This is a genomic window from endosymbiont of Lamellibrachia barhami, from assembly GCF_011947365.2.
Classification (GTDB): Bacteria; Pseudomonadota; Gammaproteobacteria; order Chromatiales; family Chromatiaceae; genus QGON01.
On the sequence record NZ_JAAVSH020000001.1, the window covers coordinates 1,996,841 to 2,048,428 of the forward strand.

Annotated in this window: 46 protein-coding genes; 20 read left to right on the plus strand and 26 right to left on the minus strand. The window is 54.3% G+C overall.

Annotation, left to right across the window (positions count from 1 at the left end; translation table 11 throughout):
* Nucleotides 1-1,368, plus strand: a 1,368-nt coding sequence (locus tag G9Q73_RS08970; RefSeq protein WP_177419480.1) for a methyl-accepting chemotaxis protein, incomplete at its 5' end; no start/stop codon positions are given.
* A gap of 99 nt (nucleotides 1,369-1,467) precedes the next feature.
* Here G9Q73_RS08970 and G9Q73_RS08975 read toward each other — a convergent pair.
* Together G9Q73_RS08975 and G9Q73_RS08980 are read right to left on the minus strand one after the other, a co-directional pair.
* Nucleotides 1,468-3,672, minus strand: a complete 2,205-nt coding sequence (locus G9Q73_RS08975; protein ID WP_177419481.1) for an EAL domain-containing protein — start codon at nucleotides 3,670-3,672, stop codon at nucleotides 1,468-1,470.
* A gap of 176 nt (nucleotides 3,673-3,848) precedes the next feature.
* Nucleotides 3,849-4,469: a pirin family protein gene (locus tag G9Q73_RS08980; protein ID WP_246345150.1), complete on the minus strand. Its 621-nt coding sequence runs from the start codon at nucleotides 4,467-4,469 to the stop codon at nucleotides 3,849-3,851.
* A gap of 200 nt (nucleotides 4,470-4,669) precedes the next feature.
* On the opposite strand from G9Q73_RS08980, the gene G9Q73_RS08985 reads away from it, so the two are divergent.
* Nucleotides 4,670-5,005, plus strand: a complete 336-nt coding sequence (locus G9Q73_RS08985) for a winged helix-turn-helix transcriptional regulator (protein ID WP_177419483.1) — start codon at nucleotides 4,670-4,672, stop codon at nucleotides 5,003-5,005.
* A gap of 56 nt (nucleotides 5,006-5,061) precedes the next feature.
* Nucleotides 5,062-5,454, plus strand: a complete 393-nt coding sequence (locus tag G9Q73_RS08990; RefSeq protein WP_177419484.1) for a VOC family protein — start codon at nucleotides 5,062-5,064, stop codon at nucleotides 5,452-5,454.
* A 149-nt stretch (nucleotides 5,455-5,603) separates the two neighbouring features.
* Here the strand turns inward: G9Q73_RS08990 and chrA are convergent, their stop codons facing one another.
* The 3 genes from chrA to G9Q73_RS09005 form a co-directional block, all read right to left on the minus strand.
* The gene (gene chrA / locus G9Q73_RS08995) at nucleotides 5,604-6,953 is read right to left on the minus strand and encodes a chromate efflux transporter (RefSeq protein WP_177419485.1); all 1,350 of its coding nucleotides are present in this window, start codon (nucleotides 6,951-6,953) and stop codon (nucleotides 5,604-5,606) included.
* 293 nt (nucleotides 6,954-7,246) lie between these two features.
* Nucleotides 7,247-8,230 carry an N-acetylmuramidase domain-containing protein gene (locus tag G9Q73_RS09000; RefSeq protein WP_177419486.1) on the minus strand — a complete coding sequence of 328 codons (984 nt, stop codon included), beginning with the start codon at nucleotides 8,228-8,230 and terminating at the stop codon, nucleotides 7,247-7,249.
* Between the two features lie 136 nt (nucleotides 8,231-8,366).
* Nucleotides 8,367-8,708 carry a hypothetical protein gene (locus G9Q73_RS09005; RefSeq protein WP_246345153.1) on the minus strand — a complete coding sequence of 114 codons (342 nt, stop codon included), beginning with the start codon at nucleotides 8,706-8,708 and terminating at the stop codon, nucleotides 8,367-8,369.
* Nucleotides 8,709-8,873: 165 nt separating this feature from the next.
* On the opposite strand from G9Q73_RS09005, the gene G9Q73_RS09010 reads away from it, so the two are divergent.
* Both G9Q73_RS09010 and G9Q73_RS09015 read left to right on the plus strand, forming a co-directional pair.
* Complete coding sequence (locus G9Q73_RS09010) at nucleotides 8,874-10,619, plus strand: mechanosensitive ion channel family protein (RefSeq protein WP_177419487.1); 1,746 nt, start codon at nucleotides 8,874-8,876, stop codon at nucleotides 10,617-10,619.
* A 55-nt stretch (nucleotides 10,620-10,674) separates the two neighbouring features.
* The gene (locus G9Q73_RS09015; RefSeq protein ID WP_177419488.1) at nucleotides 10,675-11,379 is read left to right on the plus strand and encodes an SIMPL domain-containing protein; all 705 of its coding nucleotides are present in this window, start codon (nucleotides 10,675-10,677) and stop codon (nucleotides 11,377-11,379) included.
* Between the two features lie 230 nt (nucleotides 11,380-11,609).
* Here G9Q73_RS09015 and pyk read toward each other — a convergent pair whose 3' ends face one another.
* The 3 genes from pyk to G9Q73_RS09030 form a co-directional block, all read right to left on the minus strand.
* Nucleotides 11,610-13,052, minus strand: coding sequence for a pyruvate kinase (gene pyk / locus G9Q73_RS09020; RefSeq protein ID WP_177419489.1), 1,443 nt, complete (start codon nucleotides 13,050-13,052; stop codon nucleotides 11,610-11,612).
* Between the two features lie 242 nt (nucleotides 13,053-13,294).
* On the minus strand, nucleotides 13,295-13,957 hold the full coding sequence (locus G9Q73_RS09025; RefSeq protein ID WP_177419490.1) for a cytochrome b/b6 domain-containing protein: 663 nt from the start codon (nucleotides 13,955-13,957) through the stop codon (nucleotides 13,295-13,297).
* A gap of 48 nt (nucleotides 13,958-14,005) precedes the next feature.
* Nucleotides 14,006-14,248, minus strand: coding sequence for an FmdB family zinc ribbon protein (locus tag G9Q73_RS09030; RefSeq protein ID WP_177419491.1), 243 nt, complete (start codon nucleotides 14,246-14,248; stop codon nucleotides 14,006-14,008).
* 103 nt (nucleotides 14,249-14,351) lie between these two features.
* On the opposite strand from G9Q73_RS09030, the gene G9Q73_RS09035 reads away from it, so the two are divergent.
* Nucleotides 14,352-14,909, plus strand: coding sequence for a TrmH family RNA methyltransferase (locus tag G9Q73_RS09035; protein ID WP_177419492.1), 558 nt, complete (start codon nucleotides 14,352-14,354; stop codon nucleotides 14,907-14,909).
* 175 nt (nucleotides 14,910-15,084) lie between these two features.
* Nucleotides 15,085-15,711, plus strand: a complete 627-nt coding sequence (locus tag G9Q73_RS09040; protein WP_177419493.1) for a Rieske 2Fe-2S domain-containing protein — start codon at nucleotides 15,085-15,087, stop codon at nucleotides 15,709-15,711.
* Between the two features lie 265 nt (nucleotides 15,712-15,976).
* Here G9Q73_RS09040 and G9Q73_RS09045 read toward each other — a convergent pair whose 3' ends face one another.
* From G9Q73_RS09045 to G9Q73_RS20425, 7 genes are all read right to left on the minus strand, one after another.
* Nucleotides 15,977-16,576 carry a histidine phosphatase family protein gene (locus G9Q73_RS09045; protein ID WP_177419494.1) on the minus strand — a complete coding sequence of 200 codons (600 nt, stop codon included), beginning with the start codon at nucleotides 16,574-16,576 and terminating at the stop codon, nucleotides 15,977-15,979.
* Nucleotides 16,573-17,460 (minus strand): regulatory signaling modulator protein AmpE, encoded by an 888-nt coding sequence (gene ampE / locus G9Q73_RS09050; RefSeq protein WP_177419495.1) that lies wholly within the window; start codon nucleotides 17,458-17,460, stop codon nucleotides 16,573-16,575. The genes G9Q73_RS09045 and ampE overlap by 4 nt, the downstream gene beginning before the upstream one ends.
* Nucleotides 17,461-17,579: 119 nt before the next feature.
* Nucleotides 17,580-18,155: a 1,6-anhydro-N-acetylmuramyl-L-alanine amidase AmpD gene (gene ampD / locus G9Q73_RS09055; protein ID WP_177421374.1), complete on the minus strand. Its 576-nt coding sequence runs from the start codon at nucleotides 18,153-18,155 to the stop codon at nucleotides 17,580-17,582.
* Nucleotides 18,152-18,562 (minus strand): CBS domain-containing protein, encoded by a 411-nt coding sequence (locus G9Q73_RS09060; RefSeq protein WP_177419496.1) that lies wholly within the window; start codon nucleotides 18,560-18,562, stop codon nucleotides 18,152-18,154. The genes ampD and G9Q73_RS09060 overlap by 4 nt, the downstream gene beginning before the upstream one ends.
* Nucleotides 18,559-18,909 (minus strand): P-II family nitrogen regulator, encoded by a 351-nt coding sequence (locus tag G9Q73_RS09065; protein ID WP_177419497.1) that lies wholly within the window; start codon nucleotides 18,907-18,909, stop codon nucleotides 18,559-18,561. The genes G9Q73_RS09060 and G9Q73_RS09065 overlap by 4 nt, the downstream gene beginning before the upstream one ends.
* A gap of 21 nt (nucleotides 18,910-18,930) precedes the next feature.
* Complete coding sequence (locus tag G9Q73_RS20420) at nucleotides 18,931-19,698, minus strand: DUF1538 domain-containing protein (protein WP_369408864.1); 768 nt, start codon at nucleotides 19,696-19,698, stop codon at nucleotides 18,931-18,933.
* Nucleotides 19,695-20,426 (minus strand): DUF1538 family protein, encoded by a 732-nt coding sequence (locus G9Q73_RS20425; RefSeq protein ID WP_177419498.1) that lies wholly within the window; start codon nucleotides 20,424-20,426, stop codon nucleotides 19,695-19,697. The genes G9Q73_RS20420 and G9Q73_RS20425 overlap by 4 nt, the downstream gene beginning before the upstream one ends.
* A gap of 387 nt (nucleotides 20,427-20,813) precedes the next feature.
* Between G9Q73_RS20425 and G9Q73_RS09080 the strand changes: the two genes are divergently transcribed.
* The 3 genes from G9Q73_RS09080 to nadC all read left to right on the plus strand — a co-directional run bounded on the left by G9Q73_RS09080 (nucleotide 20,814) and on the right by nadC (nucleotide 24,608).
* A complete protein-coding gene (locus G9Q73_RS09080) occupies nucleotides 20,814-23,105 on the plus strand; it encodes a DUF1631 domain-containing protein (protein WP_177419499.1) in 2,292 nt (763 codons plus the stop codon).
* Nucleotides 23,106-23,262: 157 nt separating this feature from the next.
* Nucleotides 23,263-23,607, plus strand: a complete 345-nt coding sequence (locus G9Q73_RS09085; protein ID WP_177419500.1) for an FKBP-type peptidyl-prolyl cis-trans isomerase — start codon at nucleotides 23,263-23,265, stop codon at nucleotides 23,605-23,607.
* 167 nt (nucleotides 23,608-23,774) lie between these two features.
* Nucleotides 23,775-24,608, plus strand: coding sequence for a carboxylating nicotinate-nucleotide diphosphorylase (gene nadC / locus G9Q73_RS09090; RefSeq protein WP_177419501.1), 834 nt, complete (start codon nucleotides 23,775-23,777; stop codon nucleotides 24,606-24,608).
* A gap of 171 nt (nucleotides 24,609-24,779) precedes the next feature.
* Here the strand turns inward: nadC and G9Q73_RS09095 are convergent, their stop codons facing one another.
* Nucleotides 24,780-25,526, minus strand: a complete 747-nt coding sequence (locus tag G9Q73_RS09095; protein WP_177419502.1) for a metallophosphoesterase — start codon at nucleotides 25,524-25,526, stop codon at nucleotides 24,780-24,782.
* 168 nt (nucleotides 25,527-25,694) lie between these two features.
* Nucleotides 25,695-27,227 (minus strand): hypothetical protein, encoded by a 1,533-nt coding sequence (locus G9Q73_RS09105; protein ID WP_177419504.1) that lies wholly within the window; start codon nucleotides 27,225-27,227, stop codon nucleotides 25,695-25,697.
* Between the two features lie 50 nt (nucleotides 27,228-27,277).
* On the opposite strand from G9Q73_RS09105, the gene G9Q73_RS09110 reads away from it, so the two are divergent.
* Entirely contained in the window at nucleotides 27,278-27,874 is a 597-nt protein-coding gene (locus G9Q73_RS09110; protein WP_177419505.1) for a DUF2310 family Zn-ribbon-containing protein, read from the plus strand.
* A 220-nt stretch (nucleotides 27,875-28,094) separates the two neighbouring features.
* Here the strand turns inward: G9Q73_RS09110 and G9Q73_RS09115 are convergent, their stop codons facing one another.
* A complete protein-coding gene (locus tag G9Q73_RS09115; protein ID WP_177419506.1) occupies nucleotides 28,095-28,793 on the minus strand; it encodes a LysR family transcriptional regulator in 699 nt (232 codons plus the stop codon).
* Nucleotides 28,794-28,994: 201 nt separating this feature from the next.
* Here G9Q73_RS09115 and G9Q73_RS09120 point away from each other — a divergent pair, with 201 nt between their 5' ends.
* A complete protein-coding gene (locus G9Q73_RS09120; RefSeq protein WP_177419507.1) occupies nucleotides 28,995-29,549 on the plus strand; it encodes a carboxymuconolactone decarboxylase family protein in 555 nt (184 codons plus the stop codon).
* 182 nt (nucleotides 29,550-29,731) lie between these two features.
* Here G9Q73_RS09120 and G9Q73_RS09125 read toward each other — a convergent pair whose 3' ends face one another.
* The 5 genes from G9Q73_RS09125 to G9Q73_RS09145 all read right to left on the minus strand — a co-directional run bounded on the left by G9Q73_RS09125 (nucleotide 29,732) and on the right by G9Q73_RS09145 (nucleotide 33,733).
* Nucleotides 29,732-29,968: a hydrolase gene (locus G9Q73_RS09125; protein WP_177419508.1), complete on the minus strand. Its 237-nt coding sequence runs from the start codon at nucleotides 29,966-29,968 to the stop codon at nucleotides 29,732-29,734.
* 144 nt (nucleotides 29,969-30,112) lie between these two features.
* Nucleotides 30,113-30,997, minus strand: coding sequence for an SUMF1/EgtB/PvdO family nonheme iron enzyme (locus G9Q73_RS09130; protein ID WP_177419509.1), 885 nt, complete (start codon nucleotides 30,995-30,997; stop codon nucleotides 30,113-30,115).
* 482 nt (nucleotides 30,998-31,479) lie between these two features.
* The gene (locus G9Q73_RS09135; protein WP_177419510.1) at nucleotides 31,480-32,661 is read right to left on the minus strand and encodes a formylglycine-generating enzyme family protein; all 1,182 of its coding nucleotides are present in this window, start codon (nucleotides 32,659-32,661) and stop codon (nucleotides 31,480-31,482) included.
* A 155-nt stretch (nucleotides 32,662-32,816) separates the two neighbouring features.
* The gene (locus tag G9Q73_RS09140; RefSeq protein ID WP_177419511.1) at nucleotides 32,817-33,287 is read right to left on the minus strand and encodes a HugZ family pyridoxamine 5'-phosphate oxidase; all 471 of its coding nucleotides are present in this window, start codon (nucleotides 33,285-33,287) and stop codon (nucleotides 32,817-32,819) included.
* Between the two features lie 131 nt (nucleotides 33,288-33,418).
* Nucleotides 33,419-33,733 (minus strand): MTH1187 family thiamine-binding protein, encoded by a 315-nt coding sequence (locus G9Q73_RS09145; RefSeq protein ID WP_177419512.1) that lies wholly within the window; start codon nucleotides 33,731-33,733, stop codon nucleotides 33,419-33,421.
* A 369-nt stretch (nucleotides 33,734-34,102) separates the two neighbouring features.
* Between G9Q73_RS09145 and G9Q73_RS09150 the strand changes: the two genes are divergently transcribed.
* The 7 genes from G9Q73_RS09150 to G9Q73_RS09180 all read left to right on the plus strand — a co-directional run bounded on the left by G9Q73_RS09150 (nucleotide 34,103) and on the right by G9Q73_RS09180 (nucleotide 43,875).
* Nucleotides 34,103-34,924: a mechanosensitive ion channel family protein gene (locus tag G9Q73_RS09150; protein ID WP_177419513.1), complete on the plus strand. Its 822-nt coding sequence runs from the start codon at nucleotides 34,103-34,105 to the stop codon at nucleotides 34,922-34,924.
* Between the two features lie 39 nt (nucleotides 34,925-34,963).
* The gene (locus G9Q73_RS09155) at nucleotides 34,964-35,869 is read left to right on the plus strand and encodes an OmpA family protein (RefSeq protein WP_177419514.1); all 906 of its coding nucleotides are present in this window, start codon (nucleotides 34,964-34,966) and stop codon (nucleotides 35,867-35,869) included.
* A 353-nt stretch (nucleotides 35,870-36,222) separates the two neighbouring features.
* Entirely contained in the window at nucleotides 36,223-36,939 is a 717-nt protein-coding gene (locus tag G9Q73_RS20430; protein WP_369408865.1) for a response regulator transcription factor, read from the plus strand.
* A gap of 253 nt (nucleotides 36,940-37,192) precedes the next feature.
* Complete coding sequence (locus G9Q73_RS09165; RefSeq protein ID WP_177419515.1) at nucleotides 37,193-38,527, plus strand: FecR domain-containing protein; 1,335 nt, start codon at nucleotides 37,193-37,195, stop codon at nucleotides 38,525-38,527.
* Nucleotides 38,524-41,160 carry a CHASE2 domain-containing protein gene (locus G9Q73_RS09170; protein WP_177419516.1) on the plus strand — a complete coding sequence of 879 codons (2,637 nt, stop codon included), beginning with the start codon at nucleotides 38,524-38,526 and terminating at the stop codon, nucleotides 41,158-41,160. Before G9Q73_RS09165 ends, G9Q73_RS09170 begins: the two co-directional genes overlap by 4 nt.
* A 61-nt stretch (nucleotides 41,161-41,221) precedes the next feature.
* A complete protein-coding gene (ilvD, locus tag G9Q73_RS09175) occupies nucleotides 41,222-43,075 on the plus strand; it encodes a dihydroxy-acid dehydratase (protein WP_177419517.1) in 1,854 nt (617 codons plus the stop codon).
* Between the two features lie 98 nt (nucleotides 43,076-43,173).
* A complete protein-coding gene (locus tag G9Q73_RS09180; protein ID WP_177419518.1) occupies nucleotides 43,174-43,875 on the plus strand; it encodes a Crp/Fnr family transcriptional regulator in 702 nt (233 codons plus the stop codon).
* Between the two features lie 22 nt (nucleotides 43,876-43,897).
* On the opposite strand, the gene G9Q73_RS09185 is transcribed toward G9Q73_RS09180, so the two are convergent.
* A complete protein-coding gene (locus G9Q73_RS09185; protein WP_177419519.1) occupies nucleotides 43,898-46,543 on the minus strand; it encodes an EAL domain-containing protein in 2,646 nt (881 codons plus the stop codon).
* Between the two features lie 186 nt (nucleotides 46,544-46,729).
* On the opposite strand from G9Q73_RS09185, the gene clpB reads away from it, so the two are divergent.
* Entirely contained in the window at nucleotides 46,730-49,324 is a 2,595-nt protein-coding gene (clpB, locus tag G9Q73_RS09190) for an ATP-dependent chaperone ClpB (protein WP_177419520.1), read from the plus strand.
* A 614-nt stretch (nucleotides 49,325-49,938) separates the two neighbouring features.
* Here the strand turns inward: clpB and G9Q73_RS09195 are convergent.
* Both G9Q73_RS09195 and G9Q73_RS09200 read right to left on the minus strand, forming a co-directional pair.
* Nucleotides 49,939-51,048, minus strand: a complete 1,110-nt coding sequence (locus G9Q73_RS09195) for a cache domain-containing protein (protein ID WP_177419521.1) — start codon at nucleotides 51,046-51,048, stop codon at nucleotides 49,939-49,941.
* 96 nt (nucleotides 51,049-51,144) lie between these two features.
* The coding region (locus tag G9Q73_RS09200; RefSeq protein WP_177419522.1) for a substrate-binding domain-containing protein at nucleotides 51,145-51,588 on the minus strand (444 nt) is incomplete at its 5' end.

Here is a 51,588-nt window from a genome sequence, read left to right on the forward strand (position 1 = left end):
CGATTCATGGTGGAGTCTCCACACAGTTATCCTGCGCTGCTGGAAAATGTTGGGGTTGCGAAAGGGATTGCCGATGCAATCAGCGCCAAGGGCACCAACGCAGGGATACAGCAGATTGATACTCCCGCAACCTCGGCTTCGAGCCGGGGTGAGCGTGGCGTGGGTATCTTTGACGGCTATCATGGAAAGCCGGTGCTCTCAGCCTATGCGCCATTGAACGTTGCCGGACTCGACTGGTCAATCATCAGCGAAATAGAGACTGATGAAGCATTTTCATCGGCCGCGACCCTGAGCCGGGATATTATTAACTACGCTATTGCCATTCTGGCAATTGCTTTAGCTGGCTCCATTTTGGTCGGATGGGTATTCGCCTGCAGAGGGACAATCTCAATTCGAAGGCTGAACGCTACCATCAATGATATTGAGAAAAATGCCACTCTGGTTGAACGCTGTGACGATACAGGCAACGATGAGATCAGTCAGATGGCCGAGTCGGTCAATCGTATGCTCTCCCGCTTTCAGGACAGCGTCAGACAGGTATCGGACGCCACCAACCAGATGAGTGGATCATCCAGGGAACTGCAGGCGGTGACCAGTGAATCCCAGTCAATCAATCTTGAGCAACAGTGTCAGATTGAGCAGATAGCGACCGCCATTACCGAAATGGCGGCCACTGTCCGGGAAGTGGCATCGAACGCAGCAGCCACTGCAACGGCTGCCGCTGAGGCAGACACAGCCTCGAACGAAGGCAGAAAGATTATTGAGCAGGCGCTGAGCACCATCGATGGTGTGGCGAGCCAAGTGGACGGTGCTGCATTCGTCATCCAAAAACTGGAAGTCGACAGTCAGAGCATCGGCAATATTCTGAAGGTGATTCAGGGGATTGCGGAACAGACCAATCTGTTGGCGCTAAATGCCGCCATTGAAGCGGCAAGGGCGGGAGAGCAAGGGCGTGGGTTTGCCGTTGTGGCAGATGAGGTGCGCGCATTGGCGGGCCGCACCCAAAGCTCCATTCACGAAATAGAGGAGACAATCGAAGACCTTCAAAAGCACTCAAGCCAGGCTGTCGAGGCGATGAAAACCAGCCAGCAAGGTGTTAAAGCGACGGTGGAGCAGGCAAAGGAGGCTGGGGTATCTCTCGGATCCATTACACAATCGGTGGATACCATCACCGATATGGCAACTCAGATTGCCACCGCGACGCATCAACAGAGTGCGGTTGCTGAAGAGATCAGTCGCAATGCTGAAGGTATTACCGGAACGGCACAGAAGAGCCTGAAGAGTTCAGGGCAGGTGGCCGCCGCCAGTGATGGTCTGAATCATCTCTCTGTTCAACTGAAAGAGCTGGTTGCCCAGTTTAAGATCTAACGAAACAAGCGTGAAACATAGACGTAGGTTTGGTTAGGCTCTCTTTTTGGCCGTAACCCAACAATATGCGCCATTATTGTTATAGCTCTTGGTCGATACTCAGTCGGATTTTGTTATCTCTTCAGGCCTTCCGAATATATAGCCCTGCCCATAGTCGATACCGAGTTTAATCAGCAGATCCAGCACGCCATCCGTCTCCACATATTCGGCAATGGTTTTTGCTCCGGTTGTACGTGCGACATCCTGAATGGCGGTAACGATGACATAATCCAGTTTGTTGCCCTCAATTTCCCGGATAAATGAGCCGTCTATCTTCAGGTAGTCGACATGCAGTCTCTTTAAATATTCGAATGATGCGGTGCCGGTGCCGAAGTCATCAAGGGCGACGGAGCATCCCATCTCTCTGAGTTGACTGAAGAAGTGGGCTGCCTGCTTGAGATCACTCAAGGCTACGGTCTCGGTGATCTCAAAGCAGATCTTCTTTGCGTCGACATGGGTGTTTTTTAGTTGTTCAAGGATATATTCAGGAAAAGCCATGTCGTTGATCGACTGTCCCGAAAGATTGATGGCGCATAATGTTTCTGGCTGCCTGAGCATTGGGTCATTTTCAATAAGATGCAGTGCTTTGGATACGACCCAACGGTCAATATCAGGCATCAGATTGAAAGCTTCGGCATATGGCATAAAGATGCCTGGTTCGACCAGAGATCCATCGTCACCTATCAGGCGTAACAGTATTTCAACGTGCTGCATGGTGCTGTTATTCTTGACTGCAGCCTGTTTATCATTGAGCGAAACGATGGGCTGATATAGAAGCCTGAATTGATCATCGGCAAGTGCCTGCTGGAGTTTGCCCATCCATTTGGCCCGAATCTCACGATCCTTGAGTACGCCGTCATCCATTGGGTCTATGCTGATCAGGCCACGCTTACCCTTTGACAGCCTGTTGACATGGGCGCTTGCCAGTTCGAGCAGATGGTGTGGTGAGTCAAAATGGCTGGTGACAGGCAACAGGCAGGCCTTGGGTATTATGCTGAACTGCTTATTCTCCCATTCAAACCGGTAGGGTTCGGGATTGTTTAACCATGTATGCGCACTTCTCGGCAGAGCGCCTTTTTCCTTTGATATAAAGGCAAATTCTCCTGCACCTATACGAAATATTTCGCAACTCTGTGACAATATTTTGTTCAAATGTAAGCCGAAACGTTTGATCAGCATATTGCGACCGGAGACGCCATAGTGGCGACGCATCTCCTCGTATTGATCGATCTCCAGATACCCCAACTCGGGTTTGATGCCGGCGCCACCCTTCATCAAAGATTCCAACCGATCTTTCAGTGCTCTGGTATTTAGCAGACCACTCAACGGATCATGAGTGGCGGCGTATCTAAGGCGGCTTGTCTCCAATCGTCGTTCCAAGGTGATGACAGCAACACTGTAAGTCAATAGAGAGATGGTAATAATAAAGGTCAAGAGTGCGATGTACTCCTGTTCAGTGACAGGTATGGGCGTGCCGCCAAAGCCAAATGCATAGAAACTGAATATACCGAAACAGGTAAGAAAAACCGCAATGCTGGAGAAGATGACTCCCAGTCGATAGGCGCTCCAGGCCAGTAGAGGAAAGAGGATGAACAGTTGATCAGAAATTCCGGCATAGAGATGAGTCTCTCCCCAGAGAAACGTCGAAAGAATATTCAGGCCGAAAAGAGAGAGCCATAAGATTTTTTCGCGGCCGTTCTTTGGATAGACGGCATAGTCACCCTGGTAGAGCATGCTGAAATTTCGGCCGGCAAGAAAAATAACCGGGGTCAGCAGCAACGCGCCAAAGGCTTCTCCCTGCCAGTAGAGGAAGAGAAAAATTCTGATGTCCTGATCCGGATCAACAAGTCCGGCAGGAATCACCATCGGCAGATCCAGTAGTGTATGAATCAGAGGAGCCAGTACAACACCGAAGCCGAAGAAGGTAAGTAGTGACTTGAGTGGCGCCTTCATGAGTACTTCAGGGATGAAGAGTTTCAGTCCCCAGAGGGCGAAATAGACGGAAAAGACCCAGGTTGTCGTCGTCCAGAGTGCAACCCAGAGCTCCAGGTTGTGGAGTGTTGTGTAATAGGTGAACAGGCCGACAAAGGCGCCTATCAATGCCTTGTTGCCATACCGCCACGCAATTCCAAGACCAACACCGGCCGGCAGAAAGAACATGGACTCTTCCCGACCGGAAAAATGGAAGGGTTGGGAGAGTGCTGTAGCCAGAAACAGTGTAACCGAGACTGATGCCTGGAAGAAAAGTGATTTGATGAGTGGCATGGCCAGCCGATTATAGAGCGAATCGGTATGGGGTGCCTGCTCTCTTGTAAAATTCTATCCACAGAGAGGAGTAATGACATTATTGTGGAGGGCGTTTACGATTGCACATGGTCAGTAGAGTGTCCCAGTGTTCTCTGGGAAAAAGGTATTGGGTGTCAGTTCTGAACTGTTACATATTAATCGAGCGGTGCTGCCAGACGAATAATAATCAGGTAGGCGGTCTCCTCTGCGGTGAACTGAAGATCACTGCCTTTTAACAGACATCCCTCTTCTACGGGCTGCCCGTTGGCAGTGCCTTTTCCGGTTGCCATATAGACCATGTAGTCATGTTTTATCTGATGATCCTGCCCGGGATTTAACCTCGCCGTCTCTACAATTGTTCCGCTCGTGAAATGTGCGTCTGGTTCATGCCCGCCGTAAATGCGTGATATGTTTCCAGCTTCAGTGGAATAGACTCTGTAATCTGCCGCCTCGCCTGCTTTTTCCGGCAGTACAAAAAGCTGGATCATTCTGTTTTTCTGCCCGTCCGGATTAATCTCGTTGTGGGTAAATCCTTCTCCACCAGCGCGTTGCACCTGGACTTCAAAGGCTGATAGCGATTGACCCTGTCCCAGAGAACCTTCATGACGGATTCTTCCCTCAATCATGAAAGACAATACATCAATCTCGCGATGAGGATGCAGTCCGGTTTCACCATGAGGCTGGAATTGGGCATCGGCAAGATAGACAAAATTTCCCAATCCAGAAAAAGCCTTGCTGCCAGTCTGTTCGCCGAAGGCCTTGGGATCAACAACCAACTGATGTTCCCGCAGTCCGGCAAAACCGCCGAGTGGCAGATGATTTCGATGAAGTATTTCCATTTTGTTACTCATTCGCTGTGCGCGGTATTTGAAAGTTATCTCTATGTACTGAGAGTAGTGCTATAGTCCGAATATTGTAAGAACGCACATTTTTAATACATAGTATCGTTTTGTATACTATATGGGTCTGAAAAAGTATGACAAAAAAGGCGGAACAGCTGGAGAATCACTACAACTGCCCGGTTGAGGCGACGATTGACGTAATTGGTGGAAAATGGAAGATTATTATCATTCACCATCTTCTCAGCGGAACCAAACGCTTTGGTGAACTGCGGCGTTTGATACCCCAGGTCACTCAGAGAATGCTGACTTCTCAGTTGCGGGAACTCGAAAAGGATTGCGTCGTGCACAGGGAGGTCTATCCCCAGGTTCCTCCCAAAGTGGAGTATTCCCTTACTGAGTTGGGAGGAACCCTGGAACCCGTACTGTGGGTCATGCACGACTGGGGAAAAAGCTTCATGGATCAAAGCTGAGCCCGAAAAAATGGGGGGTTTTAGCTAAACCAGACACAATGTTCGGGAAAGACAATATGACAGATGCTAAACAGATTTCACCCACAATATGTGTAGATGATCCGACTGCCTGTCGCGATTTCTATGTGCAGTACTTCAATGCAAAAGTGGTCTTTGACGCAGGATGGTATATCAACGTCAGAATCGGAAAGGGTGAACTGTGCTTCATGAAGCCACAGAGACCGGACCAGCCGCTGTTTTCCGGCGAGGGTCTCATGTACAACCTTGAAGTTGAGGATGTAGATAGCGAACATCAACGATTAACGGGACTTGGCCTTGCTGCTGTTATGCCACTTGAAGATCATCCCTGGGGAGACAGAGGATTCAGCATTGTTGATCCCAATGGCATTGCGCTATACGTCTACACTCCCAGGGAGCCAGCGCCTGAGTTCAAGCAGTATTACAAGTAGGCTGAACCTACCTGGTGTCGATCCGGGAGTCCATATCTAACTACAAATACCATGAAGAGCACTAAGGTAAGAGATTTTTTAGCAATAATGCTTCTTAGTGTGCTTCGTGCTCTTCGTGGTGAAAAATAGTGTATTCGGACGGGCATTAACTACAGCAACAAAGAGTAACCCAATCCCAATACAGCGCATGCGCCAATAACCTGAACAATACCCATCTTATACTTAAACAGGGCCACGAACGCAGCTGCGCCTATCAAGGCTGAAAACCATTCAAATGTCGCCTCAAAACCTTGAGGCCAAAGTACATGGTAGGCAAAAAAAGCAGCCAGATTGAGCACGACACCCACCACGGCAGCGGTAATGCCAGTCAGTGGTGCGGTGAACTTGACATCATCTCTGGTTGCCTCGACCGCTGGTCCGCCAAGCAGGATGAAAAGAAAGGAGGGTAGAAAAGTGAAGAGTGTGGCAATGCCGGCGCCGGCAGCACCTGCCAAAGGAAGCATTTCAGGTCCAAAAAGTTCTTTGGTCCAGCCGCCGACAAAACCAACAAATGCGACAACCATGATGAGTGGCCCAGGGGTGGTTTCACCCAGCGCGAGACCATCGATCATCTGGGTTCCACTTAACCATGCATATTGCTCGACACCTCCCTGATAGACATAGGGCAATACTGCATAGGCGCCGCCAAAGGTGACCAGCGCGGCTTTGGTAAAGAACCAGCCCATTTGCGTGAGAGTGCCATCCCAGCCATATGTCATGGCAAGTATGGCCATTACTGCACCCCCAATGAAAATCCCGACCAAGGTGAATGTGATGAACCGGCTCCACTTAAATCGTGCATGCTCTGGAGCAGGGGTGTCATCATCGATAAGCGCGGGGCCGTAGGAATCCCTGGATTCTCCGTGATGTCCGCCCGCTTTGAATTTGTCCGGTGCAAGATGTGAACCGACATAACCGATGATACCCGCCATCAGCACGATATAGGGAAAAGGCACATCAAAGGCAAAGATTGCGATGAACGCCAGTACTGCCATGGCGCGAAGCACATTGTTCTTCAAGGCTCTGGAACCGATGCGGCAGGCCGCAAAAACAACGATTGCCGTCACCGCAGGTTTAATGCCATACAAAACCCCTTCCACTGCCGGCACATCACCGAAAGCCAGATAGATCCATGTCAGACCAATGAGGATGAACAATGACGGCAGGACAAACAGCACACCGGCAGCAATGCCTCCCCATACACCGTGCATCAACCAGCCGATATAGGTCGCCAATTGTTGCGCCTCCGGGCCAGGCAGCACCATGGTGTAATTCAGCGCATGCAAAAATCGATGTTCGGAAAGCCATCTGCGCTTCTCTACCAGCTCCTGATGCATCATGCTGATTTGGCCTGCCGGACCGCCAAAGCTGATAAAGCCCAGCTTGAGCCAATAGATCAAGGCTTCAATAAATGATACGGGTTGCGGTTTTTCTGTGACTTCGGGTGAAGTTGTTGGCACTTGTTGAATACTCTTGTGTTGGGTCTGGAGATGACCTGTAGGATGCTGGCAAGCTTACCAGCATCCTACAATTCCGATAGACCTACATAGATTGTGCTAAATAGTGTCCATCCGGAAACCCACATCTAACCACAAAGAACACGAAGAGCATGAAGGTAAAAGATTGATTAACCATGAATTTTCTTCGTGTTCTTCGTGTTCTTCGTGGTGAAAACAGTGTTTCTGGACGGGCACTAAATAGTGTCCGTCTTTTTTTGAGCGCACAAGCGTAGCAGAAACCTGTTCCGTTTGATTTACATCAGCATCCTGAACTCACGAAACCAGCGTGCAAGTGATTCGTGGTAGTGGTGTGCCGCATACTTCGGACCATTGTAGTAACGCGCTACTTTGCGGAAATCGTTTTCTGTTGGGTTGGTCTTCCTTACCACCTCTCCTTTTGATCGAAGAAATCGTGCCACGAATTCCACTTGGCGAATCGCCGGAGCGGTAAAGAGTTCGGTTGCATTTTGCGCCCCCACACGCTTGTAGTTGGCGCCCATGACCTGACCCAATCCCATGCTCATGGACTGCATACGAAGCTCTTCCAGTCCTGTATCTGGGTGTTGCCGGTTAAGACGTGACAGATAGTGCTGCTCAAATCTTGGGCGGATGATGCCGGCCGTCTCCTGACGGATGATTGAGAGAATCCATTCCGGTCTGACCAATGTCCCGGTCTCATCTGCAAGTGCCTCGGAGACCGATGCTGCCATTGCGCCGTAACGCTCAAGTATCTTGCGGCAATTGAGATATGCGCGTTTATGCAGGGCGTTGAGATGGAAGATAGCGTCATCGAAGTTACCGGTCATCACCTGTGCGGCATCGGCCCGCGCAATCGCTGTTTTGAGCATTTTTTCCAGGGTGCTGGATGTTAACCTTGCGTCGGGGATTGCACTGATCAATGTCCTGGCGGTATTCCATTTGCAGGGATAGCAGAGGGTGTCACGGCTGATGGTGCGGGTGAGACGGTTTTCCACCTGAAACTGCGCTACCGCCCGGTTGGTGCCGCGCCCGAAATCCCCATCGATAGCGAAGGCGCCGTTGGATGATGTGGAGTAGCCAAGGAAAATCAACAATCTCTGCACGGCTTTGATGCCCGCCTCCCCTGCTGACTTGCGTGTCAGCGTGGCGTCTCCGGAGAGGAAACGCGCCAGATCGGCGCGCCAGATGGCGTCGTCGTTGTCCGGGTGGGTGATAATCCGTTTTACGCGCTTGTCGTTGATGAGGTCGTTGAGTGACATGTTTCCTCCTTGGCGTGTCAACAGTGTGGGTGTTCAGATGGTGATTGCAGGGTTTCCTGAAAGAGTATAGCTGCTACAGCCACCAGCAACATGCTGGGTTGTAGGCATGGTCAAGCGTAGCGGATCAGGCAAAAGCCTATTGTTGCAGCTGCACCTCATCAGTGGATGCGACTGGCGCACACTGCCAGCCCCAGCCTTCAAGTTTTTGCCTGAACCTGGCAGCCTTCTGCTCGCAGTAGCCGGTTTCGTTGTCGGCACTCCAGAGTATCTGCATCGAGTCGGGTTGCTCAGCCTCTTTGAAATAGCGCACCTCGCAGGGTGGAAGGCCGGTCTCCTGTTGATAGTGAATTTCAACACGCCGCTCAAGTCCGTTGAGCTCGCACAGATAGATCTGATCTGCGGCCGTTGACTGGGTTGAAAATGTGGTGATAAAAATTGCGGCTGCCATTGGCAGATACTGGCTGAAACACTTCTGCATTGTATGTTCTCCGAAAGTCCGGAAGGAGTTCCTATGTGGTCTGTCGAATAAGCCTCTATAATCGGGCGATTGCAAAGTTAATCGGCGGAACTGTGAGTCGGTCTGCGCCTATGGCGTGATCCGGTTCCGTTCGCCTCTTTCTTGTCGAAACATAATTTGTCTGCCATGAAACCACATACTTTCTCTCTGATTAGATATCTCTGCATTCTGCCGTTGCTCGGCTTGTTGCTGCCGCTACAGGGGTTAGCCGAGGAGGTGGAAGCGCCTCTCTCCGAGGTCGTGGAACTTGCACCGGACAGCCTGCGTTCACCGCGGGCGGTGATGGCGACCTTTCTGAGTGCCATGAATGACATTAAGCGGGGGGAGTCTGAGCGGATCAACGATGCGCTGGAGACGCTGGATCTCACCTCGGTCAATGCCCTGGTGCGCACAGAGCGCGGTGCGGATCTGGCCTGGCTGCTGCTGGAGACCATGGATCGTACCCGGCTGGTCGATCTGCAACGGATACCCGACAGGCATGAAGGGGAGCCATGGATCTTCCAGCGTTATGCCAAAGGGGCGCTACGCATCTCGCGCTATCCTGATGGCCGTTGGCTGTTCGACAGTGCGACGATAGCCCGTCTGCCGGCAATCTGGGAGGAGGTGTCGACTCGCAGCAAGGTGGAAGGGTTGTCGGAGGATGACTCGGTGTTGCCCTGGCACCTGCGAATCCAAAATGCCATACCAGCGTGGCTGAAAAAAACCATTTTTCTGTTGGAGAACTGGCGTTGGATGGGTATCTTTTTTATCGTTCTGTTTGGCGTGGTGGCGGACAAGCTGATCACCCTGTTATTGCGCCGTTTGGTGGTCCTCAGGCTGCAAGAAACCCGCCGACTGGCTTTCCGTGATATTCCCGAGAATATGCTACGACCTCTGGGATTGTTGGCCATGGCGGCGATCTGGTGGGTCGGTATTACACTGCTGGGTCTGCCTGAGTCGACGATGCTGGTGCTGCTGGTGGCGGTCAAGTTTCTTGCGGCCCTCTCGGGTGTCTGGGTTGCCTATCGACTGGTGGATCTGGTGGGTGGATGGCTCGCCGAGCGGGCGATGCTGACCGAGACCCGCCTGGATGATGCGCTGGTGCCGCTGATTCCGCGAACCCTGAAGATATTCGTCACCGTAATCGGTGTGATCTTTATCGCTGACAATCTGAATATCAATGTTTCGGGGTTGCTGGCAGGCCTTGGTCTTGGTGGTTTGGCCTTTGCATTGGCGGCCAAGGATATGGTGCAGAATCTCTTTGGTTCGATCACCATACTGCTTGATCGTACCTTCTCGGTGGGGGACTGGATCGTCGTTGACGGTAAGGAGGGCGCGGTCGAGCGCATCGGATTTCGCAGTACCCGCATCCGTACCTTCTACAACTCGGTGCTTACGGTGCCCAACTCCCTGTTCATCACCGCGAAGGTGGACAATATGGGGGAACGACGCTACCGCCGTCTCTCCACCAAGCTGGGACTGGCCTATGAAACACCACCGGAGAAGATCGAATCCTTTTGCGAAGGGGTGCGTGAACTGGTGCGCCAACACCCCTATATGCGCAAGGATTACTACCATGTCTACTTCAACGGTTATGCCGACAGTGCGCTGGAGATATTGGTTTATGTCTTCTGGGAGACCCCGGACTGGAGTACCGAGTTGCGTGAGCGGCATCGCTTTTTGCTGGACATTTTGCGACTGGCCCAAGGGCTGGGAGTGGAGTTTGCCTATCCGACGCAGACCCTCTACATGAAGCAGGATGGAGAATCCGATGGGGGAACCGGACCCACGACTTCCCAGAAGCAGGCTTTAGATGAAGGCAGGGAAATAGCACGCAATATCGTTTCAGAGACCACTGGCCTGGGAGAACGGCCACCACCGGTGAAGTTCTGACTAAACTGTTCAATAACAGGTTATTGCCGAAGCAGATTAAATTAAGGAGCAAGTCATGAGGAAACAGAATATCCAACAGTTTTTGGCCAGTCTTTTGCTGGTGATATCGATCTCTCCGGCCTGGGCAGACGATAAGGATCCCACCTACGACCGGGTAACGCTCTCCGTGAGCGCAGAGACGAAAGTGGGCAATGATACGCTGGTGGCGGTGCTCTACTCCCAGAAGGAGGGGAGTAGTACCACGAAGCTCGCGCGCGAGGTGAATCAGAATATCAGCTGGGCCTTGGATAAGGCAAAGCAGATCGCCGATATCAAGGTCCAGACCCTGGACTACCGAACTGATCCGGTCTATCGCAAACAGGTTCTTCAGGGATGGCGGGTGAAGCAGTCGCTGCGGCTGGAGAGCAGGAATAGCACTGTGCTCAGCGATCTGATTGGTGCGTTGCAGAAACGGCTGGCGGTTGAGTCGATCAGCTACCAGGTCTCGCCAGAGAAGCGCAAGTTATCTCAGGATGAACTGATTCAGCAGGCGCTGGCTGATTTCCGCGCTAGGGCCGATATGGTTGCCAAAGCTTGGGAACGCCCCGGCTACCGGCTGGTGCAGATCAGTATCAATACCTCGGATCACACACCAAGACCCAAGATGATGCGCATGGCTGCGATGGAGATGTCTGCGGACGCCATGCCGGCGCCTGCGATCGAGGCGGGTAGTCAGACAGTGCGCGTGAGCGTCAACGGCGTGATTGAACTGACGCCCTGAACGGCCACCATGCCGGAACGCCCGATCCGCTACGCTTGATCGGGCCTACTTAGTGTCCATCTGGAAACCCACATCTAACCACAAAGGACACGAAGAGCACGAAGGTAATAGATTGATTAACCATCAATTTTCTTCGTGTTCTTCGTGCGCTTCGTGGTGAAAACAGTGTTTCCGGACGGGCACTACTTAGGCCGGTTCAAGTGCAGCGGAACCGGTAACTCCAACGGAAATTACTCCAACGTGAGAACCCGGATCGAGTCGGTGCCGCCTTTCATCTGACCTGAACCGGCGGTGGCGATGATGAGGTCGCCAGCCCCCACATAGCCCAGCTCACGGGCGCGTTCCAGACCGTAGTCGAGTTTTGCCTGGTCGTTGATCTCTCCCTCGAAACAGATGGGGAAGACGCCCCAGTTGAGAGAGAGGCGGCGGGCAACGATACGGGAACTGGTGATCGCCAGAATCGGGCAGTCGGGACGGCGCCGGGAGACCATGCGCGAGGTAAAACCGGTTTCGGTGAGGCTGAAAATGGCGCGGGCATTCAGCTCTTTCGCCATGGTGGCGGAGGCAAGGCTGACTGCCTCCGTGACGATGTTTGAACGGTTGCCCGCCACCCGCTGCAGATATCCGTACTCTTTCAGGTAGGACTCGGCACGCAGGGCGATCTCTGCCATTGTGCGCACTGCCAGCACTGGATATTTTCCGGCAGCAGTCTCGCCGGAGAGCATGATTGCAGAGGTGCCGTCCAGAATGGCGTTGGCGACGTCAGAGGCCTCGGCGCGGGTCGGTTTGGGGTTGCGCTGCATCGATGCGAGCATCTCGGTGGCGGTGATCACCGGTTTGCCCTGACCGACGGTCATGTGGATGATCTTCTTCTGGGTGCCGGGGACATCCGCCAGCGGCAGTTCCACACCCAGGTCGCCACGGGCCACCATCACGCCGTCAGCGGCAGCGACTATGCCCTCCAGGTTCTTGACCCCGGCACGATTCTCGATCTTGGCGATGATGGGGATCTTGACTCCATGGTCTGCCAAAACCTCCCGCAGCAGGGTGACGTCTTCCTCATGTTGCACAAAAGAGGCGGCGATATAGTCGACCTCATTCTCGGCGGCGAAGGTCATCTCCCGGATCACGTCGTCCCGATTCTCAGGGCTGACGGCCCGCAGGGAGAGTTCGGTCTCCGGCAGATTGACGCTCTTCGAATCGCCCAGCCGTCCTCCGAGAACCACCCGGCAGTGGATCTCATCTTCGCCGATCTGCTCCGCAGTGAGTTCGATGTTGCCATCGTCGAGCAGGATCGGCGTACCCGCTCCGATCTCCTTGGGCAGCTTTTTGTAGGTGATCGAAACCCCCTCCTGGTTGCCGAGCCGACCATCGGTGAAGAGTGTGAAACAATCCCCTACCGTCAGATCGACCCAGTCCTCTTTAATACGGCCAGTGCGGATCTCGATACCCCGGGTATCGATCATGGTCGCCACATTGATGCACAGCTTCTCAGCGGTCTGACGGATGCGTTTAAGTCGCTCCCTGTGCTCGTTGTAAGTGCCGTGGGAGAGGTTGAGACGGGCGACGCTCATGCCAGCCCGCATCATTGCTTCGAGGGTTTCGAGAGAATCACAGGCAGGGCCTATGGTTGCAATGATCTTGGTTTTACGCAGGGGATGATGGATTTCCATGATGGTGGGGAACCGGTTGAGTGCTGTCTTGTCACCGGTTGATGTGATCCATCTTGGGGCGCACCCTAAGACCGGCCGGGGCGAATAGATTCAGCAGGGTAAGTGGAGAATTGAATCGGCCTATTATCCTCCGCCTCAATGCCGAGCGCCAGCATTAGATTCAATCCTCAACCAACCGTGAACACGATGATTGCTGTGACTCTGTAGGTAGGAGCGGCGCCCCGCCGCGATAGAGCGCGCAGTTATTTGTTGAGCGTTTTCAGCAACTCATCCACCGTGATCGTCTGAGTGTCAACGGCACCGGCCTGATTGGGCTGCTCTATCGGAAAGGTGCGATGGCCACTGATCATGCCGGAGATATCCGATCCGCTGCTGTTCGCATCGTGACTGAAGACCGCCAGTATGTGCAGTGGCACAAAGGTGGTGACAAAGAGATAGCTGATATGGTGCAGATCGTGAAGGCTGATGTTGGCAAAGAAGGCTATCTCCTTCTGCAGCATCAGTCCGCTGGCGACAGAGAGGGTTAGAAACAGAAACAACAACAGATAGAGTGGACCCCAGAGTGGATTGTGGGCAAACCACTTGGGTAAAGGAGCGCGTCCGAGGGTGAGATAGAAGCGGAGGACTTCTGCGGCCTGCCTCAACCGATGTGCATTGGGTTCACAGTCTGTGATGTGATCGGTGCCGCGACCGAAGAAGAGCAGGTAGAACCTGAGCAGCAGGGCGGGGATCAGCAGGGCGCTGCAGAGAAAATGCAGATCCCGGGCATCCGTCTCCAGCGACGGGGAGGCACTGCTGAGCCAGCCACTGAAAAGCAGGCCAGTGACGGCAAGGGTAATCGTCCAGTGGGAGAGTCTCAGCCAGCGGCTCCAGACCCGCACCCGGGTAACCTGGGATGTTTCCACTAGTGCTCTACCAACGTGAACCCGTAGTTATCATAATTGATAGAGCACTTAAAATCCGCAGCTGCCGCCAGGGCAACAACTGCCAGACGCGCAAGGGGGTTCACTGCCGCTGTTGCTGATGATGGCGCCGCCGGTGATCAGCCTTTTGATCGTTGCATTGACGGGTGTATCGCCGGTTTCGATGCCTGCCTTGTTGCAGAGTTCTTCCCATGTTGCGATATCCTCACTCATTTTGTGGGTAACTTCGATGGTGCGGTTGTTCGCTGAACAGAAATAATCATAAGTGGGCATAGGTTTGCTCCTGAGTGGCGTTTCTATTGTTACAAAATTTCTATCTGTTTTCAGTTGATTGTTCCCCGTATCATGGGCCTTTATCGAGATTTTAACCATTGCCATGTTACGCCAGAGAAGATCCCAACGGGAACGAAGAGAGTCGCGGGATCTTGCGCTGCTCCGTTACAAGAAACAGCGCAACCGAAACCTGTTGGCCAAGCCCGGTGTACACGATTTCATCATTGTGCTGGATGGCATGAAAGCGGGTTTCAATGTGGCGAAGATCTTTCGCAGTGCGGAGGCCTTTGGTGCACATGAGGTCCACCTGGTCGATATCGGTCCTTTTGATCCATCGCCCGCCAAAGGTTCGTTCAAAAAGGTACCTGCCCGCTTTTTTGAGAAATTTGAAGCGTCCTACAATGACCTGACAACACGCGGATACCGGATTTTGACCCTGGATGCCGCTTGTGGGGAGTCATTGGTCGATACTGTCCTGCCGGGAAAATGCGCCTTCGTATTGGGGCATGAGGAGTGGGGACACAGTTTCGAGGTCTCCGATTACCCGGAGATCGGTTGCCTGTCGATTCCGCAATTCGGGCAGGTGGAGAGTCTCAATGTGGCGGTGGCCGCCTCTGTCGTGATGTTCGAGTATGTGCGTCAGCACGGGGCCGCAAAATGATTTTAATTTAGTGTCTGTCCGGAAACTTAAAATCAACCACGAAGCGCACGAAGGGCACGAAGGTAATAAATTGATAAACAAGTCACTTTCTTAGTGTACTTCGTGCGCTTCGTGGTTAAAACAGTGTTTCCGGATGGATACAGGTTTAAACGGATTCTTTAGGAGTAGTGAGCTTATGAGTAATGCACTTAACTATCTGTTGGCTGCCCGCCCCGAGGCGATGACGGCCTATTTCACCTTCCTGAAAAAGTCAGGTGATCATCTGGATACCAAGACCCGGGATCTCATTTCTGTGATCACCAAGGTTGCGGTACAGACAGAGGGTGGTTTTCGGCAATATCTGACCCGTGCCTTACGCAATGGCGCAACACCCAATGAGGTGATCGATGCGCTGCTGATGGCGTTTCCTGTGCTTGGGCTGGCGAAGATCGTATGGGCCACCGATATTCTATTGGAGATGGATATTCCTGATTTTCGCCCGGAGGCTTTGTTGGCAGAGGCCCAGTGGCACGATATTGCGGATCTCGATGAGGTAAAGCTGGAGGATACGACCTGGTTGGAAGTGGAGGGGCGCCACCTGTTTATCTACCGGGATGAGGCGGACATACGGGTCTATGACAGCCGCTGTCCGCATCAGGTTACCGATATTCCACACCTCTCGCTAGAGGGTACCAAGCTGACTTGTCCAAAACACCAGTGGGCCTTCGATGTGGTGAGTGGAGAGTGTGTCGAAAAGGGCAAGCATCCCCTGCGTCGTTTTGAGCACAAAGTGGAAGCGGGCCGTCTTTTGGCTTTCTGGTAAGCTGAGGCTGATGACTTCAGATGTCGTCCTGCGACTCGGATAACTCTTCCAGGCCGAGAGATAGAATGATGCCGCAAATAATGGCTAACAGTATCCAGGTCATGGCTGACTCCCTCCGAGGAGTTTTGATTATAGATTTTTATTCCTACAGGATAAGAAATATATTAAATACTGATTCTTTGGCTATGAGATAGATCAATTTGTCTGCAATTCAGGGTGAATGGGTGCTGATAACAAGCCTACTGGGGCGGTGTTGAGTTGCGGGTCAGATTGTGTCCCGGCTCAGAAACATTATGCTTGCCGGACGCTCCTCACTGAGCTGAATGCGGGATATTGAAGCGCTGGCGATGGAGAGTCGGTATATGCTTTCAATCGGTGCGGAGATCGTGTTTGCCAGTGCGGCACGAATTACGCCGGCGTGGGTGACGATCAACAGGTGTTTGCCGGCATGAGTTTTGATGGCTTCGTTGAGCGAGTCGGCAACCCTTTGGCTGAATGCCTCCAGCGGTTCGGCCCCGGCAGGCCGGTTTCTCAGTGGATCCCGATAGAAGCGGGCGAGAATCTGCGGGTCTAACGCCCGTAGCTCAGCACCGCTCTTTCCTTCCCAGTTGCCGAATCCCACCTCTTTCAGCCGGTCGTCCTGTTGCAGGGGAACCTCCAGTTTTTGACTCAGTGCCTCGGCAAACACCTGACAGCGGCTGAGTGGGGAGCTGATGATCTGCTGCCAGGGGGTCTCGCCAGAGACGGCGCGCCACATCTCCTGCCAGCCCTTGTCACTCAGAGGATCGTCGATCTGTCCCCGATAGCGGCGCCCACCCACGGGTTCACCATGCCTGAGCAGGTCGATGGTCGTCTGTCCGTTCATAACCAGTCGGCAAAGGTGAAGAGTCCCAGCGTGACACCCCAGACTACCAATGATCGCCAGACAAGGCTCATGGCGGCTTCCACCAGATAGAGGTGGTGTGTTGTATCGTCTCTATTCCGGTCTAAAACGCTGGCCAGACGCAGGGCGCCGCTGCCGGTACAGATCAGGATGCCGCTGGCGCTGTCGCTGAATTCGTCAAAGCGTTTCTCATTGTAGCTGCGCCAGCCGTTCATGGCGTCTTCAAAGCTGCCGGCGATCGCATAGGAGAAAGCGGTAATACGGGCGGGTATCCAGTCGAGTATCGACACTAGCTGCCGGCTGATGAGATGGAAGTCGAGATCCTCACCGGCAGTGCGGGTGAGAGGGAGCCGGGAGGCGAGGCGATAGAGCAGCGCACCAATGGGACCAAGCACCAAAAACCAGAAGATGACTGCGAAGATGCGGTTGTTGGCCTGGATGAGGATGCTCTCGGCGACCGCCTGAGAGTAGGCGGGATCATGCGGGGGTGGCTCATCGTTGAGCAGGTCGCGGGCAACGTCCCTGGCATGCTGCTCGTCGCCTTTGTCTCTGGCATCGATGAAGCGGCTGATCTGCTGGTCCAGGTCATCCGGTCCCAGGCTGTAGAGCAGTACGGCGCAGGCAAAGAGTGCGCCAGGCAGACCCGCCAGCGTGTTATCAAAAAGCTGTTGCAGCAGGGCGACTGCAAGTAGCGGTGGCAGCAGCAGGCTGATGACACCCCCAAAGCCGTTGCGCATCCAGACAGGTAGCTCCTGACGATAGTACCAGTCGCTGTAGTCGTTGAACCAAACCGGCTGGCGCAAGGCCTGTTTGTGCAGCAGAAAACGTTCCGCTATCAGGCAGATTAGGATGATGATCAGACTCATGGCGCAAGTGTCGGGGATGGCAGGGAAAGTTGCAAGTGGAGGGCAAGTGTTTTAGTGATTGAAGAATGAGGGCGATAATCCGCAGGCCTGATCAAGCGTAGCGGATCAGGTAACAATTGCTAAGTATGATCCTGCCTGCACTCCCGCAACATGCGGCGATATCTCTCCCAGTCGAATGCCGGGCCGGGGTCGGTTTTACGCCCAGTCGATATATCGGCATGGCCGGTAATTCTATCCGGCGTGATCGTTGGATAACGGGCCATGATCTCGCGGGTGACCTCTACCAGGGCGGTGTATTGAGCGTCGGTATAGGGTTGCTCATCCGTGCCTTCGAGTTCGATGCCGATGGAGTAGTCGTTGCACCTTTCCCGCCCTGAAAAGCAGGACTCGCCTGCATGCCAGGCGCGATGATGCAGGGGGACATATTGAATCGACTCGCCATCCCGCCGGATCAGCAGATGGCTGGAGACGCTAAGTGCGGCAATCTCGGCAAAATAGGGGTGCTGTTCGCGCCTGAGTCGATTGAGAAACAGGTCGTCGATCCAGGGGCCGCCAAACTCGCCGGGCGGCAGGCTGATGTTGTGGATCACCAGCAGATCGATCTCACACCCGGGGGGACGTTCGTCCTGATTGGGTGAGGGTCGCTGCTTCGCGCTGGAGAGCAAGCCGTCCGGCTGCTCCCTTAACACGTCTATTTCTCCAGTTGCGTATTGACCAGCCCCCTGAGCACCATGTCGGTATGGCTGACGATGCCGACGACCTTGCCGTTCGATACCACCGGTGCGCGGGAGAGGTCGAAGCGGGCAAACATGCGGGCACAGTAGCGGATATCCATGTCAGGAGAGACTGTGAGTACCGGTTTGGTCATGATCTCGTAGATATTGACCCGTTCCGGCGCCCGATCCTTCGCCAGCACCTGGCGGGCGATGTCGGAGAGCAGCACCATGCCGTACTCGTCATCCTCATTGCGTTTTTTTACGATTAGACACTTGGTCTCTACATGGGACATGGTATCCAGCGCCTTGGCGACGGTATCCATGCCGTCGACCAGGTCAAAGTTGGTCTTCATTACGTCCATTACACGAGTGATCTGGGTTGTCATAGCTCTTCCTCCACTACATGGCTCAAACTCTGAATCTGATGACTGACCCCAACTGCGTCTTCGATGTCAATCTGAAAGGCGATACCGGTGCCGGGACGCTCGTCGAAATCCCCCGCCTTGGCGATGGTTTCTAGAATGCTGCGGCTTAAATGCTCTTCCACCAACAGCAGCACCACGTCCCGTTGGGTCTCAAGGGTCAACCCGAAGAAGGTCTTTGCCTGCTCCACACCCTCACCCCGGGCTTGGTTGATGACGGTGGAACCGGTAGCGCCGGCTTTGCGGGCAGCGTCCAGAACCACATTTGTATGGCTGTCCTCCACCAGTGCAATGATGAGTTTAAAACGCATGATCTCTGTCTCGGTTGAAAGTTATCGTTTATTTCTACTGCGCCATTCGCCCAACTGGGCATACGCCATCACTGCTATGATGGGGAACAGACTGGCAAAGGCGATCAGGCCAAAACCGTCCAGCAGCGGGTTGCGCCCAGGTATGTTGTTCGACAGTCCAAGCCCCAGGGCTGCCACCAGCGGCACCGTGACTGTGGAAGTGGTGACGCCGCCAGAGTCGTAGGCCAGGGCGATGATGGTTTTCGGGGCGAAAAAGGTCTGTATGATGACCAACAGATAACCTGTGATGATATACCAGTGCAGTGGTGTGCCGCTGACGATCCGGTAGCTGCCCAAGGCGATGCCGAAGGCAACGCCGATGGCGACGGCTATGCGTAAACCCCATTCGCTGATGGCGCCGCCTGAAACCTGATTCGCCTTGATGGCGACGGCGATCAGTGAGGGCTCCGCAATGGTGGTGGAGAAGCCGATGGCGGCGGCAAACAGATAGACCCAGTAATAGTGGTGCCATTGTACAAAATCGTGTTCCCCTGTAATGCCGAGAAAAGCGGGATCGGTCAGCTGGCTGGCCATCAGTTCCCCGAGGGGGAATAGCGCCAGATCAAGGCCTTCCAGGAAAAATGCCAGTCCGACCAGCACGAAGATGAAGCCCGTGATGACCTGTCGAGGATTATGCAGCGGCCGGCGCAGCACCAGAAACTGAAACCCGAACAGGATGCAGGCGATGGGCAGAACATCCAAAACAGTTTGGGCGAGCACCCCCAGCAGATTGCTCAGAATCGTTATCACAATAGTATTCCGTAACCCATCACGAAGATCATCGGAGTGAGAGAGGCAAATGCGATCAGGCCAAAACCGTCCGTCATCGGATTGCGCCCCTTGATACTGGATGCGAGACCAATGCCAAGCGCGGTCACCAGAGGGACAGTGATGGTGGAGGTGGTGACGCCCCCGGAGTCATAGGCGATGCCGATGATCTCCCGGGGTGCGAAGGCGGTCATAATCACCACGCCGAGATAGCCGCCAATGATCAGATACTGCACCGGCCAGCCCTTGATGATGCGCAGGACGCCGATGACGATTGCGAGACCGACAGCGAAGGCCACAGTAAGCCGCAAGCCGCTGGCGTAATCCTCCATGGATTCGACGTTATTCGCTATCATGCCGCCAACTGCTGCGACTTCTGATGCTTCCTCAGCGATCTTGATTAAAGCAGGTTCGGCAATCGTGGTGCCAAAGCCGAGGGAGAAAGCGAAAGCCAGAAGCCAGGTGACACTGCCTTTTTTGGCGAAATCCCAAGCCATCGCCTCTCCCAGAGGGAACAGGCCGATTTTCAGTCCGTGGATGAACATGCTCAGGCCGACAACCACCAGCAGGGTGCCGAAGAGCAGACTGCCCAGATTGGGGATGGGCTGTTGCAGTACCAGTGTCTGAAAAAAAGCGATGACTGCGATAATGGGGAGCAGATCACGGAAGCTGTCCAGCAGAGAGGTGGCGAGATGCCGGATCAATCGCATAAATCGGGAACCCAGAAATGAATTAGCCAAACCATAACCCAGGAAGAGTGCTTTGTTAAGAAATTACCGCGCTTCAAACCAGATTCCCCAGCCGAATCGGGATTTTTGATCATGAGATGAGCGCGGCTCGTTAAGCTATCGGCAGGAATGCCGCTATAATTACTGAACCAAATTGAATGCTAAGGGATAAAGTGCTAATTTCCCAGCATCTTGACGGTGGAGCGGAGACACTTAATTCCCAGGATGACCGAAATTGGTGGTTTTGTGAAGACATTCGCAGTCATAACAAGGTTGTTGACATAGTCTCCAAATTGACATGAAAGTAAATGGAATCGGCGGATTGAGATAATCCGCCAAACGGCTGAGGCCATTATCACAGTTATCAAAATGCAGCGGCAAGACAACATTATCTCTTTCAGTGATTCTGCAACGCGCAAGCGGCAGATCTCTCTCGATGCGAAAGGTCGCAAGATCGTCGACGCCTGTCGCAAACACGTCGTCAGAACACTTCCCCAATTGATGAACGGATTGTTCGAAAAGCTCGATGACGCAATGTACGAGCTGGCGGACAAATCCGGCAATGATTCCGTGCAGACAGCCTATTTCGACGCGATGCGTGAGTTGCGTAAGGAGCGGGCTCGGATCGATCGGGTGTTCAGCCGGGAAGTGTTGCAGAAGTTCGACCGTTTCTGGGAGACGGGTGAGGCGCCAGTCAATCAACGGACCTTTGCCGAATTGAGTCGCGACTCCGAGATGTCCCTGCTGGGCGAGGATGAGTTGGAAGACTCTCTGGCCATCACCAACATGATCTCCAAAAGCGAGAACCGCTACTCCCGTGAGCTGTATGCCCTGGGACAGCGTTTTGTTCAGCTGACCGGTGATACGGGTGAGGTGAGCGAGCAGCACAACCCGCTTGCGCCCGGCGTGATCTGTAATGCCTTCCAGGAGGCGATGCGGAGTGTCGAAGTTGATCTGCCGGTCAAGCTGGTTATCTACAAGCTGTTTGACAAGCAGGTCATGCACTACATCGGCGGACTCTACGACGAGCTTAATCTGGTGCTGGGCAAGGCCGGCATTATACCCAAACTGACCCCGCAGGTACGGCGCAACCCGGTATCTCCGGCTGTCAGCCGCGCCCGTCGTGAAGCGCAGACCGACGGAAGGGGCGGCGAGGTTGCCGATGAACGGAGTGACCTGCAAACCGAGGTTTTCGAGACCTTGCAGCAGCTTTTGAACCTGCGACGGGGTGTAGCGCCTGCCGGAGGGTCTGCAGTACCGGGACGGATGCCGATAGGCACCGGTGGGGCGCCGATCTCGGTGCCTCTGGTGGAGACGGTCGAGCTGCTCAGTGCGCTCTCTTCTCTGCAGCAATCCAATACAGTGATGGTATCCCTCAATAACGGGGAAGAAAGCAACCTGCGTACGCGTCTGGCCAGCGATCTGCGCATGTTGGAAGAGGGTAGAACCCATCGGGCGCTGGGAGAGGTAGACAACGATACGATCGACGTCATCTCCATGCTCTTTGAGTTCATTCTGGACGACCACAGTCTGCCGGATGCCATGAAGGCCCTGCTGAGCCGCCTGCAGATTCCCATGCTAAAGGTCGCCATCATCGACAAGACCTTCTTCAGCAAAAAGTTGCACCCTGCCAGACGGCTGCTGAACAATCTGGCACAGGCGGCGATTGGCTGGAATGATGACGGTGACCGCTCGCCCGGTGGCCTGTTTGGCACGATCGAAAGCATGGTAAAGCGTGTATTGACGGATTTCGACGACGATCCCTCAATCTTCACGGTATTGAATGACGAGTTCAATGAATGGTGGGAACGGGAGCAGCGTGGCGCGGATGTGGCAGAGCAGCGCACCAATCAGGTAACCCGTGGCAAGGAGCAGTTGCGTGCAGCCAAGGCCGCTGTTACCGATGAATTGAACAAGCGGCTGCAGTTTCAGAAACAGTTGCCCGAAGCGGTAATAACACTATTGCGCGACGGTTGGAAAGACGTACTGCTACTCAACTATCTGCGGCAGGGGCCAGAGAGTGAAGAGTGGAAGGAGTCCCTGGAGATAGTCGATAAGCTGCTTTGGAGTGTCGCGCCGAAAAAAGAGTATGCGGAGCGGCAGGAGTTGCTGCGCAATATTCCGGAGCTCCTGCGGAACCTGCGGGAGAGACTGAACGCGATCTCTTTTGATCAGCACAAAATGGCGCGGCTTTTTAAAGAGCTGCAGAATTGCCATATTGCCTGTTTGCGGGGAAAAAGCCTCTCTGCCGGAGTCGATACGGTTACGGATCTGCATATCAGTTTCCCCGACAGTCAGTTGATCAACCAATCTTCCTTTTTGGTGGATGATCTCGAATCTGAGACTGTTATTGTGGCGATCCACGATAAGTTCACCGAACAGGCTGAGTCGTTGGGGATTGGAACCTGGCTCGCACTGTTTGACGGTGAAGAGAAGAAGCGGGTCAAGTTGTCCTGGAAGAGCGATGTCACCGATGTCTTTGTCTTCGTCAACCGCAAAGGGGTCAAGGCCCTTGAGCTGACAGTGGATGGCCTTGCCATGCACCTGCGTGACGGCAGCGCCGAGGTGCTGGAGGTTACGAATGCCCCGATTATGGATCGGGCGCTCGGCGCCATGTTGGATGCACTGAAACATACCGGGACGACTGCCGGGTCGACCTGACGAAACCTGGAACAACTCCCCGATTGATCGTCGGGGTTTTCAAATCAAGTGCATTTAGCCGACAGCTCGACTTCTGTTGACACTTTCCCTCGCTGCAATTAAGTTCGTTCACTGCACGACTATTTCCCCAACACACACACTCTGAGAGATTCAATTCATGAGCGAAAAAATTACCGATTCCGGCTTGAAATATGACGATCTGGTCGAAGGCGACGGAGATGTAGCTGCCGCGGGCCAGACTGTCTCTGTGCACTACACCGGCTGGCTTACCGATGGCAGCAAATTTGATTCCTCAGTGGATCGCAATGAACCCTTCAGCTTTTCTCTCGGCAGAGGGATGGTCATCCGGGGTTGGGATGAGGGTGTCGCCGGGATGAAGGTGGGCGGTAAGCGCAAACTGACCATTCCGTCGCAGCTTGGCTACGGCGCTGCCGGTGCGGGAGGTGTTATTCCGCCGAATGCCACCCTGGTCTTCGATGTGGAACTGCTCTCAGTGAGCTAAGGAGCCTCTGAGCAAGTCATGAACTCGTATCTTGCGTCCAGAATGCCCGGCTTTTTCGTTGCAAACCTTCGCAATAGCCAGCTATTACGTACGATTTGCGCCTCAAATCTGAACATTCTGAATCGCAATCTACTTCGTCCAGACTTATTCAAAGGCTCCATAAAGTGATGCTGCCCGCACCGAAGTTGATAACCCGCCAGGTGCGGGATGCCCTCGACGAAGATATCGGTTCAGGAGACCTTACCGCCGGTCTGCTCGATGAGAATGCTGTCAGCCGGGTCGAGGTGGTCTGCCGGCAGTCCGCTGTAATCTGTGGAACAGCCTGGTTCGATGAGGTTTTCCGCCAACTCGATCCGGAGATTGTCATCCAATGGCGCGTTGCAGACGGTGATCGAGTGGCGCTGGATCAGCAGCTCTGTACCCTGACGGGGAACAGTCGTGCCCTACTCAGTGGGGAGCGCACCGCGCTGAACTATCTGCAAACCCTTTCCGGAACAGCGACTCGGGCACGTTTCTATGCTGATCGGGTGGCGGGAACCGGAGTGCGTATTCTTGATACCCGCAAGACCCTGCCTGGTCTGCGGCAGCAGCAGAAGTATGCGGTAACCTGCGGTGGATGTGACAATCACCGCATCGGCCTCTACGACGCGATACTGATCAAGGAGAATCATATTCACGCTGCCGGTTCCATCGCTGCGGCGTTAGACTCGGCTCAGGATTTGGCCCCTGGCGGCGTGGGCATTGAGATTGAAGTGGAGTCGCTGGATGAACTGCGCGAGGCGCTGGAGGGCGGTGCGGAGCGGGTGCTGCTGGATAATTTTTCCCTGGATGGGCTGCGCGCAGCAGTCATCCTTGCATCAGGTAAAGTACGGCTGGAGGCCTCGGGCGGCGTCAATCTGGAGACGATCAGGGGGATTGCCGAGACCGGGGTGGATGAAATCTCCGTGGGTGATCTGACCAAGGATGTTACGGCAGTGGATCTGTCGATGCTTTTTTTCTGATCTGCAACATTGAGTGGGCCGTTGTTCTTCTGGCCCTCTCATCAAACAGGGTGCCGATAGTATCGACGCCAGCATCGCAGGTCGCCCGCCACACCGCCTTCACGAAAACCCGTGAGAACTGGTAATTGTTGATAGCGCGCTAGGTTAATCACGGCTAAAATAGTGCATAGTCTAAACATCGATACTCAGTTGTCTATTGAACTCCGGATTTCTTTCATCAGGATAACCACGCGGGTTGCATATTATCCGGCAGTTGCCTATCGAGTAATCCGAGCTGTTGTGAAGGTGTCCGTGAATCCAGTAACTTGGTTGACGCTGTTCGATCAGGCCTTCCAGGTTCGAGACATAGGCCGCATTTGAAACATCATTCATGGCTGTTCCAGGCAATGATCTGGGGCTTGGTCCATGATGCGTCACGACTATGTTCAATTCACCCGTTCTTTTCGCCAACTCGTTATCCAGCCAGCGGAGCGATTGCCGGTGAATTGAGGCGACATCAATCGAACGCAGCTTTGAGAATTTGGGAGAGAGGCGAATCTTTTTATAGTCGGTCATAATTTGCTGGCATTCGTATCCGGTCAGGCGCGCATCCCCAAACAGTTCAAAATCCGTCCAGAGCGTACAGCCGAGAAAGTTCACACCGTTCATCGTGATTACATTGTTTTCCAGAATGTGCATGTTAGTGTCGGCGGATCTTTCCTTCATACCGTAAATTAGCCTGGGGTAGGCCTTGCCATAATACTCATGGTTGCCGAGCACATAGATAACCGGTACATCTCTGATGTTCTCCTGTACCCACGAAAGCCCCTTGTCTTTGACATGAATGTCACCGGCAAGAATTACTGCATCGACATCACACAGGGCGATGTCAAACGCCTCGAATTCAATATGAAGATCACTCAGTACCAGGATTTTCATCTAGATACTTACCCAATTTGATGCGTTCCGGCAGCTCTCTCGGCAGTTCACTTAATGCAGCCTGTAGTAAACGAATCGCTTTCAGTGCAGAGAGGTCATCCATTTTCCCTTTGTTATGCAGGGCCAACATAAGCCGGGCGCAGTGCTGTTCATCAGCGCCGTTTCCGTCTAATTTTTGTTCTCTAAGCTTTTCGGCAAGCCGATCCAGATAGTGATCGATGTTCTCCTCAAGAAAAATTTACTCACATAAGTTTGTGCAATGTGCAGTTGATCGGGTTCGTTAAACCGGCGTAGCCATGTCTCGATAAAGCGAGCCCAGCCATGGGGGATTCGGTCCGTTTCGAGCATACGGGCAATCGCCTTGTGATTGCCTATCCCATCACACTGCTGGATAGCACTCTGGATTAAATGGCTGTGCCAGGCTGAGTCCTGCTCAGGAATGGCCAGTGTGGCCAGGGCCAAAGCCTGTTGTGCCTCTATCGGCAAGGCTTTCCACAATTCCCGATAGAGGTCTTCGACCTCTATCGGCAAGGCATCGATCTCCTGGGCTGACAGTTTCAGTTTGCCGTTGGCAGCAAAATTATCCTGGTAAACCGGCATGGTACAGACCAGTTCCAGCGGTAGCGGGTTGTTGTAACGGCTGGCCAGATGTTCCAGAGTCTCTTCATCGGTATGGGGATAGTACGAGAGGATGATTTCGCGCAGGGCCTGTTTGGGTAGTTCATCCATGGATGCGCCCGAGTGAAATAGGTCGGGCAGCTCAGTACCCGTCTGTATCCGCAGAATGCGGGACTTCAGGAAATCATCGGCAAACAGTTTCTGCGGCGTTCCGCCAAAGTCGAGTTCTCCGGGCCAGGATGTGGTGATGATCAGCAATGCGGCATTGGTGCGTACAAGACGCTCGACAAGCTCCTCCATCAGGGGCGTCGCCTTGTGGAAATCCTCCACGAAGACCACTGTCGGTAGTCCGGGTCGGGCCATTTTGGCAACAGTGGCGACGATATCTTCCAGTAGATCGTCACGGTTACTGCCATCATCCAGCTTACCGCCGGCAAGCAGTTTTTCCTTTGTTTCGCATGACGTTTTTGTCTTTCCGATACCCCATCGGCCTAGCTTGACGATAAGACCGAGCCCAGGGACGGTGGCACCGGAAACTTGTTCGATTACCTCCCCAAGCCCCGCACTGGCTGCTTCCTCTACGACATCCGATAGGGCTTGTTTAGCCGCGGCCAGGGTCGGGAAGCGTTTTTCCTTGAATGATGCATGGGCGGCCCATGTGGCCTCCAGATAGATTTTGTGGGCATCCAGTTGTTGGAGGTCTTCCAGCAAGGTTTGTGATGCCACGCCATTACGCATGTCGCAGGCAATACCCCACCACATAAAGTTCGGCAATGAACCGGGGGGGCGTTTGAAGTATTGGGGGTTGGGAAAAACCCGTTTACGGCGTGCACTGACATCGAGGCTATCGACATCTGAAGCCTCCAGTATGGTGGCCGGCCAATAGTGTTGTTCTTGGCGAGCGGCCAGACGTGCATAAAACTCCTGGGCTACCCGTGTCTTGCCCCATCCAGAGGGGGCCTCGATCGAAACCCAGCAGGATTCGTTCCTCTCGTTTACCTGATCGAAAAGGGTAACCAGTCCGTCGACCAGGAGGAGCCGGGATTCGCCCACAAAGGGGGGTTGCAAGAAGGTTTTTTCCATGTCGTTCCTCCTTGGAGGTGGCCCCAATTGTTTGAACAGTGATCCGAAAAATGAGTGATTCGCTACCGGAGTTTAAGCCGCCTGATCAAAAGCAGGCAGTATCTCAGGCTGTTATGATTGAAATCAGGACCCATTTAATTTTCGATAATCATAGTTCAATTATGAGAATGGAGGCCAATAGCATGGGACTGGACCAAGATAAAATTTGCCGCTGCTCAAAAAATGAGCCTGCTCTTTTACATGGTGCACTACCAGAATCACCACTTAATTGTATGCGGTGTAAAAAAACCATTCTGTTAAATGATGCAATCATTTCCAATGAGCTTAAGCATGCAATCTTCAAATGGGCAAAGACTTACAACTCACTTTTTACTCTATGGTCTGACACCATGGAATACCGGGAATGGGCAAAACAAAAATTGCAGGATGAAATCGGCTCCATAAACCTTGAAGGACTCCAACTTGCACAACAATGCAATGTAATGAGAAAAACCTATTACTGGATGTTTCAGGACAATAGCGACAAAGACTATGTGCAGCCGCAACACTGCCCGTTTTGTGGTGCATCAATGGTGTCGATACTGAAAAACGACTTCAAGGTTTGCCACGACTGCAGAGTTGCCTATCCCGACAAGCAAACAAGCTAATGACGGAAACAGATTAAACCTTCGTCTTCTTTAGAGTGCGTTTGAAGGTTTCACGCAAATGGTCAATTATAAGAATAACCTTTTGCTGCACGTACAGGCGTTTGCGATACACCGCATTAATATCCAATGTTATCGGCACATAGTCTTTCAGAATGACTTTCAGTTTACCCTGTTGAATACCCTCGTGAATCAGCCAGACGGGTGCTGCGGCCAAGCCCACTCATGCCAGGACAGCCTCACGTAGTGCGGCGGGGTTATTCACCGTCAGGTTGCCGCTGACCTGGACTTTTTCCTTCCCCTTCGGACCGGTGTACTGCCATTCATCGGGCGCCATCATCGAGGAAAGGACGACACAATTGTGTTGTTTGAGTTCAGTGGGGGTTTCAGGTTCCCCGTGCTTGGCCAGATACTCCGGGCTGGCAACAAACAACCTTTCTGTACTGCCTATTTTCCGGGCTATCATGGATGAATCTGCCAGTGGACCAATTTGAATAGCAAGGTCAACACCCTCTCTGACCAGATCGACTTCGCGATCGTCCATAGTCAGATCGATATTCATATCAGGGTATTTTTCATGAAACATCCATAGTGCAGGGATAATATGCAACTCGCCAAAGGTAACCGGAATACTGAGATGCAAGGTGCCTGAAGTCTCAAATTGATAGCGGTTGACGCTGGCTTCAACCTCGGATAATTCTTCCAGCATCTGATTGCAGTAGTTGTAGTATTCACAACCTGCGTCGGTCGGGTTCAATTGCCTCGTCGTACGGCCAAGCAATTGTGTACCCAAGCGCTTCTCAAGTGCGGTGATGTGTTTACTGACACTTGACGGAGACATATCCCTTTCACTGGCAACAGCAGAAAAGCTGCCCTTTTCAACAACCCTGCAGAATATAACCATCGATGTAAGAACATCCATAAATTGCCCACAAGGAATTATTCGTAGGGAAATTTTAGCATAGCACCGGAAAAGCGGGGAAAGCTCTGGATTGGTCCACTGATTCTACCCCTGCCATTCTTTCCAAATCGGAAATTATGATTTTCGTGCGGAGGTAATTATCAATTCTCCTCTAGGCGTTACGATTCTTTTCAGCTTAATCACTACAGAGAAGAGATACTCATGAACACTCCCCGGACCCCCCTGATGCAACCAACCCCTCCTGTCGGCCAGGAAAAAGCAGTCGAAAAGATGCTGGTCGCCGCCAACGAAATCATGGGCTTCATTCCCGATCCCCTACTGCTCATGGGCGTGAGCCCCAACATCCTTGCCGAGTTCACGGAATTTCTTGGCCACTACGAAACGCACCCCCGCCTGAGCTCCAACCTACTCGCCATGATGCGGTATCTCGTGGCAGCCAGAAATGACTGCAAGTACTGCGTCACCACAAGCGAGGGAATAATGATCGAGAATGGAATGGACCTGGATGACCTTCGTAGCGCACAAGAAGATCCTTCCACGGCTCCCTTGCCCGAGAAAGAAAAAGCCCTGTTGATGTTGGTGTTAAAGATGGTCCTCAATTCCGATGAGGTGGAGGCCGCCGACCTGGAAATCGCCTACGCCAACGGCTGGGAGGATAGAGATATTTACGAGGCAGCCAACTATACCGTCCGTAACTATGCTGTAGACCTGTTGCTCAAAGCCCTCAAGGTGGATGGTCAGGGAGCATTCAACTGATAACCAGCCTGATACAACGACAAGGAGTGAAACAGATGGATCAGATAACTCATCAAGGGGAAACCGGATTCTCTGATGGGAGTGCAAACAATAGGGGATTGTGAGTGCCCGGAGAACTGTTTTGTTGGGATAGATCCAATGTCCGTTTTTGGCTGACTCCAACCCCCTCTGGACTGAACCGTTCAGACGTGCTCGTCAAACAGGGTGCCGATAGTATCGTCAGCGGCCTTCAGTACCTGGGCCGAAGCCTTGGCCTGGTGCGCCTGCTGGTTCATCTCCACCATCGCCCGGGAGAGGTCAGTGGGATTCTGTTTTTCGGTCTGGCTGGCGCTGGCAATCTCCGAGGCGACACGGCGCATGCCCTGGAATCCCCGCTGGATGCCCTGTAGTGCCGGTCCCACGATCGAGTTGATTGCCATCTGCTGAACTCTGATTATATTTCCTCTAACCGGGTTGTTGGCAGATGGGGTGGAATCTTTAGGCAGACCACCCGGGGTTGTGACGTTATCCTCAAAAGCTGAGAAATGCATTCCTGATCAGTCGTTTTTCCGGGAACAGGCGCATCAGGTCCACTCGTGCAGTGGTGGAAAGACCAGTCGCAAACCGACCAGTTGAAAACGCCGTTCAGGCCGGGCGCGATCTCGCAGGCTGGGCCGGCGCAGCACCCGCTGGGTGTGAAGGCTGCCGCCGCGCTGGGTGAAATGGTGCTCGTCAAAATCCGCTTCGGAGGTCTCCCGGGCAGGAAATGGCTGGAAGTCGGGATAGGGGTGGAAGGGGTTGCTGCACCACTCCCAGGCACGCCCCAGGTTTTTTATCACCCCGGTTCGCACAGCAATCTCCCACTGGTATTCGTGTTGTAGCACGGCCCCTTCGAATTTCCCGCCCAAAGCGCTGATCCAATTGGCGAAGGCCTGAGCCTCGTGACGATTGATGCCGGATATCGGTTCATTCGGAGGCAGGTCGCTGGGGCCGTTGACGCCCATGGCGTACCAGTTCCCCGTTTTTTCCTGGCGCCAGTATTCTGGATGGTTGATGGAGTGTTTTTCCAGCCAGTTTTGGCCTGTTTCATCCCAGAGTTCCGGGTTTTGATAGCCATCGGCTTCCATGAAAGCGAGGAATTCGGCATTGGAGACCGGATCCAGGGCGATGCGGAAACTGGTGAGTTCCACCGCCTGGGCCGGTAGTTCGTTATCGTAGGCGGCGGGGAGATCTCTGGCTCCGACACGGTAGTGTCCCCGGGACAACTCCTTGGTTTCCCAGTGGGGGACGGTGGTCTTGAGTATCTGGGTGACCTGATAGCTGCTGGTGTCGATCTGCAGGCTGCGCTGGTTCAGTAGCAGCAACATCGTTTCGTAGCGTTTGGCCTGCTCCTGCAGTAAAAACCACTGTAGCCGTTCATTGGTGAGCAGCGGATGGTCCGGCAGAGTGGCGGGATTGGCCAGCCGCATGAGGTGTTCGTCGCGGATCTCAGCAGCCCAGTTGAGCAGGTGATCGGTGGGCGGCAGTTGACTGCACTGCTCGATATGAGCTTGCCTGGCGTGAACAGGTGGCGACCCGCTTGCTCAGATCATCATCATCACCGGCAACGATCAGACGCAGCCAATGGAGTTCTGATAGACCGCTTGGCCAAACTGCCAGCTGGAGGAACCGAGTTCAGGATGGCAATTGGTGAGCGGCTTCAGGAGCGAGAGACTCCACCAGTTGTGCCTGCATTTCAGCGCAGGTTGCCCAGGGGCCGAGAATGGCAAAGATGAGGTCATGATGGCGCGGTTTCGATTGCTGTGGCGGGGCGGGCTATGTTAGCCGATGCTGATGATCTGTTCGAGTGTTGAACTGGCAGATACCGTCTGAAATGCCGGGTCTTTTGCCTGATCCGGTGCTTGATCATGCCCCCATAATGTTCCGACACGTTAGTGGTTTTACTTCAGGACTAAACGGCTCTTATCGAACTCAGCGTGCGGCCGAAAACCACCGATAAAATAGAAATGGCTGTAGCCGGTAGAAGCGAAAATTCATGTTTTGAAGTAGGGGCGTGTGTCGGGAAAGTCGTGGAAATAACGTTCCACCAGGAGTGGGTGCCGGTGTTTCGATTTGTGCGGCCTGCGCCAGGCAGGAGAGACGGGCGAGCTTGCAATATTCCACCCTGCCCATGACGGTAAGACAGCAGGCGCTGACTTCGTCCAGGTTTTGACTGGTATTCGTGTTGTAGCACGGCCCCTTCGAATTTCCCGCCCAAAGCGCTGATCCAATTGGCGAAGGCCTGAGCCTCGTGACGATTGATGCCGGATATCGGTTCATCCGGCGGCAGGTCGCTGGGGCCGTTGACGCCCATGGCGTACCAGTTACCCGTTTTTTCCTGGCGCCAGTATTCTGGATGGTTGATGGAGTGTTTTTTCAGCCAGTTTCGGCCTGTTTCATCCCAGAGTTCCGGGTTTTGATAGCCATCGGCTTCCATGAAAGCGAGGAATTCGGTATTGGAGACCGGATCCAGGGCGATGCGGAAACTGGTGAGTTCCACCGCCTGGGCCGGTAGTTCGTTATCGTAGGCGGAGGGGAGATCTCTGGCGCCGACACGGTAGTGTCCCCGGGACAACTCCTTGGTCTCCCAGTAGGGGACGGCGGCCTTGAGTATCTGGGTGACCTGATAGCCGCTGGTGTCGATCTGCAGGCTGCGCTGGTTCAGTAGCAGCAACATCGTTTCGTAGCGTTTGGCCTGCTCCTGCAGTAAAAACCACTGCAGCCGTTCATTGGCGAGCAGCGGATGGTCCGGCAGAGTGGCGGGATTGGCCAGCCGCATGAGGTGGTCGTCGCGGATCTCAGCAGCCCAGTTGAGCAGGTGATCGGTGGGCGGCAGTTGACTGCACTGCTCCTCGATAGTGAGCTTGCCTGGCGTGAACAGGTGGGCGACCCGCTTGCTCAGATCATCATCACCGGCAACGATCAGACGCAGCCAATGGAGTTCCTGATAGACCGCTTGGCCAAACTGCCAGTTGAGTGAACCGAGTTCAGGATGGTACTGGTGAGCGGCTTCCTCAGGAGTGAGAGACTCCACCAGTTGTGCCTGCATTTCATGCAGGTTGCTCAGGGGGCCGAGAATGGCAGATGAGGTCATGATGGCGCGGCTCTTCGATTGTTGCAGGGCGGGCTATGTTAGCCGATGCTGATGATCTGTTCGAGTGTTGAACTGGCAGACACTGTCTGAAATGCCGGGTCTTTTGCCTGATCCGCTGCGCTTGATCATGCCTACGTTCCGACACGTTAGTGGTTTTACTTGCGGACTAAACGGCTCTTATCGAACCAGCGTGCGGCGCCGAAACCACCGATAAAATAGAAACGTACCGGCTGTAGCCGGTAGAAGCGAAAATTCAGCGTTTCGAAGTAGGGGCGTGTGTCGGGAAAGTCGTGGAAATAACGTTCCACCAGGGAGGGTGCCGGTGTTTCGATTTGTGCGGCCTGCGCCAGGCAGGAGAGACGGGCGAGCTTCTGCACATCTCCACTCCCCTGCTCCATGACGGTAAGACAGCAGGCGCTGACTTCGTCCAGGTTTTTTGTATGCTCCGCCAAGTGTGAGAGCAGTAGAAGTGGATTGCCTTCTCCATCCAGGCAGAATGGCACCACCGAACCGAAGGGAAACCCAGGTTCACCTTTTGATTGGGTGGAGAGTACGCCGGAAAGGCTCTCTCTCCAGAGATCGATCGCGGACTGAAGTTGTGTCGTGGCTGCTGGTTCGGATGGCATGATAGGTCGTTGGCGGTGGAGTGTTTTTCGCGTGGCTGGAAAAATAGGGAATAGAATATCCCAAACAGGGATAAGGTCTCCAGAAATCAGGGTGCGCTGGGTGGCGGCATCTATGTCCGGTTGCCGGCGAACTACTGTTGAACCTCGCCGATCTTCTCCCGCACGGAACGTATCTTCTGCTCCAGACGGTTTTCCTTACCAATTCTGATATCAAATTTTAGTGATGAGTAGATGCGTTTGCAGCCTTGCGCCTCCAGTACCTGGTAGGCCTGCTCGACAAGATCGAGTGCCTCACGAATATCGCCGGTTTCAATGATGGTCCCCATAGCCGTCAGGCGGTAGCTGATGCCGCTCTTGCGAATCATCTTGATGATCCGGCTGACCTCTGTGCTGACGCTTTCACCCCGGTCGGTGGGGAACATGCTGAATTCAAGGAGTACTGACATTGGGTCTACCTCATTGGGTTTGCTGGGTGGCTGATATAGAGTGACTGTTATTGAATGATTTTGCACGGTCCAGGCCACTCCCGGCAGGACGATGTTTCAGGTGAACGCCAATATCCAACGCGCGCTTGTTCTCTCTAATTGTGAATTTTCGCTACGTCCCAGTTTACAATTATTCACAAGTCGTGACTTTGTCAGCTTAGGATAATCCCCTATGCTGGCGTTCTTAAGCACCTATATAGGTGGATTACGTCGATTATCAGGGTGCTGGATCCCTGCGATGGCTATACTGCCAATTCTGTCTGCTGATGGGAGAAGAGGTTATCAAGCCGGGAAAATAATAATTTATCTGACCAATTTCAGGAATGAAACATGGAAATATCTGTAGAACAAATTCTTAACGCCTATGTGATTCCCTGGGGAACCAAGATCATCCTGGCGCTGCTGGTCTTCGTCATCGGTCGCTGGGTCGCCCGCCTGTTGGTGCGGGGACTGGAGAAGGTGATGGTCAAGGGCAAGGTTGATCAGATGCTGATCAACTTTCTCAGCAATATCGCCTATGTATCGCTGCTGGCAGTTATCGTCATGGCCGCCCTTGAGCAGTTGGGTGTCAATACGACTTCCGCGTTGGCCATTCTCGGTGCCGCCGGCCTGGCGGTCGGTCTGGCGCTCAAGGACTCTCTCTCCAGTTTTGCCGCGGGTGTCATGCTGATCATCTTTCGCCCCTTCAAACTTGGTGATTTTATTGAGGCCGGAGGCGAGATGGGTGTGGTGGAGGAGATTCGCATCTTCCATACTATGTTGAAGACCGGTGATAACCGCGAGATCACTATGCCTAACGCGCAGATCTATGGCGGAACGATTGTAAACTACTCTGCCAGGGACACCCGACGTATCGATCTGGTGATTGGTATCGGTTATGACGACGACATCAAGAAGGCACGTGACCTGATCAACGACATACTTGCAGCAAACGACACCGTGCTGGAGAATCCGGCACCGACGGTTATGCTGCTGACGTTGAATGACAGCAGTGTCGATTTTGCCGTGCGCCCCTGGGTCAAGTCCGCTGATTATTGGACTACCCGGGCGGATCTGCTGGAGATGATCAAAACCACCTTCGACAAGGAGGGTGTCAGTATCCCCTATCCGCAACAGGATATTCATCTGTTTAAAGCAGACGCAGCCGCCTGAGCGGACGTTTATTGAATTTGGAAATAATTGGAGAGAAAAATGGATTCGACCAAGAAGATAACAATGCGCCTTGCGGCAGTGCCGTTCATGCTTTCCGCAGTGGTGGCAATACCGGCCTACGCGGTTGAGGATGGCTTTATCCACGAGCCGGGCAAGAGTGTCATTCACACCAACTATGGTGAGTGTTGGGAATCCAACTATTTTGACGCCGGATTTCCTGTCGATCCCGCCTGCTATGGCGATGCAGATGGTGATGGTGTCGTAGACCCCCTGGATGCCTGTCCCGGTACCCCCAAAGGAACCAAGGTTGATGAGAAGGGTTGTGCCCTGATGCAGGACGCCGATGGTGATGGTGTCACGGACGACAAGGATCAATGCCCTGGCACGCCGAAGGGTGTGAAGGTTGATGCGGTTGGATGCGCTTTGGACTCCGACGGTGACGGCGTAGCCGATTACAAGGACAAGTGCCCGGGTACCCCTGCCGGCGCCAGCGTGGATGCCAACGGTTGCGCCTTGGACTCCGATGGTGACGGCGTAGCGGACTATAAAGACAGATGCCCTGACACCCCCGCTGGTGAAACAGTTGATTCGACGGGATGCAGCCTTGATTTCACCCTCGTCGGTCATGCGAACTTCAAGCTCAACAGTGCTGATTTGAGTGATAAGGCCAAGATGGCGTTGGATGCAGTAGCGGCAAAGATACTTTCACATTCACGTGGTAGTGCAGTGGAAGTCATCGGACATACCGATAGCACGGGTTCTGCCGAATATAATCAAGGGCTTTCGGAGAGTCGTGCCAGATCTGCTGAGCTCTATCTGGAGAGCAAAGGTGTTCCAGCTGACCAGATTACCTCCAAAGGTATGGGTGAGACTCAGCCTGTGGCCGACAATGGCACGAAGGACGGTCGTTATCAGAACCGGCGTGTCGAGATTGATGTGAAATAAAACGCCACTTCAGGAGCGAAGTGGATGGGCGGCGGCGCCGGGTTAGGGCGCCGCCGCTCTGCGACAGGAGTCCAGACAAAATAATATCTGATTACCCCTATCACTCAGCTGCTATAGGGAAAGGGATTTGTCCGCGAACAACGCTAAAAGCGCAAATGCATTGATTTTGTATGAAAACCTGATTGTTATTCATCTGCATCGGCCGGTTCAATGATGACAGAATAGGGCTTGTTGGATGGATGCAATGACTTAATGCATAAAGAAAAATCGCGTTATTTGCGGATTGAAAAACACTCTCCGGTCATGGCTGAATTTTAGGGGTAATCAGGAAATAATAAGCAAGGAGAAATGTAGTGCGAATTGCTTGTCTTGAAGATGATCCGGTGCAATCCATTGTGCTGCGGGAATGGATGGAATCGGAAGGCTATACCTGTCGTGTTTTTGCAGATGCAAGCGCCTATATCCGGGAGCTGAGGCATGAATCCTACGACTTGTTGATCATGGACTGGGAACTGCCTGATGCCACGGGTATCGAGGTGCTTTCCTGGGTGCGCAAGGAGATGGATTGGAACATACCGGTGCTCTTTATCACTCACCGGGACAGCGAAGGGGATATTGTCGAAGCGCTGGAGCGGGGAGCAGATGACTATCTTGCAAAACCGATCTCGCGTGAAATAACCCTGGCGAGGGTGAAAGCCCTGGCACGCCGTAAAACCGGACAGACCTCGCGCAATGACGTGCTTGAAATTGGCAATTTCAAACTCATCAGGGATGCCAAGATGATTGTCAGCGGTGAGGTATCCATCGAGTTGACCGAGAAAGAGTTTCAACTGGCCTGGATTCTTTTTTCCAATGTCGGTCGACTGCTCTCCCGGGACCACCTGCTGGAGACGGTTTGGGGGTTTGGCCCGGGGCTGGTGACCCGTACCGTGGATACTCACATGAGCCGGTTGAGGCGTAAACTGAGCCTGGTGCCGGAAAATGGCTGGAGACTCAAGGCGGTCTATCATCAGGGGTATCGTCTGGAACAGCTGCAAAAAGATGACATGGCGTCCGCCGTTGGTATCTGATCACATAATTATTCGGCATATTCCATCGGTCTGAAATAGCCGATGGCAGTGTCGAATGGACCTGGATTAGAACAGCCTCTTATTACCACGTTATCCGAGCGCCCAGGTCTTCAATTCCTGCTAAATAATCGTGAAATTGGTGCAGCCAGGTACAGAGAGTTGTCTGATACGGTTCAATCCGTAAGAATGTTGTCTCCCCTCCACCATTCGGTTGGAATTTCTGTTGGTCTATCAACTCATGAAAGATAGATAGATGTTGCGTTATACCCGTTTTATTACCGCGATCTCACTCTTGATCCTGGCCCTTCCTTCTGTTCAGGCAGAGGATTGGGTTTATCGCATGAGGAGTGGTGACTCGCTCTCGAAAATCAGTGCTCAATTCCTGAAAAATGAGATCTCAACCGTCAGGTTGCAGTACTACAATCAGATCGAAAATCCTACACGGATTCCATTGGGTAGTGAAATCAAAGTGCCGCTGGAGTGGCTGAAGCTTACCCCGAGTCCGGCAGAGGTGCTCTCTCTCGAAGGGGAAGTGAGCATTGTTCGTGCGGGGGAAAGTGATCCCGTTTCGCTTTCCGATGTGGACCAGCTACAGATTGGCGATGTGGTGACCACCGGCAGGCAGAGCAGCCTCGCACTCAGGTTTGCCGATGGCTCCCGGTTGATGCTCGGCCCTGAGACTCAGGTCTCCATGGACACTCTCTCAGCTTTTGGTGAGGCGGGCATGGTCGATACCCGGGTGCGGGTGCAGTACGGACGGGTGGAGAGTGAGGTGGAGCCTTTGCAGGGTGCAGGCGCCCGGTTTCAGATCACCACCCCGGCGGCGGTCACCATGGTACGGGGCACCGGCTTCCGGGTCGGTGTCGAGTTCGGGAGCGGTCTGACGCGCAATGAGGTGGTGAGGGGTCAGGTGGCCGTTGAAGGCGAGGGAGAGAGCCTGGATGTTGATGCAGGGTTCGGCACCATGATCGAACCTGGAAAGCCCCCGTTAAAGCCCCGCCCCCTGCTAACGTCGCCCGATATCAGTATGCTTGAGGTCGATATGGATCTTCCCGCAGCGTCCCTCCGCTGGTCAGGGCTGGAGGGTGCCGAAGCCTACCGGGTGCAGCTCTTCCGAGGGGAGCCGGGTGGCGGGGTCATCGTGGAGCAGGTGCTTACAACCCCTGAATTTACCCTACTGGAATTAACCCCCGGCAGCTACAGCATTCGCGTGCGGGGCATCGACGAATTGGGATTGGAGGGGCTGAGTGCGGAACACCGTTTTTTGCTGAACGAACCACCCCCTCCCCCACCACCGGTGAAGGTGGAGGTTCCGGTAATTGAGGCGCCCCAATTCAATGGCCCCTGGATGTGGGTTCGCTGGAACGCTGTCGACAACGCCTGGGGCTACCGTTTTCTGGTCGCCGCGGATCCCATGTTGCAGCAGCCGCTGCTGGAGCGGGTTGGCACGAACCCCGAACGGGTGCTGCCGGTTCCCTGGCCGGGGACCTACTATATCCGTGTGGATGCGCTGATGGAGAGTGAGGACGATGCGCGGCAATCTCAGGTCTATCGCCTCGACCTGCCATTACCACAGCCTGGTCCATGAGTCGTTCTGCCCAGGTTTTCCGGTTTCCCGAGTGGTCGCTGTTTGCGCTGGTGGGCCTGATCCTGCTGCTGGTCTCTAGTAATTGGCTGTGGCGTTGGGACCAACTCATCTACGATCTGCAACTCAACCTCTGGCACACTCCGCCAGCGGAGGATGTGGTGATTGTCGCGGTGGATGACAGAAGCCTGGAGGCATTTGGCCGCTGGCCCTGGCCGCGGGATCTGCATGCCCGTCTGATCGATCGTCTGACTGACGCAGGCGCGAAGGTTATCGCAATGGATATCCTGTTTGCAGAGCGTGACAGGGAACACCCTGAGAGAGACCGTCTACTGATTCAATCCACCGCAGCCAGCGGCAGGGTCTTCTTTCCTGTCGTCATGGAGGAGTATCGACTGGGCGGGCAACTGGTGGAGACCCCGCCGCTGCCTGCACTGTCCGCAGTGGCAGCCGGTCTCGGGCATGTGCATATGGAACTGGATGCGGACGGGATAGGCCGCAGCATCTACCTCTACGAAGGGGTTGGGGCAGCCTACTGGCCCCATATGATGCTCTCTGTTTTGCAGTGGTTGGATCCTGAACGTTGGCAGAAGAACAGGGCGGGTCTGCATCAGGCGCAGCGCCAGTCAGCCATGCAGCCGATCTTTCGTGATCAGCACCGATTGATTCCTTTCACCGGCCCGGCCGGGCACTACCCCCGCTACTCCTACAGCCAGGTGCTGGCGGGGGATTTTTTGCCCGCTGCGTTTCAGGATCGCATCGTGTTGGTGGGCGTTACCGCTACCGGTCTGGGAGATGTGCTGCCCACGCCGGTCTCCGGTCACGGTCAGCCGATGGCCGGGGTGGAGATCAATGCCAATATCCTCGAAGCCCTGCGAACGGACAGGGTTCTCAGTCTGGTGGAAATGCCCTGGAGAGTGTTGATTTCGGGGATGGTGGTGGCGTTCGTCTTTCTTCTCTACGGTTTGGTGCGTCCCCACCTGGCGCCGCTGGTAACCTTGGCACTGCTGTTTTCTCTGTTTGGTCTGGTGTTGCTGGCGCTGCATGTTCTGCACATCTGGTTTCCGCCCTCGGCGGTGTTATTGGGTCTGGTGTTGAGCTACCCGCTATGGAGTTGGCGTCGTCTGGGACAGACTATTCGCTATCTGAATCAGGAGATGGAGAAACTGCAAAAGGAGCCCCAGCTGATGCCTTCGGCGAAGTCCCTCGAAGATCTGCGCCAGGGGTTGAGGTTTCTCCAGCGGATCACCAAATTGGACGGGTGGATGGTGTGCGACACCAACGGCGCGCCGATGTTTGCCGAGGGCGCTTTCCCGGCGACAGAATCGCTCCCGCAGGGAGAGGCTCAATGGCACAATCCTGGGGTTTGGCGGCGTTTTGGCCCCGATCAGTGGATACGGGTTTCCCGAGGCGAGACGAGCTGGATGCTGGGTCTGCGCTGGCCCGCAGATGAGTTTCCGCAGGGAAGAGTGTTGCTGCTGCTGGAGGATTTTGCGGCGAAACTCTCTCTGCCAGAAAAATCCCCGCCGCGAGGAGCGCTGGAGTCTGTTGAGCGCCGTATCGAGCAGGTGCGCCATGCTCATGAGCGGCTGCACAATATGCGCAATTTCATCGGGAATGCGATCAGCCAGATGGACGATGGTCTGCTGGTGGTTGATGCCATGGGACAGGTGGCAATGGCCAACCCCCGAGCTGCTTTCTATCTTGGCCAGACGGACGCGGTTTCCCTGGTTGGCATGGATGCCGAAACATTATTGAGCCAGCTGGAGATCCAGGGTGGTTACGACTGGAATGAACTGATGCAGCGCCTGCTGCTGGACGAACAGCCGATCCGTTTCGAGGCGCTGCGTCTGCCGGATACTGAGTTGTTTGTGCAGATGAAACCCCTGGCCCCGTCTCTTGCCGGTAGTTTCGGTATGATTGTGACGCTCTCATTTATCGGTGCGCTCAAGCGCACTGAACGAATCCGAGCCAAGATGCTGAGTTTTCTCTCTCACGACATCCGCTCTCCCATCACGTCGGTGCTCTCCCTTACACAGTCCCGCCAGGCAACGGAAGGCACAGCGGAGTCGCTGGCCAAACAGATACAGCCACTGGCGCAGCGTTCATTGCGGTTGGCGGATGATTTTCTGCAATTGGCCCGGGCTGAATCGGTGGATGCCACGACGTTTGCAGATACCGATTTCGTCTCAGTGGTCTATAGTGCGGTCGATGAGATCTTTATCCAGGCGCAGTCGCGTTATATTCGTATCGACCAGCAGATCGAGTGTGAAGAAGCCTGGCTCAACGGTAATGCCGGGATATTGGAACGTGCAGTGCAGAATCTGCTGGGTAATGCGGTCAAGTTCTCGCCCGCAGATTCGGTGATTAGCGTTCACCTAACCTGTCTCGACAGAGAGATAGTCTGCTGTATCAGGGATCAGGGTCCGGGTATTGCTGAAGGCCAGTTGGAAACTATTTTTCTGCCTTTTCAGCAGGGTGATCAGACTACCGAATACCAGCGCACCGGCGTTGGCCTTGGGTTGAGTTTCGTCAAGGTGGCGGTCGAGAAGCACGGTGGCACCATCGAGGTATGCAACAGTGAAACAGGGGGGGCGGAGTTCTGTCTGCGTCTCCCGTTTGACCCGGAGTTGTGATTGTTTGCTCCCGGCAAATCGGGGCATAATGCGCGCTTGAGCAGACCCCGCGGAGAGTGAAATGCCGAAATACCGTTCCCATACCACCACCCATGGACGCAACATGGCCGGTGCCCGCGCCCTGTGGCGGGCTACCGGGATGCAGGACGACGATTTCGAAAAGCCGATCATCGCCATTGCCAACTCCTTCACCCAGTTCGTGCCGGGTCATGTCCATTTGAAGGATATGGGGCAATTGGTGGCCCGGGAGATCGAAAAGGCAGGTGGTGTTGCGAAGGAGTTCAATACCATCGCGGTGGATGACGGCATCGCCATGGGGCACGGCGGCATGCTCTATTCGCTGCCGTCGCGGGATATCATTGCCGATTCCGTGGAGTATATGGTCAATGCTCACTGCGCGGATGCGCTGGTCTGCATCTCCAATTGCGACAAGATCACCCCCGGTATGCTGATGGCTGCCCTGCGGCTCAATATTCCAACGGTCTTCGTCTCCGGTGGACCGATGGAGGCGGGTAAGGTCACGCTCTCCTCCAAAGGAGAGATCAAACTGGATCTGGTGGATGCCATGGTCTCCGCTGCTGATCCCAATGTGAGCGACAGCGACGTGGCGGCCATTGAACGTTCGGCCTGTCCCACCTGCGGCTCCTGTTCCGGCATGTTCACTGCCAACTCCATGAACTGCCTGACCGAGGCTCTGGGCCTGAGTCTGCCGGGCAATGGTTCCCTGGTGGCCACCCACGCGGCGCGCGAGGCGTTGTTCCTGGAGGCCGGGCGGCTGATTGTCGATCTCTCCCGTCGCTACTATGAGCAGGAAGAGGATTCTGTTCTGCCTCGCTCAGTCGCCACATTCGGGGCATTTGAGAACGCCATGACACTGGATATCGCCATGGGCGGCTCCACCAATACCGTGCTGCATCTGCTGGCGGCGGCCCACGAGGCGGGAGTCGATTTCACCATGCAGGATATCGACCGGCTGTCACGCAAGGTGCCAAATCTGTGCAAGGTCGCACCGAGCACCCAGCAGTACCATATGGAGGATGTGCATCGTGCAGGTGGAGTGATCGGGATCCTTGGCGAGCTGGATCGCGCAGGATTGCTGAACCGGGATTGCGGCACCGTACATAGTGGCAGCATCGGCGAGGCCCTCGATCGCTGGGACATCCAGCGGACTTCAGACCCACAGGTTCGGGAGCGCTTTTTGGCCGGACCCGGTGGCGTCCCGACCCAGGTCGCATTCAGCCAGAATAAAAACTGGCCGAGTCTCGATACCGATCGTGAAAACGGCTGTATCCGGGATTTGGCGCACGCCTACTCACTGGACGGTGGTCTGGCAGTATTGTTCGGCAATCTGGCGGAGCAGGGCAGTATTGTTAAGACCGCCGGGGTGGATGAGTCGAACCTTACCTTTAGCGGCCCCGCACGGCTTTTTGAAAGTCAGGATGACGCAGTGGAGGCAATTCTGGGTGACAGGATTAATGCGGGGGATGTGGTGATCATCCGCTATGAAGGTCCCAAAGGGGGTCCCGGCATGCAGGAGATGCTCTACCCCACCAGTTATCTGAAATCGAAGGGGTTGGGCAAGGCCTGTGCCCTGATTACCGACGGCCGTTTCTCCGGTGGCACATCGGGGCTATCTATCGGCCACTGTTCGCCTGAGGCGGCGGAAGGGGGCAATATCGGTCTGGTGCAGGAGGGAGACACCATCGATATCGATATTCCCAATCGTCGCATCAATGTTGCTGTTTCCGCTGAGATGTTGTCTGCCCGGCGGCAGGAGATGGAGCAGCGGGGCAGTGCCGCCTGGCAGCCGGAAAACCGGCAGCGGCCAGTCTCGCAGGCACTACAGGCCTATGCGGCGCTGACCACCAGTGCGGCGCAGGGTGCGGTGCGGGATCTGTCCCAGCTGAAAAAATAGTGTCTGAAGGGCGGGTTGGTCGTATCTGGTTAGGTCGGACTGTTGTGATGGCTCAGAATCGCTGAGCCGGTTTTCCTGTTAATTGGGGTATTTTGAAAGTGTCATTTGATTTGAAGCAGTGTTACATCTTTTCCCGTCTCGACGAAAGGCAGATAGCCCGGGTCGAAGCGATGAGTCAGGTGATCGAACTGGAGGATGGTCAGCATTTGTTTCAGGTGGGTGGCGTGGCGGATCGTTTCTATCTGGTGACTCAGGGGCAGATCAAGCTCTACCGTTTGGCCATGAACGGAAATGAGAAGGTCATCGAGATCATCACGCCGGGCCACACATTTGCCGAGGCGCTGATGTTCCAGGAGAGTCCGAATTTTCCGGTCAACGCCACTTCTATCGGTGGTGCTGAACTGTACTCGTTTGACAGCCAGGCCTTCCTCGATATGCTGCGGGAGTCCACCGCTACCTGTTTCCGGCTCATGGCAAGCATGAGTCAGCGGCTCAAGCATCTGATCAAGGAGATCGACGATTTGACCCTGCAGAGCGCCACTGGACGGGTGGCAGGGTTTCTCTGGGGTAATTGGGACACGGAAAAACAGAACGGTAACATGATCGATCTGCGAGCCCCCAAGGGGGTGCTGGCCTCACGGCTATCGGTAAAGCCCGAGACCTTCTCCCGTATCCTACATAACTTTACCAAGCAGGGGCTGATCAGGGTAAACGGCAGTCACATCGAGATCATCGATGCGGAGCGGCTCTTTAAGCACGCCGAATCCGCCGGTGTCTGCGGTGGCAGCCTGGCGCCGTGATGGTGACTGTTACAACCGATTTTCAGGGCAGCGCATATGTGTCCCTGGCAGATAGGGCGCAGTAAAAATCGCTCAATGGTTCAGGTTTGGCAATAGCGTAGCCCTGACCATAACCGATGCCGATTTCTTTCAGCATCGCGAGGGTGATTCCGTCCTCGACATATTCGGCAATGGTATCCATGCCCATGACTTGGGCGACTTCATTGATCGCTTTTACCATGGCGAAGTCAACAGGATCGCTGGCGATGTCGCGTACGAACTCACCATCTATCTTCAGATAGTCCACCGGCAGGTGTTTCAGGTAGGCGAAGGAGGACATGCCGGTGCCGAAGTCGTCGAGGGCAAAGCGGCAGCCCAGGGATTTTATGCGTTCGATGAACTGTTGTGCCTTGGAAAGGTTGGAGATGGTTGCCGTCTCCGTCACCTCAAAAAGGAGTCGGTGGGGATCCACGCCGCTGCTCTCAAGTTGAGATTCCAGTACTTCCAGAAAGCCGGGGTCGGTAATCGACTGGGCCGAGAGGTTTATGGAGACGAAGCCGTCGTCCAGCGGGGGGCAGCTCTCCATCCACTGCAGCGTAGCCGAAATGACAAACCGATCCAGATCGATCATCAGACCGTAGCGTTCAGCGGCAGGAATAAAGGCGCCAGGCAGCATCATCTGTCCATCCTCCTGTTCCAGTCTGAGCAGAATCTCCAGGTGAAAGCCGCTGTTGATGTTTGAGCGGATGGGTTGGATCTTCTGGCAATAGAGCATAAATCGCCCCTCGTCCAGTGCATGACGAATGCGGGAAACCCACTGCATTTCGCCATAGCGTTGTTCTATCAGCTCATCCTCCTCAGAGTAGACATGGACCCGGTTGCGGCCCCCCTCCTTGGCCGCGTAACAGGCACTGTCAGCGGCGCTGAGGATCTGGGTCAGGTCATGATATCTGGCATTGAAGGGGACCACTCCGATACTCACGCCGAGGGTGAAAGGCTTATTCTCCCAGGTGAAACGGAAGTTGCGCACCGAAAGACGTATCTCTTCCGCCAACACAATGGCCTGCTGTTGGGGGCAGTATTCAAGCAGGATGGCGAATTCATCACCGCCCAAACGTGCCACGACATCGGTACGGCGGGCGATCTCAAGCAGCATCTGTGTGAGTTGGCGGAGCAATTCGTCACCTGCAATATGGCCGCAGGTATCGTTGACCACCTTGAATTGATCCAGGTCCAGATACATCAAGACGTGTTCGGCATTGTCGGTGTGGGCCAGTTCCATTGCCGTCTTCAGCCTGCGCTCGAACTCCAGCCGGTTGATCAGACCGGTCAGTGCATCATGGGTTGCCTGCCAGGAGATGCGTTGCGCCATGCGCTGAGCCTCGGTAATGTCTCTGACTACCAGCACATTTCCGGCATTCTTATTTCTTTCGCCGCTGATTACTGCCACAGATAACTGCACGGTGCGGGTGGTTTTTCCATCGCTTTGGGTGAGAATCAGTGGCCGATTGTCCAGTTTGGTTATCTCATCTGCGGTCAGACACTGACCCAGAGGGAGATCGACTGGCGCGCCTGTGGTCTCATCGGACAGATTGAGTATGTCGGCAAGCAGGCAGTCCAGTGCATGTTTAGCCCCCCAGCCGGTCAATTCCTGGGCCGTGTGGTTGAGTGCGGTAACCACGCCTTGGGCATTGGTCGTGATGACGCCCTCGCTGATCGAGGCCAGAGTGGTTTCCGCCAGCTCTTTGCGTGCACGCAACTGCTGGGTCTGTGAGGCCACCTCTATTTCCAGCTGATCTTTGGCCGCCAGCAGGGCCTGTTCAGCACGCAGACGGTGCGTTTTACTCCGCAGGATCAGTCCCACCATGAACATGCTTGAGATGAAGAAGACCAGGAATACCCATGCGGCCTGGACGATGACCTCTTTTTCAAAACCGTTGAAGGTTGCCGGAGCGCCGATATCCACCAGTTCCCAAAGCGTGCCGGGTACATTTTGCCGCGCCAGAATGCGCTGGGTCATTTCTTCCGTGAGAGTGGGATTCTCCAGTTGCAATTCATAGCGATTTCCCTCTTCTGTGACCTCGATCAGGTTGGGTTTTTCGCTATTGAGCAGGATCAGTTTGTGTTGATGCCGGTGAGAGATCCGTAACAGATTCTGAATCAGTGTGGTCTGAAAGCTGACAAAAAACACCAGGCCATCCTGTCTGCTGGTGGTGACCATGATATCGAAATGGTACTGATTCGGGTTCGGGTGAATCTGAATCAAATCGTCCTTACCGTCGGCAAAGTCACTGATCTTCAGTTGACACAGTTCGCCAACAGCGCCGCTGAGATCGTCATAAAGCGGAGAACCGTATCTGTCAGCCAGGGTGAAGGCAAAGCCGTCGGGGAAGTAGCTGAGTACGCGTTGGTTGAGCCTCTCCTGGGCCTCCACATCTTCAGGGTTCGTGTCGATCGCATTTATCAACTCGGATTCATAATTGGAAAAGATGTGTAGCAAACGGCGTTTTTCGCCGATCATGCGGCTGATCTCGTTGGCGGTCATCTTTACTGAATTGGCAGCAAGATCCATGTGGTGGGCACGATTGGCCTCTATGCGTTGAATAACGATGCCCGCCAGCAGCAGCGCCAGCAACAGCATGAAGAAAACGACATAGGTGATAGTGAGGTTTTTTGAGGTCAGTTTCATTGTTTCGCTGTTCCGGGGTCTTGCAAACTAGGTTTTGCCCTGAAACAGCTTGGGCTGAGCTACTCAAAGCATTGTGTCGGCAGCAGTTGGACAATCTTTACACTATTTTTATTCTGGGATGCTTGAATTTTAGCGGGATCCGCCCAATCTGTTGGAATATTAAGGTTTTATTGTGGAGTTTTTCTCATGCGTATGGATCGTTTGACCAGCAAATTTCAGATGGCACTGGCAGATGCCCAGAGCCTGGCTGTCGGCCGTGATCATCAATTTATCGAGCCGGTGCATCTGATGAGCGCCCTGCTGGATCAGGAGGGTGGAACCGTGCGCCACCTGCTGACACAGGCTGACATCAATGTTAACCAGATGCGTTCGGATCTCAGCGCCTCATTGGAACGACTGCCGGGCGTACAGGGGACTGAGGGGGATCTGCATATCTCCAATGACCTTGGGCGGCTGTTCAACCAGACCGACAAGTTCGCCCAACAGCGCAATGATCAGTACATATCCAGTGAGCTTTTCGTACTTGCGGCTGTTGACGACAAGGGTGAGATCGGCGGGTTGCTGCGCAAGGCGGGTGCCGACAAGGTGCGTCTGGAGCAGGCTATAGAGAAGATGCGGGGAGGTCAGAAGGTGGATGATCCGAATGCGGAGGATCAGCGCCAAGCCCTGCAGAAGTACACCATCGACCTTACCGAGCGGGCGGAGCAGGGCAAACTTGATCCCGTGATCGGGCGGGATGACGAGATCCGCCGTACCATCCAGGTACTGCAGCGTCGTACCAAGAACAACCCGGTGCTGATCGGTGAGCCTGGCGTGGGCAAGACCGCTATCGTCGAGGGTCTGGCCCAGCGCATCATCAATGGAGAGGTGCCGGAGGGGCTGAAAGGCAAACGGCTGCTCTCCCTGGATATGGGTGCACTGATCGCGGGGGCGAAGTTTCGCGGTGAGTTCGAAGAGCGTCTCAAGGCGGTGCTCAATGACCTCTCCAAACAAGAGGGGCAGATCATCCTCTTCATCGATGAACTGCACACCATGGTAGGCGCCGGCAAGGCGGAAGGCTCCATGGATGCGGGCAATATGCTCAAACCTGCCCTGGCCCGTGGTGAGCTGCACTGCGTCGGCGCAACCACCCTGGACGAATACCGTCAGTATGTGGAGAAGGATGCTGCGCTGGAACGCCGTTTTCAGAAGGTGCAGGTGGATGAACCCAGTGTGGAGGACACCATCGCCATCCTGCGTGGACTCAAAGAGCGCTACGAGGTACACCATGGAGTCGATATCATCGATCCGGCCATCGTCGCCGCAGCGAACCTCTCCCACCGTTATATCTCCGACCGGCAGCTGCCGGACAAGGCGATCGACCTTGTGGACGAGGCGGCCTCCCTGATCCGTATGGAGATCGACTCCAAGCCGGAACAGATGGACCGTATGGAGCGGCGGTTGATTCAGCTCAAAATCGAACGAGAGGCACTCAACAAAGAGACCGACGAGGCTTCAAAAAAGCGGCTCACTCACCTGGAGGATGAGATCGAACGGCTGGAGCGGGAGTTCTCCGATCTGGAGGAGATCTGGAAATCGGAGAAGGCGGCCTTGCAGGGCACTGCCCACATCAAGGAGTCGCTGGAGCGGGCGCGTCTGGAACTGGAAACCGCCCGCCGGGCCGGTGATCTGACGCGCATGTCCGAGTTGCAGTACGGACGCATCCCTGAACTGGAGAAGCAGCTCGATATGGCGACCCAGGCAGAGATGCAGGAGATGAAACTGCTGCGTAATAAGGTCACCGAAGAGGAGATCGCCGGAGTGGTCTCCAAGTGGACCGGCATCCCGGTCTCCAAGATGTTGGAGGGCGAACGCGACAAACTGCTGCGTATGGAGGATGAGCTGGCTAGACGGGTCATCGGCCAGGCAGAGGGCGTGCGTGCGGTGAGTGACGCCATTCGCCGCTCCAGGGCTGGCCTGTCCGACCCGAGTCAGCCCAATGGATCGTTTCTCTTTCTCGGTCCCACCGGTGTGGGCAAGACCGAACTCTGCAAGGCGCTGGCGGAGTTCCTCTTCGATACCGAGGAGGCGATGATCCGTATCGACATGTCGGAGTTCATGGAGAAACACTCGGTGGCGCGTCTCATCGGTGCGCCTCCCGGTTATGTGGGTTACGAAGAGGGCGGCTATCTCACCGAGGCGGTGCGCCGTCGTCCCTACTCCGTGATTCTGCTGGACGAGGTGGAGAAGGCCCATCCCGACGTCTTCAATGTGCTGCTGCAGGTGCTGGATGACGGCCGTCTGACCGATGGTCAGGGCCGCACGGTCGATTTCCGCAATACCGTCATTGTGATGACCTCCAATCTGGGCTCACAGATGATCCAGGAAAAGACATCGGAAACCCAATATGACGAGATGAAGGCGGCGATCATGGAGGTGGTGCGGCAGAGTTTTCGGCCGGAGTTCATCAATCGTCTGGACGAGATCGTGGTCTTTCATCCGCTGGACAGGGCGCAGATCCGAGCCATTGCCTCGATTCAGATCGGTTATCTGCAACAGCGCCTGTCCGACAATGAGATGGGCCTGGAGATCTCCGATGCCGCACTCGACCGGCTGAGCGAGGCGGGTTTCGACCCGGTCTATGGGGCGCGTCCGCTGAAACGGGCGATCAGGCAGCAGTTGGAGAATCCGCTGGCGCAGGCGATCCTCAGCGGTCGTTTCACCGCAGGGGACACCATCCAGGTGGAGGTAAGCAATGATGGGCTGGTATTCAGTAAGGCCAGCGCGGTGACCGCCGCCTGAAAAATCTTCACAAAGGGTCAGACTCGATTCCTCGTTCCCACGCTCTGCGGTGATGTAGCGCAGAGCGCTACATTATGGGTTCCCACGCGGAGCGTGGGAACCAGAGAATAAATCTGTCCCCTTTAGCTTGCAGAAGCCTTAGGCTTCAATCTTCTTCTCAAAAATGTCAGCCCCGCCAGACCTGTGCCAAACAGGATATAGATGGAGAGCTCGCAGGGGAACAATAGGGGACAGACCACGTTATTGAGGAATAGATCTGGAAAACCGTGGTCTGTCCCCTATTGTCCTGGCGGCGCATTTTCAAGCGGACGTAGTAGTGTAACGGTAGCACACGGGCCTTCAGAGCCCGACATTCCGGTTGCCCCCGGGTAGTGCGGGTTCGAATCCCGTCGTCCGCTCCAGATTTCCCCCGGGGTCGGAGTCGAGAACGAGCCTGTCATGTCGTGGTATAAAGTCGGTTCGGAGCGATGCCGGTGAGGTAGCTCCGGCCTTGATTCGACTCCGACCCCTCCTGAATTGATGGGAAGATTGACCAGTCGAGTCGGCAACGTTCAATGGCGCATAGGCTGAGAGCACCGGCTTTCCATGATAGCCGTCAAGATACCACGCCACGCTCACCCCGGCTCCGGCCGAGGTTGCGGGAGTATCAATCTGCTGTATCCTGCGTTGGTGCCTTGGCACGCTGGTGCATCGGCAATCCCTTTCGCAACCCCAACATTTTCCAGCAGCGCAGGATAACTGTGTGGAGACTCCACCATGAATCGACTGATACTGCGCGCAGTCAGATCTTTGCCGACCAGGTAGGTCTCACCTGTCTTGCCCTGACCGACCTCCTGCCACTTGCCGCCACTGGTCATGATGCCGTTCAGCCTATCTACCGGCATCTGAAAGATGAGTACCCCAACACGGTTCTCATCGTCAAAAACAGGAGAGGCGATAAAGGCAGCCTGGTCATTATAGGATGGACCATAGGACTTAAAATCGATGATGCTGACATTGTCAGGTTTCTCCGCCTTCATGGCCGACCTGAAGGCTTCGCCCAGACCGGAATCAGCATGGGGACCGGTGAGCAGAGAGGTTCCAAAGTCGATCTCTTTGAAGACAGAGTAGACAATGTTACCGTTTTCTGGCTCCACCAGAAAAATATCGTAATAGCCGAATTTTTCCAGAAAGTCCCGCAGTTTTGGGTGATAAAGACTGTGAATCTGGGCGTAAAGCGTATCATCCTCAGGATCACTCCATCTCTCTTTTTCACCCAGCGGATTGGGGTTTGCCTTGAGGTACTGATATTGGATAGCGGTGGCGGTTTCATCCAGACCCGTTAAATACGCATCAACGAGCGGGCTGTCTCCACCATTTCGATTCTGAAACTCGGTGACAAACTCGTTCTTGTAATAGCTCAATAGCTGATTTTGGTAGAAGTCGGGCTCCTGCTCAGCAAACTCACCATGGAAATTGAGATAGGCGTCCCCTAATCCCAGCATGGCATCCACAATCATCTGGCCGTTGGAGAAGGTTTGTATCTGGGCACGGATCACCCGGAAATAATCCTCTATCTGCGCTTTTTTGCTATCCCGAACGGCGAGGATATGCTGGGTTGCCTGCTCCTCAAGAGCAGCCCTGCCACTGGAAATGGCGAGCCATCCGATAAGCGTACTGGCGACCAATACCGGGATTGCGGCCAGTAGCGCCGCGCCGATGATCACTTTTGTTTTGATTTTCATGGTTATCTCAAGGCAATTTTTCTCGTTCCTTGAGTATCTAAATCATCCAGCTGTCAATACAGCACTGGGCATGCTTGCGCAAAACCCTGGACTTTCTCATTTCACTCCAACAAATCGCTGCCTTACCACACCCTGTCCCTCAGGCGAGAGCGTCCATTCAATAAATTTTCTGATCTCGCCCGCAGGCTCGCCGTGGGTAACCAGATTGAGTTCACGGGTGACCGGGTAGTTGGGATTATCCAATGCCGGCTTTTCCCCATCGACAGAAATCAGGGCAATCCTTTTGATGCTCTTAAGAAAGGCCAGACTGATCTGGCCAATGGCGCCCCGTTCATGAATCACCCGGGCAACGATCTTTCTGTCGGGAGTGACCACCGCAGTCCCAGAATATTCAGCACCACCCATCACTTTTTTCTGGAACACATGACGAGTGGCGGATGCGGGTTTGACGATATAGGGCTTGATCATCAGATCTTGACCTCCCAGCTCTTTCCAGTTCTTGATCTTCCCGCTAAACACATCTCTGAGTTGCGTTTTGGA

What these genes read in the sequence shown, in the direction of transcription:
- G9Q73_RS09110 (WP_177419505.1), top strand. Translation starts at nt 27,278, where the DNA reads ATGAGTGATTCGCTACCGGAGTTTAAGCCGCCTGATCAAAAGCAGGCA.
- G9Q73_RS09060 (WP_177419496.1), bottom strand. Translation starts at nt 18,562, where the DNA reads ATGACAACCCAGATCACTCGTGTAATGGACGTAATGAAGACCAACTTT.
- G9Q73_RS09115 (WP_177419506.1), bottom strand. Translation starts at nt 28,793, where the DNA reads ATGGATGTTCTTACATCGATGGTTATATTCTGCAGGGTTGTTGAAAAG.
- G9Q73_RS09045 (WP_177419494.1), bottom strand. Translation starts at nt 16,576, where the DNA reads ATGAACGGACAGACGACCATCGACCTGCTCAGGCATGGTGAACCCGTG.
- G9Q73_RS09155 (WP_177419514.1), top strand. Translation starts at nt 34,964, where the DNA reads ATGGATTCGACCAAGAAGATAACAATGCGCCTTGCGGCAGTGCCGTTC.
- G9Q73_RS09120 (WP_177419507.1), top strand. Translation starts at nt 28,995, where the DNA reads ATGAACACTCCCCGGACCCCCCTGATGCAACCAACCCCTCCTGTCGGC.
- G9Q73_RS09195 (WP_177419521.1), bottom strand. Translation starts at nt 51,048, where the DNA reads ATGAAAATCAAAACAAAAGTGATCATCGGCGCGGCGCTACTGGCCGCA.
- G9Q73_RS09145 (WP_177419512.1), bottom strand. Translation starts at nt 33,733, where the DNA reads ATGTCAGTACTCCTTGAATTCAGCATGTTCCCCACCGACCGGGGTGAA.
- G9Q73_RS09185 (WP_177419519.1), bottom strand. Translation starts at nt 46,543, where the DNA reads ATGAAACTGACCTCAAAAAACCTCACTATCACCTATGTCGTTTTCTTC.
- G9Q73_RS09080 (WP_177419499.1), top strand. Translation starts at nt 20,814, where the DNA reads ATGCAGCGGCAAGACAACATTATCTCTTTCAGTGATTCTGCAACGCGC.
- clpB (WP_177419520.1), top strand. Translation starts at nt 46,730, where the DNA reads ATGCGTATGGATCGTTTGACCAGCAAATTTCAGATGGCACTGGCAGAT.
- G9Q73_RS09140 (WP_177419511.1), bottom strand. Translation starts at nt 33,287, where the DNA reads ATGCCATCCGAACCAGCAGCCACGACACAACTTCAGTCCGCGATCGAT.
- G9Q73_RS09040 (WP_177419493.1), top strand. Translation starts at nt 15,085, where the DNA reads ATGAGTAATGCACTTAACTATCTGTTGGCTGCCCGCCCCGAGGCGATG.
- G9Q73_RS09085 (WP_177419500.1), top strand. Translation starts at nt 23,263, where the DNA reads ATGAGCGAAAAAATTACCGATTCCGGCTTGAAATATGACGATCTGGTC.
- G9Q73_RS09015 (WP_177419488.1), top strand. Translation starts at nt 10,675, where the DNA reads ATGAGGAAACAGAATATCCAACAGTTTTTGGCCAGTCTTTTGCTGGTG.
- G9Q73_RS09130 (WP_177419509.1), bottom strand. Translation starts at nt 30,997, where the DNA reads ATGCGGCTGGCCAATCCCGCCACTCTGCCGGACCATCCGCTGCTCACC.
- G9Q73_RS09165 (WP_177419515.1), top strand. Translation starts at nt 37,193, where the DNA reads ATGTTGCGTTATACCCGTTTTATTACCGCGATCTCACTCTTGATCCTG.
- G9Q73_RS09010 (WP_177419487.1), top strand. Translation starts at nt 8,874, where the DNA reads ATGAAACCACATACTTTCTCTCTGATTAGATATCTCTGCATTCTGCCG.
- G9Q73_RS09135 (WP_177419510.1), bottom strand. Translation starts at nt 32,661, where the DNA reads ATGACCTCATCTGCCATTCTCGGCCCCCTGAGCAACCTGCATGAAATG.
- G9Q73_RS09065 (WP_177419497.1), bottom strand. Translation starts at nt 18,909, where the DNA reads ATGCGTTTTAAACTCATCATTGCACTGGTGGAGGACAGCCATACAAAT.
- G9Q73_RS08975 (WP_177419481.1), bottom strand. Translation starts at nt 3,672, where the DNA reads ATGCCACTCATCAAATCACTTTTCTTCCAGGCATCAGTCTCGGTTACA.
- pyk (WP_177419489.1), bottom strand. Translation starts at nt 13,052, where the DNA reads ATGGAAATCCATCATCCCCTGCGTAAAACCAAGATCATTGCAACCATA.
- ampE (WP_177419495.1), bottom strand. Translation starts at nt 17,460, where the DNA reads ATGAGTCTGATCATCATCCTAATCTGCCTGATAGCGGAACGTTTTCTG.
- G9Q73_RS09170 (WP_177419516.1), top strand. Translation starts at nt 38,524, where the DNA reads ATGAGTCGTTCTGCCCAGGTTTTCCGGTTTCCCGAGTGGTCGCTGTTT.
- G9Q73_RS09000 (WP_177419486.1), bottom strand. Translation starts at nt 8,230, where the DNA reads ATGTCACTCAACGACCTCATCAACGACAAGCGCGTAAAACGGATTATC.
- G9Q73_RS20425 (WP_177419498.1), bottom strand. Translation starts at nt 20,426, where the DNA reads ATGCGATTGATCCGGCATCTCGCCACCTCTCTGCTGGACAGCTTCCGT.
- G9Q73_RS08990 (WP_177419484.1), top strand. Translation starts at nt 5,062, where the DNA reads ATGACAGATGCTAAACAGATTTCACCCACAATATGTGTAGATGATCCG.
- G9Q73_RS09035 (WP_177419492.1), top strand. Translation starts at nt 14,352, where the DNA reads ATGTTACGCCAGAGAAGATCCCAACGGGAACGAAGAGAGTCGCGGGAT.
- G9Q73_RS09150 (WP_177419513.1), top strand. Translation starts at nt 34,103, where the DNA reads ATGGAAATATCTGTAGAACAAATTCTTAACGCCTATGTGATTCCCTGG.
- ilvD (WP_177419517.1), top strand. Translation starts at nt 41,222, where the DNA reads ATGCCGAAATACCGTTCCCATACCACCACCCATGGACGCAACATGGCC.
- G9Q73_RS09095 (WP_177419502.1), bottom strand. Translation starts at nt 25,526, where the DNA reads ATGAAAATCCTGGTACTGAGTGATCTTCATATTGAATTCGAGGCGTTT.
- G9Q73_RS09030 (WP_177419491.1), bottom strand. Translation starts at nt 14,248, where the DNA reads ATGCCCACTTATGATTATTTCTGTTCAGCGAACAACCGCACCATCGAA.
- G9Q73_RS09105 (WP_177419504.1), bottom strand. Translation starts at nt 27,227, where the DNA reads ATGGAAAAAACCTTCTTGCAACCCCCCTTTGTGGGCGAATCCCGGCTC.
- G9Q73_RS08985 (WP_177419483.1), top strand. Translation starts at nt 4,670, where the DNA reads ATGACAAAAAAGGCGGAACAGCTGGAGAATCACTACAACTGCCCGGTT.
- G9Q73_RS09125 (WP_177419508.1), bottom strand. Translation starts at nt 29,968, where the DNA reads ATGGCAATCAACTCGATCGTGGGACCGGCACTACAGGGCATCCAGCGG.
- nadC (WP_177419501.1), top strand. Translation starts at nt 23,775, where the DNA reads ATGCTGCCCGCACCGAAGTTGATAACCCGCCAGGTGCGGGATGCCCTC.
- G9Q73_RS09005 (WP_246345153.1), bottom strand. Translation starts at nt 8,708, where the DNA reads ATGCAGAAGTGTTTCAGCCAGTATCTGCCAATGGCAGCCGCAATTTTT.